This window comes from Paraburkholderia sp. (genome assembly GCF_036488505.1).
GTDB lineage: Bacteria > Pseudomonadota > Gammaproteobacteria > Burkholderiales > Burkholderiaceae > Paraburkholderia.
The window spans coordinates 1-56,663 of sequence record NZ_DASXHN010000228.1 but is presented as its reverse complement, the minus strand read 5'-3'; the positions used below and the strand labels follow the sequence as shown (position 1 = coordinate 56,663).

Here is a 56,663-nt window from a genome sequence, read left to right as displayed (position 1 = left end):
CCGCACTGGCCGTCCGTCGCGCAGGGGCTGATTCCGTCGTGGCAGGCGCTCGATTCGCGCGAACCGATGTATCTCGCGATCGGTATTCTCGGCGCGACGGTGATGCCGCATAACCTGTATCTGCATTCGTCGATCGTGCAGACCCGCGCGGTGAAGCGCGATCCGGCCAGCATCCGCTCGGCGATCGGACTGTCGCGCATCGATACGATCGCGTCGCTGGTGCTCGCGTTGCTGATCAACATGGCGATCCTGATTCTCGCCGCCGCGGCGTTTCATGCGACCGGGCACCAACAGGTCACGCAGATCGAAGACGCATACCGGCTGCTCGCGCCGATCGTCGGCACCGGTTTCGCCGCGGTCCTGTTCGCGATCACGCTGCTGGCGTCGGGGCAAAGCTCGACCTTCACCGGCACCGTGGCGGGGCAGGTCATCATGGAAGGCTTCCTGAAGATGAAGATTCCGTGCTGGCAGCGGCGCTTCATTACGCGCGCGCTCGCGCTGATTCCGGCGCTGATCGGCGTGCAGATACTGGGCAACGGCGCGGTCGGCCAGTTGCTCGTCGCAAGCCAGGTGGTGCTGAGCCTGCAACTGCCGTTCGCGCTTTATCCGCTGATTCGCATGACCAGTGACCGCTCGCTGATGGGTGAATTCGCGAACAGATTGCCGACGCGGCTGCTCGCGTGGACGCTGTTCGTCGCGATTAGTGCCGCGAATCTTTGGCTCGTCGCGCAGACGGTGGGGCTTGCCGGTTGACGCTGGCTTTGCCGGCGGTGCAGGTCGAGCCGGCGGTTGCGGCTACGCTCACCGGGTGCGGTGACGCGGCGATCGGGCGAGATTGGCTGACCAACTTTGCGCTTCCATTGCTCACTATGAATCCGCCATGAAAAACACCCCGGAGATCGGACCGCGATCCGACTTCCGGGGTGCAAATTACTGCGAGAACTTTTTTGTTATGAGCTGTGGCTCAGTGGGGCTCGCCGCGCCCCCCAACGAGTCGATCCGAATCTGCGTGAATCCGTTCAGGCGGCCTCAGCGACCTGCGCGGCGCCGAGCGCTTGCTGGCGCGCGGCTGCTGCTTTTTTCGTCTTGCCCGCGCGCGACGGCGGCTGGCAGGCACCGCACACGACGTTATGCTGCAGATCGTGCTTGTGCGCGACGAACTTGCCGGTGCAGCGGCAGCACCTGGTCAACTGCAGGATGTCGGCGTCGAAGAAACGCACCAGCGTCCATGCGCGCGTCAGGTCGAGCACCGGTTCGCTATCGCTGTGCTGGCAATGCTCCAGATACAGCCGATATCCCTTGGTCAGCGCATCGAGATGCGAGCAGCGCGCTTCGTTCTTCAGGAACAGGTACGTGTTGTAGAACAGCGATGCGTGGATGTTCGCGAGCCACGTCATGTACCAGTCGGCCGAAAACGGCAGCATGCCCTTGGGCGGCGATACGCCCTTGACCTCGCGGTACAGGCGGATCATCCGGTCGCGCGACAGCGTCAGTTCGCTTTCGAGCACCTGCATGCGGGCGCCGAGTTCGATCAGCGCGATCGCGCGGAACACTTCCTGCGCGTCTTCGGTCAGGCTTCGCTTGAGCATTGCACTCACCTCAGGCAAATTGCTCGGCGGGCTGGCCTGCAAGCAGGATCGCCGCGTGAGTCGGGGCAACCGCGGTGTGCTTCGTCGTTTGCGTCAATGCGGACAGCATTGAGTGGTCGTTGAAGCGGAAAAAGCACAGAAGCTGGTCGGAGGAGGCCAGCTTGACGATCTGCGCGAGCGACAGCCCGGCGAGCAAATCGGCCAGTTCCGACGACAGACCGAGCCGGAACATGCCGACCGGTTTGTCCTCACGCAACATACGTTGCGCGAGCATGATGTAAGACAAATTTATTTCGCGGATTGAATCCAGCGTATCGCTGCTACGGTCCATTTTTTTGTGTTTCCGAAGCCCCGAATTACCATGTCGGCTTTTTGCCGCTATCTCTTTTTTGCCTCGCCGGACACGATCCCCCGGCTACACGTCACTACCTGATACACCTCGCAAACTTTGATACAAGGCGTTACATTTCGTAACAGCTTGGGTCGAATTGTATGAAGGGTAAAAAGAGAAAGCAATCCCTTGTCGCAAAAATATCTCAAAAAACCACACGCATTTTCGGTAACTTCTTCACACGGCCGTAATATGCGATGCCGGCTGAATTGTCGCCCGACCGAGAATCACTTCTAATCCGCGAAAACCCTTGTTGCGCATGCCTCTCGCACAACCGGCGGCTCACTCGGCGAAGCGCGGAAGGCTAGCCGGGAATCAGTTTCAAATTAGAAAGGTAATAGAAAGCAGCGCAATAAGCGGTAATAAATGCTGTGATGCGAGGAACTGCGAGGGACAGATTCGAGAGAAAGAGGAAAGGTGCGGCCCTAGTTACAAAGGGAGCGAACGCGGGGCCGCGTTTGTAACGACATGTGTAAGCGCTAGCAGCTGGTCTGGCGGACGCGTTCGACTTCGAGGCCGAACAGCGGGCGCAGGCGGGTGCCCAGCACGTTACCGGCGAAAGCGGCGACCAGCCAGAGCCAGCCGTGCAAGCTGCCTGACACGATGCCGCTGAAATAGGCGCCGATGTTGCAACCATAGGCGAGGCGAGCACCGTATCCGAGCATCAGCCCGCCGATCACCGCGGCGATCAGCGAGCGCACCGGCACCTTCCACACTGGCGCATAACGGCCCGCCAGCGCGGCGGCCGCCATCGCGCCGAGAACGATGCCCAGGTCCATCACCGAGGTGACGTCATGTGTAACAGGCGCGGCCAGCGCACCTGCGTTGGCGTGGGCGGCCCAGTATGGCCAGTTCGCGACGTCGATGCCCAGCGCGGCGAAAACCTTCGCGCCCCACAGCGCGAACGCTGACGTGACGCCCCACGGCCGTCCAGACAGCGCAAGCGTCGCGAAGTTGAGCACGACGAGCGCGATCGCGCCGGCGAACAGGGGCCAGGGACCGTGCAACAACGGCGACCCATGCGGCTGGCGCAGTGGCTGGTTGACGAGTCGACCATGGCGGCGCCGTTCGACCAGCACCGTCAATGCGGCGATCACGGCAAAAATCACCAGATTCAGCGCGATCGCCCAGCCCGCGCCGAACGTCTTCACCATCGAGAACGGCTTCAGCGACGGCAACGCAGTCCAGAACGGCATGTGCGCGGTGGCGACCACCGAACCGGCGATGAACGCCGCCAGCGTGACGAGCATGCGGGTACTACCGCCACCTACCGTGTACAGCGTGCCGGACGCGCAGCCACCGCCGAGTTGCATCCCCACGCCGAACATGAACGCGCCGACCACTACCGACGTGCCGGCGGGCGCGACGAGCCCGGTCACGGGATGGCCGAACAGCGTGCCGGCCGCGAGCGCCGGGAAAAACAGCAGCACGCCGAGCGCGAGCATCAGCATTTGCGCGCGCAGCCCCGCGCCGCGGCCATCGGCGATGAAAACGCGCCAGGCCGACGTGAAACCGAATGCCGCGTGATAGAGCGAGATGCCGAGCAGCGCGCCAACTATATAGAGCGCTGCCTGGCGGCCACTGACGGTTTGCGCGAGATACACGGCGCCAAGCGCGATAAGGACGAGTGCGATGCCGAGCGGTTTCGGATTGATGTCGAAACGCCGCGTTACGCGGGCAAGCGGAGTGGAAAAGTCTGACATGGATAAATTTGACGGACAGGCAGCGGAACAGATGCTGCGATTCAGGAGGTGCGGTTCAAATGGTTCACATGCCACCGGACGGTGGCCAGAAACGCAACTGAAAACGATAGCATGGATTGCGAGTTCGGGCACAGAGCTGTCGGCAGCGCCAGGACGCAGCGCGTGCTCCTGGGGCGGGGATGCGCGAGCGGTAGCGAGCGGTGCGGGCGGTGCGTCGATGCCCGCCGGGCAATCCGCTTGATGTTAGCTGGCGGTTTTATCGCGCTGGCTTTCGGCGAACTCGCGCAATGCGGCGGCGGTTTGCGGATCCGCTGGAAAGAACGCTTCGATCGCCAGTTCCGACAACGTGACGTCGACCGGCGTGCCAAACACGGTGGTGGTGCTGAACAACGACAGTACGCCGAGCGGTGTGCGCAGCCGCAGCGGCACGGCGATCTGGTTGGTGCCGATGTCGTCCGGATGCGCTGGGCCAGCGTCCGGCGGCGCCGGATAGGCGGCCAGTTCGTCGCGCAATGCGCTGAGTGTTTCGTCGCCGCTCACTTCGATTTGCCGTTGCAAGCGTGCCAGCACGTGCTCTCGCCATGCATGCCAGTTGACGATCGACGCCCCGACGCCGTGCGGATGCAGACTCAGTCGCAGCGCATTGACCGGCGGCTTCAGCAGTTCAGCGCTCGCACCGGTCAACAATGGCGCGAGCGCGTTATTGGTCGCGACGATGGTCCAGTGCCGGTCGACCGCCAGTGCCGGGTACGGCTCATGGCCCTTGAGCACCAGCTCGACGGCTTCGCGCGCGGCGGCGAGTTGCGGATCGGACAGCGGACGTTCACGGAATAGCGGCGCGTAACCCGCCGCCATCAATAGCGCATTGCGTGCGCGCAACGGCACATCGAGCCGCTCGGCAAGATGCATGACCATCTCCCGGCTGGGCAGCGCACGGCCCGATTCGACGAAACTCAGATGGCGGGTGGAAATATCGGCTTCGGTGGCGAGGAGCAATTGGCTCATCCGTCGCCGTTGCCGCCATTCGCGCAGCAGATCGCCAACCGTGCGGCCGGCGACAGGTGACGGCGAAGAAGCGGTGGGCGCAAAAGAGAGTGAGTTCATGCCACCGATCATAGTTAAAAGCGCACGAGCAATCCATTACGTGGCGGGTAATGTTCCAGCGACTTCGAAATCTCGTCACCGGCGAGCCATCAGCAATCGCAGGGAGCCCTTCATATCAATCAGGCGGCTCGCAGCACGCTCCGTTTAAGCAAGCGCCGCGCGGCTGCCATTGATCAGGAGGTCAGCGGCTCGCGCGTGTGCCGACGACTCGGCCGACTGGCCAATTCAGCGAAGAAGCGCGGTGCTCGCACACCGTCGCCTCGCTTTGCTTACCTCCGACGTAATCGACGCCATGCGCGCGAGCGGCCAATCTTCAATCCGAGCCCGCCGCATGCGACGCATGCCGAGCGTTGTGCTCAGTGCTACCAACCAGGAGCTTCAAATGAATGCGCATACCGATCTGGTCGACCGTTATTTCGACGCCTGGAACGAGACTGATGGCGCGCGCCGCCGCGAGCTGATTGCAACGACCTGGAGCGCCGATGCCGATTATCGCGATCCGTTGCTCGCCGGCAGCGGGCACGACGGCATCGACGCAATGATCCGCGCGGTGCACGAGCGTTTCCCGCACCACACGTTTCGCCGCACGACCGACGTGGACGGGTTCGCGAATCGCGTGCGGTTTTCGTGGGCGCTGACGACCCCTGCGGGCGACGCGATCGTCAGGGGGTCCGACTTCGGCGTGGTGGATGTGCACGGGCGTCTGCAGGCGGTCACGGGCTTTCTCGATGAAGCACCGGGCGCCGCCTGACAACGCTTTCGCAACGTTTTCTTCATCGGAGCGATCATGTACGGGCCCGCTGCTTCCACGACTTTGAAGGCCAGCTTCGCACTGGCACGCGTGTCGGCCGCCGCCGATGCGATCTCGAGCGCCATTGCTGGCTTCGCTTTACTCGCCGGCGCGCGCGCGTTCACGTTCGTTGCGCTGCTCGGCTGGCGTGAGCCAGTGATGGGCGGCGCGGGACTCCTGCTGCTGGCGTTGGTCGGCGGACTGCGCTGGTGGTGCGGCAGAGCAAGGCGGGCCGCGGCCGGATTGTCTGACGCGCAATCTTTCACCCGGCGCGGCGGTTCGACGACGACCCGCGCCGGTGGAGCGCGCGATGCCTGGCCGGAACGCGCGTGTGCTCACCTGCGTGTCGGGCAAGCGCACGACGTTGCTTGCTACAATCGATCGATCATCGCCAGTCGGCGGGACGGCCTTGCGTGATCGACCGACGCAACGCTGAACGCGCTCTGCAGGTGCGAACTGTAGACCACCGGGTTCGCATCGCGCGAGCCCGGCGCCAACCGCGCGCGATCGACGCTGCCGACCGCATGAACCGCACGAACCGCACAATAAGGAGACACCGTGCTGAAAAATCTGGACCCGCTGCTTAACGCCGACATACTGTATGCGCTGCGCTCGATGGGCCACGGCGACGAAGTCGTCATCTGCGATGCGAACTTCCCGGCCGAATCGGTCGCGCGCGACACGGTGCTCGGCGAGTTGTTGCGTCTCGATGGCGTCAGCTCGCCGCGCGCGGTTCGCGCGGTGCTGTCGGTGCTGCCGCTCGATACCTTCGTCGACCATCCCGCGTCGCGCATGGAAGTGGTCGGCGAGCCGCATACGCTCCCGGCGGTACAGCGCGAGGCGCAGGCCGAGGTCGATGCTGCCGAAGGGCGCGAGGTGCCGTTCATGTCGATCGAGCGCTTCGCATTTTACGAGCGCGCGCGCGAGGCCTACTGCGTGATCGCGACCGGCGAAGAGCGCGGCTACGGCTGCTTCGTGTTCACCAAAGGCGTGCTGCTCGCGCCCGACGCGCCGCGCACATAGCCGCTTTCCCGTCCATCACTTGGCGTCAACGGAATCACGAAGAAACCGATGAGCTTCCAGCTAGATAGTCTTGATCATCTCGTTCTGAACGTCGCGAATGTGGAAGCCAGCGCCGCGTGGTACGCGCGCGCGCTCGGCATGCGGCGCACCGAATTTGCATCGCGCAGCGGCACGCGCGTCGCGATGACCTACGGCAATCAGAAGATCAACCTGCGTCCGGCAACGGCCGATACCGTCGCGTGGTTCACGTCGCGCGAGCCGGTGCCGGGCAGCGCGGATCTATGCTTCGTTACGACCGCGAATCCGGCCGACGTCGAAGCGCACTGGCTCGCCGAGGGCATTGCGATCGAGGCCGGGCCGGTCGAGCGCGACGGCGCGCGCGGCAAGATGACGTCGGTGTATTGCCGCGATCCCGATGGCAACCTGATCGAGGTCGCCACCTATCCGTCAGCCTGAGCGGCCCGCCGCGCCGCGTGGGCCTGCCGCGTCGCCGGCCGGGCTTGGAAAAGCCGGCCGTTGCACATATGCTCAGGGGCGAGGCGGGGAACTGCGGCTGCCCATCCGGGTCTGCTGCTTATTCAATTACAGGAGCCCCTCATGTCGCGTCCCGTTGATTCCGGCGTCATTTTCATCGCCCGTCTTGCCCTTGCGGTGCTGTTTCTGTGGAGCGGAGTGATGAAGTTGCTGGGCTATGCGGGCTTCGTCAGCTATCTGCATTCGAAGGGCGTGCCGTTCGTGCAGGTCGCCGCGCCGATCGCCACCGCGGTGGAAGTGCTGGGCGGGCTGTTGCTGGTGGTCGGTTTCAAGGTGCGTCCGCTCGCGCTGATCATGGCCGTCTACACGGTGGCGACAGCCGTGCTGGGCCACGATTTCTGGAACATTACCGACCCTGCGTTGCAACACGACATGGTGATCCACTTCTGGAAGAACATCGGTATCGCGGGTGGCTTCCTGCTGCTGTTCGTGACTGGCGCGGGGCGTATGAGCATCGACGGCGCACGCGCGCCGCGTGGCCGTCTCGGCGGGCTTTGACGCGTGAGCGGCAGCGCCGGCGCGGCAGGTATTCCATTTCGCGCAATCAAGGGAGCACATAATGATTGAGAATTTCGAGCAGATAATCGGTGGCAAGGCTACGCAACTGTGCGCGAGTCTCGGCGAAGGGCCGACGCCGCATCGCGTCATCATCAGCCTCGCCGAATCGGCGAAAACGCTGGTGATTCTGGACGCGTCCGGATTTATCGGCACGCTGAAGGCCGAGATCGAAGAGCCGGAGAAACTGATCGCCAACGCAATCGCCAAGGCACGCGATGATGGCCTGATCGAACGCGCGGTGGATACCGGCGTGATCCAGGAGACGTCGCTATAGGCGATGCGGTGGCGCCTCGCGGCATCGTTCGAGGCGCCGCTCGCTTTGCATAGGGAAACCCTCGCGGTGCGTTGAGCATCGCGGGGGTTTTTATCTTGCCGGCGCGTTCGAGCCGTCATCGCGGCTTACTTATCTGTCACTGGTCCGTCTGCCGGTTGCGCGCTCTCGACGCGCGTGGGCGGGTTTTGTCGCGTGAGGTTCCGGGTGTACGAAACACGCGAGCATCCCGCCCAGCGCCAGCAGCGCCACGGAGATGGCGGTCGCCATTTGCATCCCCGGCACGATCTGCGCCGCGGCCGCGCCACCCGCGAGCGCGCCGAACGCGGCCACGCCGACCGCGCCACCCGCCTGACGCGCGGTGTTCAGTACCGCCGAGGCGGTACTTGCGCGCTTCGCTTCTGTCGATGCGAGCACCGCGGTGGTCATCGCCGGCACCGCCAGACCCATGCCCGACGGAATCAGCAGGAACGGCAGCAGCAGACCGATCAGCGGCGTGCCGGCATCGACGAGATGCAGCAACCCATAGCCGAGGCCGGCGGTGATCGCGCCGAAGATCATCGGTACGCGCACGCCGAAGCGGCCGATCACCCAGCCGCTCGCGACGTTCGAGATCAGGAAGCCGCCCGTCAACGGCAGAAACGCGAGTCCCGCCTGAAACGGCGTGTAGCCGCGCACGCGTTGCAGATAAAGACTGAGCACGAACACCATGCCGTAGTACGTCAGATTCACGCAGATGCCGAACAGCACCGCCGCGCTGAAGGTGCGCGTGCCGAACAGCGACAGCGGCACCATTGGGCTCGCGACGCGCGCTTCGACGAATACGAACGCGCCCGCCGCCAGCAGCGCGACGACGAAGCCGCCGGCCACGACCGGATGCGCGAGGCCCAGCGGCCGCCATTCGATGACCGCGGCGACAAAGGCCGTTAGCGCGACGATCGCGAGACACTGGCCGCCCAGGTCGATGCCGCGGCGGGCCGTGTCCGTGGCTGTGCCCGCGCTGGTGCCTGTTCCTGTGTTCCCGGAGACGGCGGCGGGCGCGCCGGATGGCGACGCTTGCGGGCGCGCAATCCACAGCAGCGTCGCGAGCAGGCCGGCCGCGCAGATCGGCAGATTGACGAGGAAGATGCTGCGCCAGCCGAACGCGGCGATCAGCAGGCCGCCGGCCACCGGTCCCGCCGCGATCGATATCGCGCCGGACGCGGTCCACAGACCGACCGCGCGGGCCCGTAACTTCGGATCATGACCGAACGACTGGTTGAGCAGCGCGAGCGAAGTCGGCAGCATCGCCGCCGCGCCGATGCCTTGCACCGCGCGCGCGGCCACCAGCATCCGGGCATCGAGCGCGAGTCCGCAGGCAAGCGACGCGAGCGCGAACAACACGATCCCGGCCGCGTAGATGCGCCGCGCGCCGAACCGGTCGCCGAGCGAGCCGGCCGACAGCATCAGCACCGCGAACGCGAGCGTGTATGCATCGACGACCCATTGCAGCCCGGCGACGTTCGCATGCAGGTCCCAGCCGATTCTCGGCAACGCGATGTTGACGATAGTCACGTCCAGTTGCGTGACGACGAAGCCGACGCTGACCGTTGCGAGAACGCGGCCGAGCTTGGGCGAAAACGAGGCAGTGGATGAGTTCATGAATGCATCGTAAGCCTGCTGCGGCGTGGCATGTTTCGATGCGCGGTGAAGTGTGGATGTGGCTGCCGGCCAGCGACGCAAAATCGGAATGCTCCGATGGGACAGAAAGGATATGCCTTCGAGAATGACTGGCCTTTTCCCTTCGAGATTTCACCTATGCGTGTTGCTGTCCTTCAGCGTGACCCGGTCATGCGTCAGTCGATCGAGCATGTCCTGATGAGCGCCGGCCATTTCTGCACCGCTTTTGACGACGGTCTGGAGATGTCGAGGGCGCTCGCCCATTCCACGATGGACCTGCTGGTGCTCGACTGGCACAGCACGCGGCTCGCGGGCGCCGAGCTGCTGGGGCAGGTACGCCGGATTGCCGGCGAACAGTTGCCAATCATGTTCGTATCGAACGACCGGTCGGAGGCGAGCATGGTGCGCGCGCTCGCAGACGGTGCCGACGATTACCTGCCGTTGCCGCTGCGTGCCGCCGAATTTCGCGCACGCGTCGCGGCGCTGCTGCGGCGCGCGTATCCGGAGCGCTGTGCGACGGCAAGTTTTGAAGTCGGCCCCTACCGCTTCGACCGGATCCGCAAGGTGGCGTTGCTGCGGGGAGAACGGGTGCCGCTCACCAGCACGCAGTATCGGCTGGCCATGCTGTTCTTTTCCAATCTCGGCCGCGTGATGTCGCGCGATCACATCTACACGATGGTGTGGGGCCGCGAGCTGATCGAATTCACGCGGACGATCGACACGCATGTATCGCAGCTGCGCGTGCTGCTCGAGATCGAGCCGCGCAATGGTTTTCTGTTGCGGCCCATCTACAAGAGCGGTTACCGGCTGGTGAGTGTGCGCGAAGACGCTGCGAGGCGTTAGCTGACGCAATGCGCAGTTCGCTGCGCGTTGCGATGTTCGCGCCCGTCGGCAGACCGCTTGTGCTGAACTTCGCGTGCGTCGGATGATGATGGCTCGTGCGATGCGGTTCTGCCGATCCGCCGCGTCTACCCTCCCGATAGCCTGAGCAGACGGTCCTTTCGACGATCGGACCTTGGGCGGTTCCGTGTGCGCGATGCCGTGCGGACCGCGCTCGGCGCGCTATGCCCAATTCGTCACAATCCGCGCGCACGCGCGCCAAGACCCACTGGCCCGCGGTTTCTACCATGTGCGTCATGAAAACCCTGAACTTTATCGACTCGCACACCGGCGGTGAGCCCACCCGCCTCGTGGTGTCGGGTGGCCCGGACCTGGGCGGCGGCACGCTCGCGCAACGGCTCGACGTTTTCCGCACGCGCTTCGACGACTGGCGCGCGGGCATCGTCACCGAACCGCGCGGCTCGGACGTGGTGGTCGGCGCGCTGCTGTGCGAGCCCGACGATCGAAGCTGCGCAGCCGGCGTGATCTTCTTCAATAACGTCGGTTATCTCGGCATGTGCGGACACGGCACGATCGGGCTCGTCGTGTCGCTCGCGTACATGGGGCGGATCGGACCCGGGCGTCATCGCATCGAGACCCCGGTCGGTGTGGTCGAGGCGACGCTCAACGAAGATCGCAGCGTTGCGGTGCGCAATGTGCCCGCCTATCGCTATCGCAAGGCGGTGCAGGTCGACGTACCCGGCTACGGCCTGTTGACCGGCGATATCGGCTGGGGTGGCAACTGGTTTTTCCTCGTCGCCGAACATGGGCACGAACTGCAAGCCGCACAGATCACGAGTCTGACCACCTTCAGTTCCGCGATCCGCGACGCGTTGAGCGCACAGAACATCACCGGCGCGAACGGCGCGCTGATCGACCATATCGAGCTGTTCGGGCCGGGCTCCCGTGATGGCCTCGACAGCCGCAGCTTCGTGCTGTGCCCCGGCAATGCATACGACCGCTCGCCGTGCGGCACCGGCACCAGCGCGAAAGTCGCGTGTCTCGCGGCGGACGGCAAACTCGCCGAGGGCGCGGTGTGGCGGCAGGAAAGCATCATCGGCAGCGTGTTCGACGCGAGCTATCGTGCCGCTGGCGACGGCGTCCACGTGATCCCGACGATCACCGGTCACGCGCACATCATGGCCGAAGGGCGTCTGTGTTTCGACGAAAGCGATCCGTTCGCGTGGGGCATTCCGACCGCATGAGCCCGGACGCATTGATCATCGGGGCGGGCATCGTCGGTGCCGCATGCGCGGCGGAGTTGGCCGCGCTCGGCATGCGCGTCGACGTGCTCGACGCGCAACGTATCGGCGGTGGCGCGACCGCGGCCGGCATGGGCCATATCGTCGTGATGAACGACTCGCCCGCGGAACTGGCGCTGAGCCTTTATTCGCGCGATCTGTGGCTGCAACTCGCACCGCAACTGCGTGCGCGCGACGCGTTCGCGCGCTGCGGCACGCTGTGGATCGCCGCCGACGAAGAAGAATGGCAAGCCGCGCGCGCGATGCATGCGGTGTTCGCGGCGAACGGCGTGGCCGCGCAACTTTTGGATGCAGCCGAATTGCGCGCGTGCGAGCCGGCGCTCGCCGAGTCGATGGCTGGCGCGCTGAGGACCGAGCACGACAGCATCGTGTACGCGCCCACTGCCGCTGAATGGCTGCTCACGCAGTCGCCGCAGGCGGCGAATATTCGCGTGCGGCTCGGCGCAACGGTCACGTCGATTTGCGCGGGTGGCGTGACGCTGGACGGAGGCGAGCGCATTAGTGCCGCTCACGTGGTCGTGTCAAACGGTCTCGGCGCCGCGCAGCTGCTGCCTTCGCTGCCATTGCAAGCGAAGAAAGGCCATCTGCTGATCACCGATCGATACCCGGGACTGATTCACCATCAATTGCTCGAACTTGGCTATATCAAGAGCGCGCATCATGCGAGCGGCACGTCGGTCGCGTTCAATGCGCAGCCGCGCCCGACCGGCCAGCTGTTGATCGGCTCGTCGCGCCAGTTCGACAGCACCGATCCCACCGTCGAGTTGCCAGTGCTCGCGCAGATGCTGCAACGCGCCGCGCAATATCTGCCTGTGCTGCCGACGCTCAACGGCATCCGCGCATGGACCGGCTTTCGGGCGGCGTCGCCGGACGGACTGCCGCTGATCGGGCCGGTCGGCGATTTTGCGTGCGGCCTGACGCGTGGCGTCTGGCTTGCGGTCGGTCACGAAGGGCTCGGCGTGACGACGTCTCTCGCTACCGCGAAACTGCTCGCCGCGCAGATCGCGGGAAGCGCCGCGTCGATTCCCGTCGAGCCCTATCTGCCGGTCCGCTTTGCTGAACAGGTGGTCCATGACTGACCGCCGGGCGGCCCGTATCCGTCTGAAGATCGATGGCCGCGAGATCGAAGTGGCGGCCGGCACGACCGTGGCCGGCGCACTCGCGATTGCCGGCGTCAGCGCTTCGCGGCTATCGCTCAAAGGCGAGCCGCGTGCGGCATTGTGCGGCATGGGCGTATGCCAGGAATGTCGCGTGACGATCGACGGCCGCGCGCACGCGCTCGCTTGCCTGACGCTGTGCCGCGACGGCCAGCGCGTGCAGACACCGAACGGAGCGGGACGCGCATGACGCAGGACGTTACGCAGCATTTCGATGTCGTCGTGATCGGGGGCGGTCCGGCCGGGCTCAATGCGGCGCGGGCAGCGGCACAAAGCGGGGCGACGGTAGCTATCGTCGACGACAATCCGCGCGCGGGCGGCCAGATCTGGCGTCAAGGCCCCGCGCATCCTCCGCAGGCACCGCTGCACGCGCTGCTTGCCGCGCTGCAAACGGAGCGGCGCTTCACGCACTGGCCGTCGACCCGCGTGATCGCGCCGCTCGGCCGCCACGGCTTGCTGCTCGAATCCGCCGCGCACGGCGGCGTTTCGGTCAGCTACGGCCGTTTGATCCTGGCGACCGGCGCGCGCGAGCGGCTGCTGCCGTTCGCTGGTTGGACCTTGCCCGGGGTGACCGGCGCCGGCGCGTTGCAGGCCCTGATCAAAGGCGGCACGCCGGTGCGTGACGAGCGGATCGTGATTGCCGGCAGCGGTCCGCTGTTGATCGCCGCGCTCGCCACCGCCCGCGACGCTGGCGCTCGTGTGTTGGCGGTCGTCGAGCAGGCGCCTGCCGCGGAGCTCGCGCGTTTCGGCGCGTCGCTGCTGCGCGAGCCCGCGAAGCTGAGTCAGGCGATCGCGCTGACGCGCGGTTTCACGGGACTGCGTTATTGGACCGGCAGCATCGTGCGCGAAGCGCGTGGCGACGACCGCGTGCGGCAGGTGACGATCCGGCGCGGCGAGCGTGACGTGACGCTCGATTGCGATCGCGTTGCGTGCGGCTACGGGCTCGTGCCGAACGCCACGCTCGCACACGCGCTCGGCTGCGCGATCAACGACGCCGGTGAGATCGTCGTCGACGATGAACAGCGCACCTCGCTCGAGCATGTGTATGCGGCGGGCGAATGCACCGGCATCGGCGGCGCGGAGCTCGCTTGTGTCGAAGGCGAGATCGCCGGCCTGACGGCAGGCGGCGCGGCCGCCACGCAGCGCGCGGCGCTGCGCGCGCTCGTCGCGCAACGAGCGCGCTGGCGGCGTTTCGGCGCCCGCGTCGCAACGTCGTTCGCGTTGACGGAAGCTGCGCGCACCCCACCGGCGGACGCGACACTGCTGTGCCGCTGCGAAGACGTGAGCGTCGGCGAAGTACGCCGCTGCGCCGACTGGCGCGACGCGAAGTTGCAAACCCGCTGCGGGATGGGGCCGTGTCAGGGAAGAATCTGCGGTGCGGCCGCGAACCTGTACTTCGGCTGGCCGGCCGCCGCGCCACGCCCGCCGTTCAGTCCCGCGCAAATCGGCACGCTGATGCGCGCGGCGGACCCGCCCACCGTCGCACGGTAACGACGTCACGCCGACGCTCGGCGGATATTGACGACCGCCGCGCCGCTCTATAATCGTTCGCAATTGCCGCACGGGCTGGCCGCCTGGCCACGCTCACGCGGCGATTCGCGAACGCGTGCACAAAGCATTCAACCAGGCATCGACCCACGGGACCCGCATCATGAACACGCTGGCTCATCCGCTGGAACCGGACGATACGACGCTGTCCGGCATGCTGTCGCACTTCAGATTGCTCGAGCCGGTGTTCGACGCGATGCCGGACGTCGTGTTCTTCGTCAAGGACGCCGACGCGCGTTATGCGCTCGTCAACCGCACGCTCGCATCGCGTTGCGGCTTCAAGGAAAAAACCGCGCTGCTTGGCAAGACCGCCGAGGACGTGTTTCCGCGCCGCTTCGGACGTGTCTACACCGCGCAGGACAAGGCCATCATCGGGGTAGGTAACCAGATGCTCGATCAGCTCGAATTGCATCTGTATCCGGGCCGCCAGCCGGGCTGGTGCCTGACCTGCAAGCAGCCGCTGCGCGACGCGAGCGGCAAAGTGGTCGGCCTGGCTGGCATCTCCCGCGATCTGAAAGCGGACGAAAGCAGCCACCCGGCGTATAGCCGGCTCGCGGCGGTCGTGCAGTCGATCCAGGAAAACTACGTGCAGCCGCTCAATCTGAAGCAACTGGCGGCGATGGCCGACATGTCGGTCGCGCAACTGGAGCGCTATTTTCACAAGGTGTTTCATCTGACGCCGCGTCAGGTGCTGCTGAAAACGCGGCTCGATGCGGCGACCGCGCTGCTGGTGTCGCACGACAAGGTCACCGACGTCGCCGCGCGCTGCGGCTATACCGACCACAGCGCATTCACGCGGCAATTCAAGGCGACGGTCGGTGTGACGCCGACCGAATATCGGATGCTGCTGCACGGCACGCTGCGCAACTGAGCTTTTTTGGGTCACGGCCGGTCGCATGAGCTGTTGAGTGTTCTTGCGCTCGACGCCAACGGTCTCGCAAACAGTCGGCTCACCGGGCTGGAATGACGAAGGCCGCGTCAACGCAAAGCGTCGGCCGCGGCCTTGAATGCTTGTAACGCGTGTGATCTTCGCGTTGATCTCGTTATTTGACGCCGAGTCCTCGCAATACCGCGTTGCCTTCCTGCGTCAGGCGAATATGCGGGGTGCCGGCATCGCTCGACACGGTCTCGACGAGACCGGCTTCGTAGAGCTGCGGAATCTCGGGTTTTGCGGAGGCGTCGATCGGAGCGTGCAGCAACAGCAGCAGTGTCGCCAGTTCATGATGGCTCAGTAAACGACGCAGGATCGTGGGCCGCTTGGCGGGTGTTTCCGTGGTATTCGGTTCAGGCTGATTCATGGAGGCGCACCTCGTGCGGGGACATGTCCGGGGGATCATGGGGATGAAGTCTTAAGCGATTCTTAAGACCTCATTGTCCTGTAACGCCGTGACATGAACGTGGCAATACAGCAGATTGTGGCGCCCGGAACCTCGCTTTTTTGCGCCAAAATCCTTACGGGGCACAGGTCTTTCCTGCCGATTCAATCCACAGATTGCTTACGTGACGCTTGCCCGCATAGAAACGGTAAGTTGTCGCGCCGTTGTCGCTGCGGATCTTGACGATGTTCGAGTCACCGAAATCGAGCATCTGGCCTTGGGGTATTGCGGTGGACTTGAACGCGGCGTCGTGCTGGTTGGCCATCTGCGTCAGACACGCAATCACATCGTTCACGGAACGCTGCGTCGTGGTGTCGGTGACGGGCTCGCCGGCATCCGGGTCTTTCTGAAAATACGCGCAAGCGCTGAGTAGCAGCGGAACGGACAGGACTACGGCGAACTTCTTCATATCTCTCCTGGCGTTGATTCGGCGATTCGGCTGGTGGTCCGCAACGCCGCGCCGCGTATCACGCACGCGCGCGGCCGGAGCGCGACAACAGCCGCCATTATATCGAGACAGCAGACCTGCTCCGGCTGGCGACGCAGGCGGCGTGCCCGGGCCGGTCGGTGCAGAGGGCTGAGCGGCCGGGTACCGCGCTCGATTACTTGCGCCGTTGCGCCTGAGCCGCAAGCCTCACCGCCGCATTGGCCGCGCCGTAACCGTCGTAGCCGCCGCGTCGCTCGACGATTTCGAGGAAGAAACGCTGATCGAGCTGTTCCGTATAAGCGTGGAAGAACTCGCCGCCGCGTTCGTCGCGGTCGTAGAGGATATTGTTTGCGCGCATCGCTTCCAGCAGCGCGTCGGACAGCGCGTAGCGAGCGGCGAGGTCATCGTAGTAATTGCGAGGAATGCGCAGCACTGGCACCCCGTCGGCAGCGAACTCGGGGATCGCGCTGAAGATATCGCCCGTGCTGAACGCGACGTGATTCAGGCCGGAGCCATGATACGTGTGCAGCGCCTCGGCGACCGCCGTATGACGATCCACCGACGCATTCAGCGCAATCCGCACCGAACCGTCCTTGCTGCGCAGCGCGCGGCTGCGCACGAGCCCGTAGGGATCTGGCACGAGTACGCCCGGCTCCGCCTGGAAGCCGAACGCGGTGCGCAGAAACAGCACCCACGTATCGAGCGAATTCGCCGGCACCGACAGGCACACGTGATCGATGCGCGTGAGCGGACCGACCTCGGTCGGCCCGTTGATGTCGGTGAGCACGAAATCGGCTTCGAACAGCGTCGGCTGGTCCGGGGTCTCGTCGACGAAATAGTTGAGACTGCTGTCCGGCGCCTGCACGGCGGGCAGTACACGCTCGTTGGGACCGATCTGGCCGGAGAACGGCGCGTAGCCGAACCCGGCCGCGCGCTCGAACGCCTGGCTCGCGTCGTCGACCCGAAACGCCGACGCGCACAGCGACAACCCATGCTGCTGAAAAAACGCGTTCGCGAACGAATCAGGCTCGGCATTGAGCACGATCGACGCTGCGCCGTGCTGGTAAAGCGTGACGTCTTTCGAACGATGCTGACCGGCCTGGCGAAAGCGCAGCCGGCCGAGCCACTCGGCGAGCTGCGCGCGCGTAGTGTGGTCGACCGCAAATTCGAGGAACTGATAGCCGACGTGGGCAGGCGCGGCGGGTGAGCGGTACAGGTCGCGCGCCGTCTGCTGCGGCTGCTGCTGTGCCTCCAGCAGCGCCCGGGTTTGCTCTTCGAGGAACAGCAGCGAGCGATGGCCGTCGGCGGCGGTGATCGTCGTCGGCGCGGCGCGAAAGCCGTCGTTGAAAATTTCCAGCGAGAGTGGGCCCTTGTAACCGGCTTTGACGACCTGCGCAGTGAAGTTCGCGAGATCGAAGTCGCCCTGGCCGGGAAAGCACCGGTAGTGGCGGCTCCATTCGAGCACGTCCATCGCGAGTTTCGGCGCGTCCGCGATCTGCACGAACGCGATGCGCTCACCCGGAATATCGGCGATCGCGTCGGGCGTGTCGTTCAGCGACAGCGTATGAAAACTGTCGAGTACGAGCCCGAGGCTTCGATGATTGACCGCGTCGACGAGCTTCCACGCGTGGCGATAGGTGTTCACGTGCTTGCCCCACGCAAGCGCCTCATAACCGGCGATCACGCCAGCCGCTTCCGCCGCGCGGGCCAGTGCTCCCAACTGGTCGATCATCAGCGTGTCGTCGCAGATCGTATCCGGCGACACGTTGCTGCACACGAGGATGCGATCCGTGCCGAGTTCGTGCATCACGTCGAACTTGCGCTTCGCACGTTCGAGGTTGCGTCCGAGCCGCTCAGGACTCACACCGTCGAAGTCGCGAAACGGCTGGAACAGCATGATCTTCAGCCCGAGGTCTTCGGCGATGCGGCGCACGTCGGCGGGCGAACCGTCGAAATACAGCAGGTCGTTCTCGAAGATCTCGACGCCCTCGAAGCCCGCCGCGCGAATCGCGCTCAGCTTCTCGACGAGGGTGCCGCTAATCGACACGGTGGCAATCGAACGTTGCATCAACGGCTCCTGCGAAATAAATCGGACGACGGGTAAATGCTTGAGCGGCACTCGCTGCGAAAGTGCTGGGCCGCGCGGCCCAGCAGTGTTGCTGCAATGCGCAAATTGAGCCACTTCGTTACGCAGCGGAGCAAAACGCAGGCCAGAATCCGCCAGACTATCCGTGAGTTTGGAAACAGTCTATACAAACTAACTAGATGGTACAAATTCGTAGAAACCCCGAATGACGGTGGACACGGATGCGCGCACACTTCGTTACGCGTCGAAGAACCGCCGCGGCTGCCGCGGTTCGCCGCGCGCCTTACTTAGCAGGAGTCGCCGTCATGAGCTTTGCCTCCGTACTGGTCCTGAACGGACCGAATCTCAATCTGCTCGGCACCCGCGAGCCGGCCATCTATGGGGCCGAAACGCTGGACGATGTCGCGAAGCTATGCCGCGACGCCGGCGAACGTCTCGACCTCGCGATCGACTTCTGCCAGTCGAACGCCGAGCATCAACTGATCGACTGGCTGCACGCCGCGCGCACCAAGGTCGACGGCATCGTGATTAATCCGGCCGCGTATACCCATACGTCGGTGGCCATCGCCGATGCGCTCAGCGCGATCGAAAAGCCCGTTATCGAGGTGCACATCTCGAACGTGCATCGCCGCGAGGCATTCCGGCATCACTCGTACGTGTCGGCGGTGGCGGACGCGATCATCGTCGGCTGCGGCACCCAGGGTTATGTGCTCGCGCTGGAGCGGATGGCGACGATTCTTAAGAATAGGGCGGCGAAATGAACACTCAAGAAAACATCCGCCCGGACGAGCACATCGCCGCGCTGGCCAATGCGCAGGCGAATTCACGCGCCACGCCCCATTCGTATCTGGTGGGGCTGATCGGCTCCGGCATCGGCGGCTCGCTGAGCCCTGCGATGCACGAGGAAGAAGGCAGCAAGCTCGGTCTGCATTACATCTACCGGCGCATCGATCTCGAAGCGCTGAAGCTCGACAGCGCCGCGCTGCCGGAACTGCTCAGCGCGGCCGAACGGATGGGCTTCAACGGCCTGAACATCACGTATCCGTGCAAGCAGGCGGTGATTCCGCTGCTCGACGAACTGTCCGACGACGTTCGCGCGCTCGGCGCGGTCAACACGGTGTTGTTCCAGGACGGTAAGCGCATCGGCCACAACACCGACTGGTCCGGTTTCGCGCGCGCGTTCGAGCGCGGGCTGCCGGACGTGTCGCTCGAACGCGTCGTGCAGCTCGGCGCGGGCGGCGCGGGCGCGGCGGTCGCGCACGCGGCGCTGCAGATGGGCACGCAAGCGCTGACGCTGTTCGATGTCGATGCCGCGCGCGCGCAGTCGCTCGCCGACGAATTGCAAAAGCGTTTTCCCGCGGCCAAAGTGAGCGCGGGCACGTCGCTCGAGCAATCGCTGGCGACCGCGCAAGGGTTGATCCATGCGACGCCGACCGGCATGGCGAAGCTGCCGGGCCTGCCGCTGCCGGCGGAATTACTGCATCGCGAGCTGTGGGTGGCCGACATCGTCTATTTTCCGATCCGCACCGCGCTGCTGCAGGCAGCGGAGGCGCTTGGCTGCCGCACGCTGAGCGGCGGCGGCATGGCGGTCTACCAGGCGGTCGACGCGATGCGCATCTTCACCGGGCTCGAGCCGGATGCCGAGCGCATGTACACCCATTTTCAATCGCTGTTGCAACGCTAACCGGCCGCGTAAGAACCGGCACACAAGCCGACTGAGGAGACCAGCACCTATGCCGCAATCGATTCAATCCAACTCCGCGGGCGCACCCGTGCAAGACGGCAGCGCGGTGAGCACCGCGCGCCGCTCGAAGGCCCGTTACAAGATCCTCGCGCTGCTCGCGGTGGGCACGATGATCAACTATCTCGACCGCACAGTGCTCGGCATCGCTGCGCCGCAACTCACGAAGGAACTCGGCATCAACGCGGCGCTGATGGGCCTGCTGTTTTCAGTGTTCTCGTGGAGCTACGTGGCCGCACAGATTCCCGGCGGCCTGTTTCTCGACCGTTTCGGCAGCAAGCTCACCTACTTCCTGTCGATGACGTTCTGGTCGCTGTGTACGCTCGCGCAAGGGGTCGTGACTGGCATCGGCGGGCTGTTCGCATTCCGGCTCGGCCTCGGCGTGTCGGAAGCGCCGTGCTTCCCGACCAATAGCCGCGTGGTCGCCACCTGGTTCCCGCAAAGCGAACGCGCGATGGCCACGGGCACCTACACGGTCGGCGAATATATTGGCCTCGCGTTTTTCAGCCCGTTCCTGTTCATGCTGATGGGCGCGTTCGGCTGGCGCTCGCTGTTCCTCGTGGTGGGCGGCGTGGGTATCGCGTTCGGCGTGGTGTGGTGGCTGCTGTACCGGGAACCGCGAGATCATCCGTCGGCGAATCAGGAAGAACTCGACTACATCGAGGCGGGCGGTGGTCTTACGCAGCGCAACAAGGATGCCGCGGGTGTCGATACCGCGAATAGCGCGGCCGCGCGGAAACCGAGTGGCTTCCAATGGCGCACGATCGGCCGGCTGCTCAAGCATCGTCAATTGACCGGCATCTGTCTCGGCCAGTTCGCGGGCAATTCGACGCTGGTGTTCTTCCTCACCTGGTTCCCGACGTATCTCGCCACCGAGCGCCATATGGCATGGCTGAAGATCGGTTTCTTCGCGATCATGCCGTTCATTGCGGCGTCGATCGGCGTGATGTTCGGCGGCCTGTTTTCCGACTGGCTGTTGCGTCGTGGCAAGTCACCGAACGTGGCGCGCAAGCTGCCGATCATCGCCGGTCTGCTGCTCGCATCGACGATCATTCTCGCGAACTACGTCGAGAGCAATGTGGTGGTGATCGCGATCCTGTCGGTGGCGTTTTTCGCGCAGGGCATGGCCGCGCTCGGCTGGACGCTGGTGTCGGATATCGCGCCCGAAGGGCTGCTTGGCGTGACCGGCGGGATCTTCAACTTTGCCGCGAATCTGGCGGGTATCGTGACGCCGCTCGTCGTCGGACTGATCGTTGCCGCGACCGGTTCGTTCGTCGGCGCGCTGGTGTTTATCGGCGTGATCGCGTTGATCGGGGCACTGTCGTACATCTTCGTGGTCGGCGACATCAAGCGGATCGTGCTGGTGGATTAGAAGGCTTGACCGGTCGTCCCGTCCGAGCGACGGCCCGCTGTTTCCGGATCCCCGGTTGTTGCCGCGCAAGCGGCGAGAACCGGGGATTTCGCGTTTGGGGGACGCGGATTGGCTGATATCGAAGTCTGACAAGTTATAGGAGGTCCTATAACAAGTCCGTTACGGTAAGAGGTACCGAAGCGTCGGCGCAACGTGACATTGTCGAGAAATTCGGAAGGTATGACTATATGTGGCGAGAATGACCCCATCTGCGACATAAACAGCGACATGGTGACAAGCGCGACGATCAGGTCGTCAGGTAAGGGTAAACGATCTTGTATGACATCCCATCAATGAAGAGAATGCCTACAACCATAAGGCGAGCGGGAACACGAAGTCATTGGAGGGGATATGAGGACAGGATTGTTGGCGATTGCAGTCGCATGGATGGCGCTGGCAGGCTGCGGTGGAAGCGGCTTGGGAGATGGCAATTCGGACGTGGCGGCGAATTCGGGGCCTTCGAAACCAGATGCGCCGGCGTCTTCGCCGGGCGTCAGCAGCACATTCAACGTCGCGGACTACGGTGCCAAAGGCGACGGCACGACCGACGATACAGCGGCGATTCAGAAAGCACTCAATGCCGCGAGTGCCGCGAAGGGAACGGTCACGTTTCCACAGGGCACGTTCATGACGGGCGCGCTGTTCATCGGGTCGAACACGACCGTGCAGATCGACGAGGGCGTGACGCTGAAGGCCATCCAGGCGCCCACATGGTGGAACATCCGAACGACCGTCGCGTCGGGCGCAACCAATGGCTTCACCCCCGATGGTCTTTCTCTCTATCCGCAGGTGCCCACGCGCGTGCAGGGCATCGAGATGAACTGGGCGTCGGCGATTATCAACGTTCGCGACTCGGACAACGTGACGATCACCGGCAAGGGCGTGATCGACGGCAACGGGCAATCATGGTGGTCGCATTACTACTCCGATGGCACGTCGTCTCACTCGTCGCTCGGCGTGACATGGGCACTCAACTGGGATGAGCAGCGCCCGCGCGGCATCGAAACGTATAAGTCGACTCATGTCACGATCAAGGACGTGACCGTGCAGAACTCACCGTTCTGGACTGTTCACCTGTGCTATTCGGATCAGGTGCACCTCGACGGCGTGAAGGTCTACAACTTCCCGAACGCGACGACCGGCATCATGCCGAGTACCGACGGTATCGACATGGACTCGTCGACGAACGTGCTGGTGGAAAACGCGGACATCGTCGCCAACGACGACGGCTTCGTGATCAAGTCGGGCCGCGACGGAGACGGCCTGCGCGTGAACAAGCCGACAGCGAATGTGCTGATTCGCAATTCGGTGGTGCGGGCCGGCGCGACCGCGTTTACGATCGGCAGCGAAACGTCCGGTGGAGCGAACAATATCGAGGTGTCGAACATCAAGGTCACCCCGCTGACCGGGCAGATCAACAGCAACGTCGGCTACAAGGCGGGCGGCCCGGCCGTCTATAGCGTGTTCGTGTTCAAATCCGCGCCGACGCGCGGCGGCACGATGGAAAACGTTTATATCCACGACATCAACGTCGACGACGCGTATTACTTCATGCAGGGCAACGAAAATTGGCCTGCCGGCGGTACGGTTCCGGCCACGTTCGGCTCGACGTACCTGGAGCCAGGTTACTGGCCGTCGATTCTCGCGATGCCCGCGACGGCGTCCGACGGTTATCCGATTTTCCGCAACTTCAGGTTCGAGAACATCACGATGAAGCACGTGGAGAGCGCGGTGTTCGGTGTGGCCGGCTATACGATTGCAGGCGAAGCGGAAAAGGGGCGCTTCACCAACTTCACGTTCAACAACGTGAACATCAAGGCCGTCAAGTCGTCGGGTGCCTCGGTGGGGGCGGGTTCGATCGCCAATGCCGGAAACTGGACATTCACCAACAGCACGATCAAAGATGCCGGTGGGGCGAACCTCGTTCCCACCTTGGCCGCCACCTCGACCAACGTCACCGGTTTGCCGGGCCAATGAGCGAGGCGGTAACGCGGGCGCTCGCGGCCGGTCGAATGCAAGCCGCGATCGCCTGAGCAACAAACAGAAACGGGATGTGGCTTTCACCGCATCCCGTTTGCAATCGGAGCGACGTAATCTCGCTCCGATCTTACTTTTTCACAAACCGTAAGACCGCATCGACGATCATCGCCCGATGCCGCGCCCGCAAACGCGGATGCGACGGGTCGCGCCCGAACGCGGTACCGAACGTATGCCGGTTGCCCACGCGATGAAAGCACAGCGAACTGATCATCAGATGCAGATCGATCGGATCGATATCGTCGCGGAACTGTCCGGCGGCGATCCCGCGCGCGAGCAGATCCTCGATCGTATGAATGACGGTGACGTTGCGGCCTTTGAACGTCTTGACCTGCTCGACGTATTTCGCGCCATGAATATTTTCGATCGTCACGAGGCGTACGAAGTCGCGTTGGCGGTCGTGATAGTCGAACGTGAATTCGACCAGCGCGCGCATGCCTTCGAGCGGATCGAGTTCGCTGATGTGCAGGTCCTGCTCGAGCGCGCGAATGTCTCCATACACCTTTTCCAGCACCGCCTGGTACAACCCTTCCTTGCTGCCGAAGTAGTAGTACAGCATGCGCTTGGTGGTGTTCGTGCGTTCCGCGATCGCGTCGACGCGCGCGCCCGTCAGTCCCATTGCGGAGAACTCCTGGGTCGCGACGTCGAGGATATTGCGCTTGGTCTGCTCGGGATCGTACTTGCGCCGGGCGTCGGCCCGGCGGGTGCCGGTGTGTCTCGCGTCGGCGTTCGGCGAGCCGGACGCGATGCCGGTGGTATCAGGCCCGGCGGCCTTGCTTCCCTTTTTCATTGTGGATTCGAGCGGCGGTGACCGCGCATTCTAGCATGGTGAAATCCGCCTCTGGCGGGGGTTTCGGGCATAACCGCGGACGTCTTGATGCCGCCTCACGCGCGGCGCGTGGGCCGATAACGCGGCTGAGACGCCCGTCAGCCAGCCGTCAGACGGACGCTCGCACGGACCGGCGCCGCGCGGCGAACGAGTCGCGTGTCTGCATCGCCGTGTAGGTCAGTTGCGCGGCGGCGAGGCCGAGCGCGCCGTACGCGCGTGTCAGCCCAAAGGTCGCGAACGCGTCGGGCACCGGCCGTTCGCCGGCGATCGCCGCGGCCAGCAGTTCACCGGACACGGTGGTCGGCGCCATCCCGTGCCCGCCAAAGCCGACGGCGTACCAGACGCCGTCCGTGCTGCGGCCGATCTGCGGCATCTTGTGCCGCGCATAGCTCATCAGGCCGCCCCACGCATGCTCGATGCGCACGTCGTGCAATTGCGGATAAACCTTCAGCAGATCCTGCCGCAGTAGCCGTGCAATCGCGTCGGGCTCGCGCTCGCGCACCGAGATGCGGCCGCCCCACACGATGCGCGTGTCCGGTAGCGGCCTGTAGTAGTCGAATGCGAAGCGCGTGTCGTAGACCGCCGCGCGTGTGCCGATCGCGTGCTGCAGACGCGCGCCGAGCGGTTCAGTCGCCATCACGTAGGTGGCGATCGGCAAGACCGCGCGTTCGACGCGCGCATACACGTTGCGCGCGTAGCCCCCGCCTGCCATCACGACGTGGCGCGCGTCGAGCGCACCGTGCGGCGTTTGCACGACGAAGCCCGCGCCGTCGCGCTGCAAACTCACGACCGGCGAGCGTTCATGAATCGTCACGCCCGCCTGCGCGGCCGCCGCGGCAACACCGAGCACGTATTTGAGCGGATGAAAGTGGAACGCGTTGCGCTCGAACAGGCCGCCGTGATAGCGGTCGGTTTTCAGTTGCGACGCGAGTTCGCCCGGAGAAATCGGCTCCCACTCCACGCCGAACGAATCGTGCATCAGGCGCCGATGGGTTTCGAGCCGCGCGGGTTCGTCGAACCAATTGGCCAGGATCACGCCGGCGTCGGTCGCGTCGCAATCGATCCGGTAGCGCGCGATGCGCGTGCGCATCAGATCGACGGCGTTCGTGGTCAGCTCATAGAGTTCGCGCGCGCGCAGCGGGCCGAGCGTTTTCAGCAGGTCCGCGCAATCGAGGCTGTAGCCGCCGAACACGAATCCGCCGTTGCGTCCCGACGCGCCGAAACCGACCTGCTGCGCTTCGAGCACGACGACGTCTGCGACGCCGCGCTCGGCAAGGCCCAACGCAGTGGAGAGTCCCGCCAGTCCGCCGCCGATGATGCAGACGTCGGCGGCGCGCCGGCCGTTGAGCGGCGCATAAGCGCGGGAGCGGGTGACGGTGGCTTCGTAGAAACTTTGCATGAGGGCTAGGTTAGCGGCAATCGTGTGCCGCAGTCCAGCGCCGCCGCGGCACTCACCACGCGGCACGGCCTGCCTGCATCCCCATGCGTGTCGATGCGCTTCAGTGACCCCAGCGCAGCACCAGCGGATCGAGCCGCCGTGCGATTTTCAGCAGCCCTTCGCGCGTCGCGGGATGCATTGCCGGTAGCGGATGCCGCACGGCGTCCGAGCGGATCACGCCGCCTTCCTTCATCAGCGCCTTGCACGACGCGAGCCCGCCCTGGCGATTTTCGTAGTTGATCAGCGGCAACCATCGCTGATAATGCGCGGCGGCCGCTTCGGTGTCGCCGGCCGCGTACGCATCGACGATCAGCCGGATGCCGTCCGCATAGCCACCGCCGGTCATCGAACCGGTCGCACCGGCATCAAGATCGGCCATCAGCGTGATCGCTTCCTCGCCATCCCATGGTCCCACCACAGCGTCGCCGCCCAGTTCGATCAGCTCGCGCAGCTTGTTGGCGGCCTGCGGCGTTTCGATCTTGAAGTACGACACGTTGTCGATTTCGCGCGCCATGCGGGCGAGAAACGGCGCGGACAATGCAGTGCCGCTGACCGGCGCATCCTGGATCATGATCGGAATCTGGATCGCGTCGGACACCCTGCGATAGAACTCGTCGATGCCGCGCTCGCCGATGCGAATCGTCGCGCCGTGATAAGGCGGCATCACCATCACCATCGCGGCGCCCGCGTCCTGCGCGGCGCGGCTGCGCTCGGCGCACTGGTGCGAGCTGAAATGCGTGGTCGTGACGATTACCGGCACACGGCCCGCGACGCGTTCGAGCGCGAGATGCATCACCGTGTTGCGCTCGTCGTCGGATAGCGCAAATTGCTCGGAGAAGTTCGCGAGAATGCACAGGCCGTTCGAACCGGCGTCGATCATGAAGTCGATGCAGCGTTTCTGGCCTTCGGGATCGAGGCGGCCCGCGTCGTCGAAGATCGTCGGCACGACGGGGAAAACGCCGCGCAGGGCGGTCTTTGCGGCGGAGTGGGTGGGCTGGCTCATGGGCGTTGTCGGAGTGGTGGCTGCGGTTCGTGATAGGTGCGTAGCCGCGAAGGGCAGCGCAAGTAAATGCCTGTGCCGCCGACTATACGTTGCCGCGAGCCACAGGTATATTGAATTGTTTCCATAGGGTGATCGCTTTTGCGACTCACCTGTTATCTCACCTATCTGTCACGCGCGATGAAAGACACGTTGAATGTCCTGCTGTCCAAACTGCGGATGAAGCAGCTGCATCTGCTGATCGCGCTCGACGACCACAAGTCGCTGCACAAGGCCGCTGGCGTGATGTCGATGACACAATCGGCGGCGAGCAAGTCACTACAGGAACTCGAATCGATGCTCGACGCGCCGCTTTTCGAGCGCTCGAAAAGCGGCATGATCCCGAATCAGCTAGGTCATTGCGTGATTCGCTACGCCCGTGTCGTGACCACCGACCTCACCGCGCTCTGTCAGGACGTCGCCGAAATACGCGCCGGGCGCGGCGGGCGGCTAGCGGTCGGCGCGATCATGGGCGCGATTCCCGACTGCGTGGTGCCAGCGCTGAACGAGTTGCACGCCGCGCAGCCGGATCTGTCGATCGAAGTGATGGAAGATACGAGCGCGCGGATGCTCGCGCAGCTCGACGATGGCCGGCTCGATCTGGTCGTGGGTCGCGCGGCGGTCGCGGCCGATCCGTCGAAGTATCAGTATCGGCCGCTCGGCGACGAGCCGCTATCGGTGGTAGTCGGCTATCGCCATGCGCCGTTGCCGCGTCGCAATATGACGCTGCACGATCTCGCCGGGCATCGGTGGGTGATGTATCCGTCGCATATGCCGTTGCAGGCGCTGCTAGAACGCGAGATGGATCTTGCCGGCCTCGACATGCCGGACAATTCGATTTCGACGGCTTCCACCTTTGTGACGGTCGCGCTGCTGCAAGACAGCGCCGAACTGGTGTCGCTTTTGCCGAGCGCGATTGCCGGACCGTTCGTGCGGCACAAGATGCTGCGCATCGTGCCGGTCACGCTCAAATCGCCGTCGCAGACTTTCGGCATCGTCACGCGCAAGGGCGGCGTGCTGTCGCCGCCGGCGGAGCGTTTTATCGCGCTTTTGCGCGCACAGACGCAGCCGAAAGCGCGCGGTGGCGTGAGCCCGCAAACGAACCCCCAAACGAAGGCGCAAACGAACGGGCAACCCAGGCAGCCAGCGAGAAATCACACTAAGCCGCAGCAGCGCGCGGCGAATCCGGCGAAGCGTGCGCCCAGTCTCTGAAAGACCCCGATAAACCCGCGGCGAAGCCGGCCCGAAAACGAAAAACCGCCCGGAGCGGCGGTTTTTGATGGCGTGAGAGATCTTCAATATCTCACGCCGCTTCGCGTTTTGCCATCCGCTGCCGGCAGGTGTTGTAGCGGCGACACTGTGGGGTAAACACGAACCGATGGCGGTTTCTCGTTCCGCGCTACACTGCTTCGAATGCAGTGAGCCAGGCCCGGCAGCCTGGCGATCGCTCGGGGAGAGCAGCCATGAATCGGCCACCGCTTCGGTTTCCGCTTCGCGCAACCGGCACCGTACCGGGGCGGAGTTGGAGATGGCTCAAATGGGGGTTCGCGGCGGTATTCGTCGCTGCGCTGGCGCTGCTTGCGCGCGTCGCGCAGATCGAGATTGAAACCTCGCGGCTGCAGGCGCACTACCTTTCCGAATTGACCCGCGACGTGGCTTTCTCCGTCGACGAAGGTGCCAGCCCTTCGATCCGTTTCCCGCAAACAGACAAAGGTCCGTACGACACGCGGCTCGGTTACGCGCTGCTGCCGGCCATCCAGCAGCGCCTATTGCAACGCGGCTTTGAAATCAGCTCGCAGGCGCGCGGTTCCGAGCGGATGCTGTCGCTCGCCGACGATGGTCTTTTCCTGCCCTACGAAGAAAAGGACACCGCTGGTCTGCAACTGTTCGACGGCACCGGCGCAGCGCTTTTCAGCGTGCAGTTTCCGGGCCGCGTCTACGCAAGTTTCGACGCGATTCCGCCGCTGGTCGTGAACTCGCTGCTGTTTATCGAAGACCGCTATCTGCTCGATCCGAGTCAGCCGAACCGTAATCCCGCGATCGACTGGGGGCGTTTCAGCCGCGCGCTGGTCGATCAGGGTGCGCGTCTGGTCAACCACCATCAGCAGGCGCCGGGCGGCAGCACGCTCGCGACGCAGATCGAGAAATTCCGCCACTCGGCCGGCGGCCGCACCGCGACGCCACCCGAAAAATTGCGGCAAATCGCGTCCGCTTCAGTGCGGGCGTATCTGAACGGCCCGCAGACGCTGCCCGCGCGGCAGCAGATCGTCGTCCATTATCTGAATTCGGTACCGCTTGCCGCGCAGCCGGGCGTCGGCGAAATCAACGGCATCGGCGACGGCCTCGCCGCGTGGTATGGACGCGATTTCCGCGACACCAACCGCCTGCTGAAAGCGCCGTCGACCGACGCGAATCTGCCTGACCAGGGCCTTGCATTTCGCGAGGTGCTGTCCTTGATGATCGCGCAGCGCGCGCCGTCGTTTTTCCTGCAGCGCGGCTATCCCGAACTCGAACGGTTGACCGACAGCTATTTACGGCTGCTCGCGAGCGGCGACGTGATATCGGCGCCGTTGCGCGATGCGGCGCTGGCCGCGCACGTCGATCTGCATCGTGCGTCCGCACGCGCGCCGGATACCAGCTCGTTCGTGTCGCGCAAGGCGGTGACGTCGATGCGCTCGCACTTGCTTGCGGCGCTCGGCGTGCGTAGCTTCTACGAACTCGATCGCCTCGACGCGCAGGCGCTAGGCACGTTGAACAATGCCGTGCAGCAGGCGGTCGCCGAACGGCTCGCCGCCGCCGCGACACGCGATGGCGCGAAAGCCGCTGGACTCGTCGGGTTCGAAATGCTGCGCGCGTCCGACGACCCGTCGCATATCGCTTACAGCTTCACGCTGTTCGAGCGGCACGGCAACGCCAATCTCGTGCGGGTGCAGACCGATAGCGTGAACCAGCCGTTCGACATCAATTCCGGCGCGCGTCTGAATCTCGGTTCGACCGCGAAGCTGCGCACCGTGGTCACGTATCTGCAGATCGTCTCCGACCTGCATGCGCGCTACGGCTCGCTGAGCAATGCGGAACTGAAGGCCGTCAACCCCGATCCGAACGATCGGCTCACGCGCTGGGCACTCGACTATCTGCTGCACACGCGCGACCATTCGTTGCAGCCGATGCTCGATGCCGCCGTCGAACGCAAATACTCGGCGAGTCCCGGCGAAACCTTCTATACCGGCGGTGGCGCGCAGAGCTTCACGAACTTCGAGTCCGACGACAACAGCCGCGTCCTGACCGTGCATCGCGCGTTTCAGCATTCGGTGAACCTCGTGTTCGTGCGGCTGATGCGCGACATCGTCCACTACGAGACGGTGCAGACGACCGGAGCGTCATCGCAATGGCTCGGCGATCCGGCGGTCCGCAAGATGTACCTCACGCGTTTCGCCGATCAGGAAAGCCGCGTGTATATGAAACGCTTTTACACGAAGTATCACGGCAAGCCACCCGACCAGGCGCTCACGCTGTTGCTGCTCGGCGTGCGCAAGTCACCGCCGAAAGTCGCGACCGTATTGCGCAGCGTCGCGCCCGATGAATCCGACGCATGGTTCAACCGGATGATGCGCGCGGCGTTGAAGAACACGCCGGCCGCTTCGATGCTCGACGACGAAGACCTCGCGAATCTCTACACCAAGTACGGGATCGACCGTTTCAATCTGAACGACCGCGGCTATATCTCCAGCGTGCATCCGCTCGAACTGTGGACGCTCAACTATCTGCGCGCGCATCCGGACGCAACCCTCGCGCAGGTGCAGAGCGCGAGCCAGGACGTGCGCCTGTCCACCTACTCGTGGCTGTTCAAAACCCGCTACCACGCGACTCAGGATCGCCGCATCAAACGCATGGTCGAACTGCGTGCGTACGACGCGATCGGCAAGTCGTGGCAGGCGCTCGGTTACCCGTTCGCGAACCTCACGCCGTCGTATGCGGCGGCGATCGGTGCATCGGGCGACCGGCCCGCGGCGCTCGCGCAACTGATCGGCGTGATCGAGAACGACGGCAAAAAAGTGCCAACCGAAACGCTCACGCAAATCGACTTCGCGAAAGACACGCCGTACGAAACGCATTTCCGGCGCGCAGCGATAGCACCGGAGCAGCAGGTATCGCCGGAGATCGCCAGCGAGGTCCGGATGCTGTTGCGCGACGTCGTGACGGGCGGCACCGCGAGGCGTCTCGCGCAGGGCATGACGTTTCCGGACGGCAAGACGCTCGACGTCTACGGCAAGACCGGGACCGGCGATCAGCGCCTGAATGTGTACGCGAAAGGCGCGCGGCTTATCGAGTCGCACAAGGTGAATCGCAGCGCGACCTTCGTGTTCGCGCTCGGCGATCGTTTCTACGGCACGCTGACCGCGTGGGTCCACGAACCGTATGCCGCACACTATGAGTTTACGAGTGCATTGGCCGTGCAGTTGCTGAAGTCGATGGCGCCGGCGTTGCAGCCGTTGCTCGATGTTCCCGCCAAGCAGGCCGTCCCGGTGCGGGCCGAAGCGCAGCCGGCCGACACGAAGGTTGCCAGGCAGTAGCCGCGTTGTTATCGAAGCTTGCAAGCGAGAGAAGGCTGGCGCGGCAACGTTGGAATCTGAGAGACCGTCTGTTATCGACAAGCTTCACGAACGAAAGAACGGTCGCTCAAGGTTCGTCATAACTGGTATCCGCCGCCGGCTTCAGAAACAGCTCATGCACCGGCGCGAAATGCGCATAGAGCGGCAGAATCGCACCGCCCATCGCGCGGGCATCCGCGCCGATCGCGCCTTCGAGCAGTTGCGGGCGCACCATCCCCTCCCATTCGAAACGATCGAGCACGCGCTCGGTGCGGCGAATGATTTCGCGCAGCAGTTGCCGGTCGAGTTCGCCGTCGATCACGACGGCTTCGAGATCGAGCAATGCAGCCGCATTGGTCAGCGCGTTGGCGATCGCCGGGCACGCGCTGTCGAGCCATTGCTCGGTATATCGCCAGAGTTCCGGCGACAGCGCGCGATGATCGTGCGCGGCGGCAGCCGGCGCCCCCGCGTCGCTGAACAGCTTCTCGAGCACGAAGCCCGAGGCCGCATGCAGCAATTGCCGCGCGGGTTTGCGCGCGCTGCCTTCGCGCAGCGGAATGGAGCCGACCGCGCCAGCGTTGTCGTGCGGGCCGCCATGCAAGTGCCCGTCGATTACCAGACCGCCGCCGATGAACGTGCCGACGAACAGATACAGAAAGTTGTGGATGCCACGGCCCTGGCCCATCACGAGTTCGGCCGCACAGGCCGCCGTGGTGTCTTTCGCGAACTCGACCGGCAGGCCCGTCATCGTCGCGATGCGCGCGCGCAGATCGATGTCATGCCATGCTTCGAGCGCATCGGGCGGCGCGCCGAGAAAATCCCGCCAGCCACCAAGCCATAGCGGCGCCGCGACGCCCACGCCGACCACCTTGCCCGCTTGCGCGCCGAGTGTCCGATGCACGCGCGACAGCTTGCTTTCGAGCGCGGGAAAGAGCGCGCGCGGATCGGGATATGCATACTCGAACACGTCACGGCTCACGACGCGGCCGGCAAAATCCATCGCCAGCACATCGAGGCTGCGGCGTCCAACCTTGATGCCGATCGTATACGCACCGTCCGCGCGCAATGCGATCGGCACCGACGGCTGACCAATCCGGCCGCGCACGCGCGCCTGCTTTTCGAGCAGACCGTCGTCGATCAGCCGGTCGACGATCATCGACACCGTCTGCATCGAAAGACGCGTGAGGCGGCCCACGTCGGCTTTCGGCAACGGCCCATGCAGGCGGACCGTTTGCAGCACGATACGCTCGTTGAATTGCCGCATGCCGACCTGATTCGAGCCAACTGTGCGTTTGGCGGGCGAGCGGGCTTTGGCACCGGTGCCGGTGGTATCCATCGTCGGATCGGCTTAGACGCGCATCAGGCAATCGCCTTGACGTCGGCTTCTTTCGCGCCGGTCATGATCGCGACCGCCTCCGACATATGGATGTCCTTCGTATTGACGAGCGCCGCGCGCCGGCCGAGCCGCTGGATATGGATGCGGTCGGCGAGTTCGAACACATGCGGCATGTTATGGCTGATCAGGATCACCGGCAGGCCGCGCTCGCGCACGCGCCTGATCAGTTCCAGCACCATGTTGCCTTCCTTCACGCCGAGCGCGGCGGTCGGTTCGTCGAGAATCACCACGTGCCGCGCAAACGCCGCGCTGCGCGCGACCGCGACACCCTGGCGCTGGCCGCCGGACAAGGTTTCGACCGCCTGCCGCATCGAGCGGATGCCGATCTGCAGGTCCTTCATATGCGCGGTCGCTTCGTCCAGCATGCGGCGCTTGTCGATCATCTTGAACAGCGAGCCGCGCCAGCCCGGCTTCACCAGTTCGCGCGCGAGAAACAGGTTTTCGGCGATGCTCATCGCGGGCGCGACCGCGAGTTCCTGATACACGGTTTCGATGCCTTGCGCGCGCGCATCGAGCGGACTGCGAAATCTGACCGGCTTGCCGTCGAGCAGGATCTCGCCTTCGTCGGGCACCGTCGCACCGGACAAGGCCTTGATCAGCGACGACTTGCCCGCGCCGTTGTCGCCGATCACCGCGAGAATTTCACCGGGCAGTACTTCGAAATCGCAACCGTCGAGCGCGGTCACATTGCCATAACGTTTGACGAGTCCGCGCGCTTGCAGAACCGGCATCGCGGTGGCAGCCGAGGTGGCGTTAGGTGTCGACATGACAGGCTCCTATGAGGGCTCAACGGCCACGGTGCGAGAGTTTGTCGGCGGCGACCGCGAGAATCACGAGCATGCCCGTGATCAATACCTGGTACACCGACGACACGCCGATCAGCGTCAGGCCATTGCGGAACACGCCCACGATCAGCGCGCCAAGCAGCGTACCGACGATCGAACCGCGTCCGCCGAACAGACTCGTGCCGCCGAGCACGACCGCGGTAATGCTGTCGAGGTTTTCGGTTTGCCCCGCTTGCGGATCGCCGACGCCGGTGCGCGACACCGACAGCAGCGCGGCGATCCCGTAGATCGCGCCGGCGAGCGTGTACACGGTCAGCAGGATCCGCTGCGACGACAGGCCCATCAGCCGCGCGGCCTCCGCGTTGTTGCCGAGCGCATACAGGTGCCGCCCCGGTACCGTGTCGCGCAGCACGAACCATGTGCCCAGATACATCAGCAACGTGAGCACGGTGCCATACGTGACTTCGGCCGGTCCGAGCCTGAACGTGTTGCCGAAGAACATGATCGCGTCGGGCAGGTTCGACACGCTTTCCGCGTTCGAATAGATCTGCGTGAGCGCGAAAGCGATGTTCAACGTGCCCAGCGTGACGATGAACGCCGGCAGTTTGATGCGCGTGATCAGCAGCCCGTTCAACAGGCCGAACAGCGTGCTCGCGGCGACGCCGCACAGAATCGCGAGAACCGGCGGCACGCCGAGCACGACCGCGAACTTGGTCATGATGATCGAGCCGAAGGCCATCACCATCCCGCACGACAGATCGATGCCACCGGTCAGCACGATCAGCGTCTGGCCGATCGCGATGACCGCGACGACCATCGTCTGTTGCAGGATCAGCGACAGGTTCTGGAACGACAGAAAACGGCTGCTCTGCGAGATGAAGAACGCGCAAGCCAGAATCAGCGCGATCAGCGGTCCGGCTTCGGCCAGCGAAGGCAGGTGTTCGGTGAAAGACGGGCGCGGCCGGCCGGCGGGCGCGGAAGGAGTCGACATGATGGCAGTCCTCGATACATGAGCGTGACCGGGAGGGAGGGGCGAGGCTCACAAGAAACTCAAACGGAGCTCATGTGCAGCCCAGCCGTCGATCACGCGGCAAATCCAGTGGCGACCCGCCATCGCGGGCCGCGTTTGCAGTACGCGTTACTTGTTGCCCCAGCAGTTATCGAGGCCGAACTTCGTGTCCTTGCTGTCGATGCCCGACATCGGCTTGTCGGTAATCAGCGTGACGCCGGTGTCCTTGTAGCCGGACACCTTGTTGCCGGTCTTCGCATATTCGACGCCCGCGTTCACACCGAGCGCGGCCATCTTCAGCGGATACTGCTGCGAGGTCGCGGCGATCGCGCCGGCCTTCACGTTGCGCACGCCTTCGCAACCGCCGTCGATCGATACGATCATCACACTCTTGTCCTTGCCCGCCGCCTTCAGCGCGCGGTATGCACCCGCCGCGGCCGGTTCGTTGATCGTGTACACGACGTTGATGTCCGGTGCTTTTTGCAGGCAGTTCTCCATCGCCGTCTGGCCCTTCGCCTGGTCGCCGCGCGTGTCCTGGCTGCAAACGATCGACGCATCGCCTTCCTTCACGCCCATGCCTTGCAGAAAGCCGTTATGGCGCAGCACGCCGACCGACACGCCCGGCGCCAGATCGAGCGTCGCAATCTTCGCGGGCTTGCCGTTCATCGCGGCCTTCGCGTATTCGCCGATCAGTACGCCGGCCTTGAAGTTGTCGGTCGCGAACAGCGCATCGGTCGCATCTTGCGGCTGCGTCGGGGTGTCGAGCGCGATCACCATCACGCCCGCCGCGCGCGCCTTTTTAATACTCGGCACGATCGCTTTGGTATCGCTCGGCGTGATCAGAATCGCTTTGGCGCCAGCCGTCATCATGTTTTCAATCGCGGTGACCTGGCTCGCGTTGTCGCCATCGAACTTGCCGGCGGCGGTCATCAGTTTCGCGCCGTCTTTCGATGCCTCGGCTTCGGCGCCCTGGCGCATCTTCACGAAGAACGGATTCGTGTCGGTCTTCGTGACGAGGCCGATGACAGGCTGATCGGCCGCCTGACTCGCGCTTGCGCACCACACTGCGGATGCCGCGACGCACATTGACACGATGCTGCTGGCGACAGAATGCCGACGGGTATTCAGCTTCATGGAACGCTCCTCCGATGATGGGCAATGACGTGACGAATTTATGGCGATGACATGCGCGACACCTCTGGCGGACTGCCTGGCGCGCGGCGCGGCGATTTGGGTCGCCTAAATCACTCTGGTTGATTTAGTACAGCAGGCGCAGCGGCAATCGTCAAGCGAACGCGATGGGCGGAATTAGCCGCATGCAAATTGGCGTTAGGACGGTGCGGCTTGTGGAGAAAGGCTCACACGGTTTGGTGCGACGCAACGAGACGAGCCGGGACTTCGGGAAAGTCCTGACTCCGTTGAAACTGTTTTGAAAGGCTAACGGTGCGTTAGCGGCGTTGAGTCGACCGATGGAGTGCGCCAGTCAGCAGTGATTCAGCGTGTTTTGAAATGCGCGCGCTAATTGCGTCGCTGCAAAGGCGGACGCGGCGGGGCGGTCGATGCCCGGACGACGAGCTTGGGCTCGGACGAAATCCGCATCGGCACAGGTTGCGTACCGCGTCCCGCCTGCCCATACGACGACTCGATCAACTCGCGCAGCAACGCTACCGCCAGCCCGGCGACCTCGACGGTTGGCACGGCAACGGTCGTCAGCGGGGGGCGCGATTCGCGCGCGAGCTGAATATCGGTAATGCCGACCACGGACAGATCGTCCGGTACGCGCAGGCCGAGATCCGCGGCTGCGTGCATCGCGCCGAGCGCGGGCAGGTCGTTGGTCACGAAAATCGCGGTCAGTTGCGGATCGGCTTCGAGCAGCGCGCGCGCCGCAACATAGCCGCCGTGGATCGTATCGGCCGCATGCCGCACACGGTTCTTCGTGACACCGGCCTCGCGCAGCGCGTCGACAAAACCTTGATAACGCGCAGCGTGAATCCCCGACGCTTTGCTGCCGACGATGGCACCCACGCGCCGATGGCCCAGTTCCAGCAGATGCTTGCCAGCCAGTGCGCCGGCAAGACAGAAATCGACCGCGACGCACGGCAAACCCGGTGGCTCGTTGGGGCGCTCCCACATGCACAGCACGACTGGTGTGCCGCGCGCTTCGGTCGCGTGCAGATCGGCGAAATCGAGGTTCGCGTTCGTCACCAGCACGCCCTCTGACAACGTGCCGGCGATCTGCTCGAGATACGCGCGGCCGGTCAGCGGATCCTCATTGGTGTTGCAGATGATCACGAAATGGCCGCTCGTGCGCGCCGCGCGTTCGACCGCGAGCGCGAACTCCGGATAGAAGGGATTGGCGATGCTCGACACCATCAGCGCGAGCGTCGGCGCCCGGCCCTCGGCGAGCGCGCGGGCAGCCAGATGCGGGCGGTAGCCGAGCGCCTCGACCGCATCGAGCACGCGCTGCCGGGTGCTCGCGCCGACGCGGCCGCGGTTGCGCAGCACGTTGGATACCGTGGCCGGCGTGACGCCGGCATGACGCGCGACTTCGCTGAGGGTGGTCATGATGTCGTTAATATCTGGGATGGCTGCCCGTCATTTGCATCGCGACGCAAGGCGCGGCAACATCTGTCGACGAACAGACGGACAAAACGATATCGGAGACAGCCCAGCGATCGCATGCGATCGATTTTTTCGGGCTTGCTGATTAAGCGCTTAATCTCCGACTTCGGCCGATTAAATCACGGAGTCGATCACATGGCGAGCATTTCCTTACGAGGCGTGCAGAAAGCGTATGGCGACGGTGCGCCGGTGATTCGCAACGTCGATCTGGACATCGGCGCAAACGAGTTCTGCGTGTTCCTCGGACCGTCGGGTTGCGGCAAGTCCACGCTGTTGCGCATGATCGCCGGTCTCGAAGACGTGACGGACGGCGACCTGTCGATCGACGGGCGCATCGTGAACGACGTGCCCTCCGCGCAGCGCGGCGTCGCGATGGTCTTCCAGAGCTATGCGCTGTTCCCGCATATGTCCGTATTCGAGAACATGGCGTTCGGGCTGAAGCTCGCGAAGACGCCGAAAGACGAAATCGAGCGCAAGGTGCGTGAAGCGGCCCGCATTCTGCAACTTGAAGCATTGCTCGAGCGGCGGCCCAAGGCCTTGTCCGGCGGGCAGAGGCAGCGCGTCGCAATCGGCCGCGCGATCGTGCGCGAGCCCGGCGTATTTCTTTTCGACGAACCGCTGTCCAACCTCGATGCAACCTTGCGCGGGCAGACGCGCGTCGAAATCGCGCGTCTGCATAAGCAGTTCGCGAAGGCGAGCGTGGTCTACGTGACGCACGATCAGATCGAAGCGATGACGCTCGCCGACAAGATCGTGTTGCTGCATTCGGGTAATGACACGGAACGCTGCGGCAGCATCGCGCAGATCGGTGCACCGCTCGAGTTGTATCACCGTCCGAAAAGCCGCTTCGTGGCTGGCTTCATCGGTTCGCCGCGGATGAATTTTCTGCCGGGCAAGGTCGCGTCGGTCGAGGCCAACGGTGTGGCTGTGACGCTCGATCACACCGGCGAAACGCTGCTCGTGCCCGTGGGCGCGGACGGGTTGCAAATCGCGCAATCGGTCACCGTCGGTGTGCGTCCCGAGCATCTGGAGTTCATCGACGCAGCCGCGCCTGCGTCGGCAGCAACATCGGCCGATGGCGTGCTCACGCGCGGCGTATCGCTCGTCGAACAACTCGGCGAACACAGCTACGTTCACCTCGATCAACCCGGCGGCGCGGTGCTGATCGCCAAGGCCCCCGGCGCGACCCGTCTCGCACCCGGTGAGAGCGCGAGTCTGCGCGTGCCGCGCACTGCCTGCCATCTGTTTACCGACGACGGCTTCGCGGCCGCGTCGCTCGAATCCGTCGAACACTACGCTTGAAGAACATTGGGGACATAGGGATGCGTCTAGGAGTCTGTTATTACCCGGAGCACTGGCCCGAGTCGATCTGGGAAGACGACGCGCGCCGGATGAAAGCACTCGGCATCGAGCAGGTGCGGATCGCCGAATTCGCGTGGAGCCGGATCGAGCCGACGCCCGGCGAATACGACTGGGGTTGGCTCGATCGCGCGATCGACGTGCTCGGCGCGGCCGGCTTGCAGGTGGTGATGTGCACGCCGACCGCGACGCCGCCGAAGTGGCTGATCGACCGTCATCCGGACATTCTGCCGGTCGGCGCCGATGGTCGTACGCGCGCGTTCGGCTCGCGGCGCCATTACGACTTCTCGTCGCCCGCGTATTTCGACGCGTCGCAGCGCATTTGCACGGCGGTGGCCGAGCGTTACGGCAAACATCCGGCGGTAGCGTACTGGCAGACCGATAACGAATTCGGTTGCCATCACACGGTAGTCAGCTATTCGAGCGCAGCGGTGACGCGCTTTCGCGAGTGGCTGAGGGCGCGTTATCGGACGATCGACGCGTTGAACGATGCGTGGGGAACGGTGTTCTGGAGCATGGAGTACCGCAGCTTCGACGAAATCGATGCGCCCGTCGCGACCGTCACCGAAGCGCATCCGTCGCATCGGCTCGACTACCGCCGTTTCGCATCCGATGAAGTCGCGCGCTACAACCGCATGCAGGTCGAGATCATTCGCGCGCATTCGCCGGGCAGGCCGGTCGCGCACAACTTCATGCAGCTTTTTACCGAGTTCGATCACTACAAGGTGGCGGCCGATCTCGACGTCGCGACGTGGGACAGCTATCCGCTCGGCGCACTCGAAGAGCAGTGGTTCGCGCCGGACATCAAGGCGCGCTGGCTGCGCAGTGGCCATCCGGATTTTGCGTCGTTCAACCACGACGTGTATCGCGGCATGTCGAAGCTGCCGTTCTGGGTAATGGAGCAGCAGCCGGGACCGGTGAACTGGGCGCAGTGGAATCCCGCGCCGCTGCCGGGCATGGTGCGGCTATGGAGCTGGGAAGCATTCGCGCACGGCGCGGGCTGTGTGTCGTATTTCCGCTGGCGTCAGGCGCCGTTCGCGCAGGAACAGATGCACGCGGGTCTCAATACACCGGATAACCGGCTCGACGTCGGTGGTGCCGAAGCGTCGCAGGTCGCCGCCGAGATTCGCACGGTGCTTGCCGCGAATGCCGACGCAAACGCGACGGTTCGCTCGAAAGTCGCACTGATCTACGACTACGAGGCAAAGTGGCTATTCGAGGTTCATCCGCAGGGCGCGGACTTTCACTATCCGCGTTTCGCGTTCGAGTACTACTCGGCGTTGCGCGCGCTCGGACTCGATGTCGATATCGTGCCGGTCGATGCACCGCTCGACGGCTACAGCCTGATCGTCGTGCCGCCGCTGCCGGTCGTACCCGATGATCTCGGCGAGCGTCTCGCGCGCTCGGGCGCGCAAGTGGTGCTCGGTCCGCGCGCGGGCTCGAAGACACGCGAGCTGCGGATTCCGGCCAATCTGCCGCCCGGCGCGTTGGCGTCGGCGCTGCCGCTGCGGATATGGCGGGTCGAATCGATGCGGCCGAACGTAACCGAAGAAGTGCGTGTCGGAGAGAACGATGCAGCTGATGGCGTCGCGCGTCACTGGCGCGATTTCATCGACAGCGACGCGTCATCCTCGCTCGACGTGCGCGCGCGTTTCGCCGACGGTCATCCCGCGTATGTGCGAAGCGGCGCATTCCACTATTTCGCGAGTCTGTTCGACGACGCATTGACCGTGCGTCTGTTTGCGCGGATCGCACAGGAGGCCGGTATCGCGGCCGAGCAACTCGGCGATAGCGTGCGTATCAGCCGGCGCGGCGGGCTCACTTACGCGTTCAACTACGGCACCGAAGCGCACGCGCTCGAACACGTTGGCGACGATGCATTCGTGATCGGCTCACGCACGCTCGCGCCGCAAGGCGTGGCGATCTACCGGTCGCGATAGCAGAGCGCTGACCACGGTAGTTTCACGCAGTAATTCCAAAGAGAAGCGACAACGACGTAAAACCAGGAATAAAGGAGACAGTCGGAATGAAACTGAAACCACGCAAGATTCTGCTGGCGCTCGCGCTGGCTGCGTTCGCCGCGGGGACGTCCTTCGTCAGCACCGCGCAGGCGAGCACGCTCGCGCTCAACATCGCGTACAAAGGGGCGAGCCAGCGCGCGGTTTGGCAGCAGGTGGTCGACGAGTTCAAGAAGGCGCATCCCGGCATCGACGTGAAGGTGTCGTTCATCGACGAGGAAGCCTACAAGGTTCAGTTGCCGGGCTGGCTGTCGACGGTCGCGCCCGATATCGTCAACTGGCACGATGGCGAACGCATGGCCTATTACGCGCAGCGTGGTCTGTTCGACGATCTGAGCGGCGACTGGCAGAAGAACGGCTGGAACGACACGTATGCGTCGACGAAAGAAGCGTCTTCGTATAAGGGCAAGCAGTACGCGGCGCCGACCGTGTATTACTCGTGGGGGATGTTCTATCGCAAAGATCTATTCGAGAAAGCCGGTATCAAGGGCGAGCCGAAAACATGGGATGAATTTCTCGACGCGGCGAAGAAGCTGAAAGCCGCCGGCATCGCACCGATTGCGGTGGCGGGCCGCGATGCATGGACACTGGCGGGCTGGTTCGACTATCTCGATCTGCGCCTGAACGGCAACGCGTTTCATCAGAAGCTGATGGCGGGCGAGATTCCGTACACCGATGCGCGTGTGAAAAAGGTGTATACGACATGGAAGCAATTGCTCGACGACGGCTACTTCATCAATAACTCGCTGTCGTACGACCTCGACGCGGTGCAGCCGTTCCTGTTCCAGGGCAAGGCCGCCATGATGCTGATGGGTACGTTCATCGCGGCTGGCTTCCCCGACAACGTGAAGCCGCAAATGGGCTACTTCCAGTTCCCGATCATTGACCCAAAAGTGCCGACCGCGGAGGATGGCCCGGTCGAATCGCTGCATATTCCGTCGAAGGCGAAGAACAAGGCCGATGCGCATACGTTCCTGGCTTTTGTCGAAACGCCTGACATCGGCGCGCAATTGGCGAAGGGACTCGGCTCGCTGTCGGCGAACAGCAAATCGCCGGAACCTGAAGATCCCATTTCGAAGATCGGTTTCCAAATCCTGTCGAACACGAAGGGCGGTATTGCGCAGTTCTACGATCGCGACATGACCAAGGAGATGGCCGACGAAGGGATGAAGGGGATGCAGCAGTTCGTGTCGGACCCGTCGAAGCTCGACGACATCCTCGCGCAACTCGAGCAGACGCGTCAGCGTATCTACAAGAAGTAAGCGGCGGCGGCCGCGAGGCCGCTGCTCGTTGCTATTCTTTGCAACGGATTGGTTCGGGAGATCGATCGTGTCGCATTCCGTCAGCCGTCATAGTGTCGGCGGCCCTGTTGAACCCGGGGGACCGCGCATGCCCGCGTCCGGCGGCGCGCTGCGTTCGCCTGTCGCATCGCGCCGCCGCGGTCCAACGCCGACCGCGCGGCGGCAACGGCGCGCCGCGCTACTGTTTCTGGCGCCGGCCTGCATCATGGTGGCCGTGTATGTGATATGGCCGATCCTCTCGACGATCCGGCTGAGTTTTTTCAACTGGGACGGCATGACCGAGCCGACGTTTATCGGTCTCGCGAACTACGTGGAGCTGTTTCACACGGCGACCTTCTATACGGCGCTGAAGAACAATCTGATCTGGCTCGTGCTGTTCCTGCTTGCCCCGCCGCTGGGGCTCGCGGTCGCGCTGTATCTGAATCAGGCGGTGGCGGGCATTCGCATCGTCAAATCGCTGTTTTTCGCGCCGTTCGTGTTGTCCGGCGTCGTGGTTGGCCTGATCTTCTCGTGGTTCTACGACCCGACCTTCGGCTTGCTCGCGATGATGCTGGGCCACGGCGTGCCGGTGCTCGGCGATCCACGTTATGCGACGTTTGGCATCGTGTTCGCGGCGCTGTGGCCGCAAACCGCCTATTGCATGATTCTTTATCTGACCGGCTTGACCACGCTGAACGCCGAGCAGATCGAGGCCGCGCGGATGGAGGGCGCGCACGGCTGGTCGATGCTATGGCACGTGATCCTGCCGCAGCTGCGGCCCACCACGTTCATGGCGATCGTCGTCACGATCATCGGCGCGTTGCGCAGCTTCGATCTGATCTCGGTGATGACGGGCGGTGGTCCATTCGAAAGCTCGACGGTGCTCGCCTTTTTCATGTACGACCAGGCGATCAAGTACTACCGCATCGGCTATTCGGCTGCGATCGCGGTGGTGCTGTTCGGCATCATGCTCGTGTACATCGTCTATCACTTGCGGCGGATGCTGCGCGCCGAGCAATAAGGAGCCGCTGATGTTTCCGATTCCAATCGACAAGTGGAAACCCGCTACCCGCCGCGCTTACAAACTGACGTTGCCGATTGCACTGGTGATCTGGCTGCTGCCGATGATCGCGGTGCTCGTCACGTCGGTGCGTTCGACCGAAGAATTGAGCGAGGGTAACTATTGGGGATGGCCGAAGCATTTCGCGATGTTCGATAACTATCGCGAGGCACTGACCACGTCGCCGATGCTGCATTACTTCTGGAACAGCGTGTTGATCACGGTGCCGTCGGTGGTGGGCTCGATTGCACTCGCCGCGATGGCTGGCTTTGCATTGGCGATCTATCGCTTCCGCGGTAATTCGACGTTGTTCGCGACGTTCGTCGCCGGCAATTTCGTGCCGATTCAGGTGCTGATGATTCCGGTACGCGACCTGTCGTTAAAGCTGGGTTTGTTCAATACGGTCGGCGCGCTCATTCTGTTTCACGTGTCGTTTCAGACCGGCTTTTGCGCGCTGTTTCTGCGTAACTTCATCAAGCAGCTGCCGTTCGAACTCGTCGAGGCCGCGCGCATCGAAGGGGCGAATGAGTGGACCGTGTTTTTCCGGATCGTGCTGCCGCTGATTCGTCCCGCGCTCGCCGCTTTGGCGATTCTGGTATTTACGTTTGTGTGGAACGACTATTTCTGGGCGCTATGTCTGACGCAAGGCGATGATGCCGCGCCGATCACTGTTGGCGTTGCCGCGCTGAAAGGGCAGTGGACGACCGCGTGGAATCTGGTTTCGGCCGGGTCGATCCTGGCGGCGCTGCCGTCCGTCATGATGTTTTTTGCGATGCAGAAGCATTTTGTCGCGGGGTTGACGTTCGGGGCGACGAAAGGCTGAGTGCGTCTGCTGTGATATGCCGCAACGCCACTCGCAACGCCGCCCGCGCGCTATCGAGCGGCCGCTTGCCGTTGCCCGCTTGTGCGCTCGCGAGGTCCGCGGCAGGCGCCATCCACGGATGCGCAAATGCCACCACCGTCGCACCGGCCGCATAGGCGTCGTTTGCCGCCGATGCGATGGCCGCGAAGCACGCGTTCATGTCGCCGCTTTTAAACAGCGCCCAGACCTGTGGGACATGAATTATTTCCACCGACGCGGCGCTTTCGCTCGCGTATTGCGTGAAGAGCTTCCGATTCGGCTCGATCGCGGCTTCGGCCGCGCACAGTACGGCAATGTGTCCGCCAGCTTGCGCCGCTTGCGCGGCCGAGATGGCCAATGCGACATCGGCCCTGATGACGGGCGCGGGCGCGTTGCCGATCTCCGCAAGCGCGGGCCCCAGCGTCGCGCACGTCAGAATGACGGCATCGGCATCGGCCGCGAGTTCGACGAGTGTGCGGCAGGTTTGCGCTTTGATATCGGCGCGGAAGCCGCCCGCGCGTTCGACCCCCTCACGTAGATCCGCTCGCACCACATGCCGAAGATCCTCGGGCCGCACACCGATTTCGGTAGCCGCTTGTTCGAATACCTGCCTGTTGCCGTCGATCGTGTGCAAAAACGAAATGCGCATGGCTTCCTCCGGGGGCGTGGCCCGACTCGCATGGCTTGCCGGGCTCGTGATGTCGATGCTGCATTGTTCCGACGCCGCGGTGCCTTAACAAGGCAACTTCTCCTACTGGTATGACGGCTACCCGGTTCGCGTGCGTTGGGCGCGTCGGCTAAGATACGGGCCGCCATGCGTTTGTTAAAAAAGGAGTGGTTTCGATGATTCAACCGAGCAGCGTTTTCAAGGAAAATCTCGCCCGGATGCCGGCGATCGACGGCATCGCACGCATCGATCTGGTCGACCCGAAGGGCGTCGTGATCGCGAGTATCGAGAACAAGCCGGGCAAGCAGGGCTCGCTCGCGGTCTACAACTATCTGCGCGGCACTTTCGGCACGCTGGACGCGCAGGCGGCCGAACACGGTCTCGCGCTATTCGCCGAACACACGGCCGACGCGCGCGCCCGTCCGGGCGCGCATCCGAACGTCGACCATCTGCTCGCGATCGCGGCCGGCGGCGACGCGTTGGGTATCGAGGTCGTGCCCGCCTGAGCGGCGAAAGCGGCCGTTCGCGGCGCGCAGGCTATCGTCTTCTTCCGGTGCCAGCCGGATCGTCGCGCGTCCGGCAAACACAGTTGGGCCGGAAAGGGCTGCGCCTCGGTAAAAACCCTGGAGTTTTCTCGAAGATGCGGATTAGCTTCCCAATCGGCTTCTATTCGACGAATTGAAAAACAGGTGGGCGGCGCACACTGACCTCGTACCCATCGTGCTCGTTGCGCCAGGAGCCCCAGATGTCTTCCCGCCATACCAAGACCCGCCGGTTCGACCTCTGTCAGCCGGAAATCTCCGCCCCCGAATGGAACGGACTGTCACTCGACGCCGATGTCGACGCCGATGCAATGCGCGAACTGCGGCATGCGTCCGAAGCCGTGTTGCATCTCGCGACGCAGGCCCATGCGGCCGTCGCACGCAGCGACGTGGCCAGTGCGGAAGCCGCGCGCAAATCGCTCGAAAAACAGTTGACGCTCACCCGAGGGCTGATCGACGAACTGCTGTTCGGCGCGCCTGGCGAGTCCGTACTGCATTGACGGCCGACCCGGCATCGCCTCGGTATTAACCCGCATTCCCGCCGTCCCGGAAACTGAAAAATGAGTACTTTGACGATCGTTCTTTGCATCTGGGCGATGGTTGCCTTGTGCGCGGTTCTCTTTATCCGCGGCGCCAGCCCGCGCGTCGAATCGGCCGCACCTGCGGCGAAGCAACCGCGCCATCGCAGGTCGCCGTATTCGGTCACGGAGTAACGGCGAGAGACCAACGGGGTAACATGAAGTGCGCCGGCGCCGATGCTGGATTGCACTGCCGATGTTTCCACCGGAGGTTCTCGCATGGACACTCATTCGATTCTCGGCATGATGCATGCCGAAGAGGCCTTGCTCGTTTCCATCGTGCGATCGTTGCCCGAGGACATCAAGCGCAAGATCGCCAATGACTTTCACGAGCAGGTACAACTCGCCGAAACGTCGCACCTGACCCCGGCGTCCAATCGCGCCGCAAGCGATGCGTTCAACGCCCATATCCGTCGCCTGTCGAACATGCTCGCGTCTCTCTCCTGAAGAAACGCCGCATGGCGCTGAACAGGGCCGAGTCCCCCACTTCCCCGCTATCGGGACTAGCCAACTGCTGACGCGAGTCCGCTCAGGCCGCGTCAGCCGCGTTGTCCGCGCGCCGGCTTACGCCGGCGTCTATTGGGGGCAGCTTAAGACTGACTTAAGAAAGCGTCCCTAGGCTTGCCCATCAATCTTTTGCGGCGTCTCACGCAGTGACTCGAGACGCTGATTCAACGAACCCACCCGAACGTGCGCGCCTGTCGCGCGCGTGACGGTCGACTCCTTGTCATGAATCAATGCCTCTATCCATAGCCCGCATCTTGCCGGGGCGTGCCAGCGAAATCATCGTTGTATGTGCAATCAGCTCGGTGTGCGCGGCGTATCTGATGACCTCCCACCACGCGACACGCGACGACGACTCCGACGTATCGCTGGTCAGCAAGGACTCCGCCAAACCCGCCGGTCATATGCCGACAGCAGCGCCGAGCGCGCCAGTCGCGTCGGCGGCACCCGCCCCCCAACCACCTGCACCGCCTGCATTCACTGTCAAAACAGCGCCGATCGATCGCAGTTTCGCGGCGGCCGCGCAACGCATCGGCGTCGATGCGGGTACCACCGCGACTCTGGCGCGCGCGTTCGGCAACGAGCTCAACCTCGCGCGCGATCTACGCCCCGGCGACCAGGTGAGCGCGGTGTTTGACAACGCGCCCAGCAGCGAAAGCAAGTCCGGCGATAACAGTGGTGCGGTGAATAAGCCGGTCGCGGTTCGCATCGTCCGTGGACGGACGGCCCACGACGTGTTTCTCTACCGGGATCTTCGCGGACAACCGTTCTATTACTCGAAAGACGGCGCCAGCGCGAAGCCGGCTTTCGAGCGCTATCCGCTGAAGTTCACGCGGGTGTCGTCGGGTTTCTCGCTGAATCGCTTCGATCCGGTCGTGCATCGTTGGCAAGGTCATGACGGCGTCGATCTCGCGGCGCCACCCGGCACGCCGGTGCATGCGACCGCGCGCGGGGTAATACGTTTTATCGGCCATCAGACAGGCTACGGAAAGGTGATTGTCATTCAGAACCCCGCGCCTTATTCAACGACATTCGCGCATTTATCGCATTTCGCGAAGGGGCTGCGACGCGGCAGTCATGTGACGCGCGATCAGGTAATCGGTTACGTCGGCGAGACGGGATGGGCGACCGGTCCCCATCTGCATTACGAAGTTCACGTGAACGATGCGCCGCAGGACCCGCTAACCGTTGCGTTACCCAAAAAGACGCCGCTGCCAGCCGCTGAATTGCAGCGCTTTAAAGCAAGGATCGCGCAATTGACGGCGTTGCTGTAAAGCGAGCCGCCCGCGTTGACGTCTCAGGTTTGCAACAGGACGGTCCGCGCCGATCAGCACGACTTCTTCGTGTCACGCGCCGGCAATCCTGACCGGTGCGTCGCTCGAATCTTTGTCTGGCGATGTTCATGCGGGTTTTCCCATCCGCTTCTTGCCACGCTTGCGGATGAGCGCGCAAGCATCGTCGCGCGACGGCGACGCATCAATTCCGACACATTGCGTGCTCTGCGGCGTGTGCGACGCGACTCGCGGATGCGCAGACCATTGCCTGGCAACGCCCGGCGCCCGATGGCATAGCCGTTGCAATACGAGAATCACAAGAACTACACATTGCAGCCGCGACTCAGGCATTCATGTACTGAATAAACAGCCGACGGCGGCAAACGTTTCGCGATTCGCGTTCGGGGCGGTTGACGCGTTTTGCGAAGTGCGGCGGGGCCAACTCGAAACGGATGTTGATCAACCGCGACGACGCGAGTGGACGATGCGCAAGTATCGGCCACTCGCGATCGTGACGGCGTGACGCGATGACCTCGCCACTTTTTCCGCTCCGATGGATGAACCGGGGTTCGCGGTAACGGCGCACACGGCAGATCGCTTCAAAGCGGCTTCAAATCAGGTTGAAAAGCGAGTTCGCTTCGAGATCAACGCGCTTGCGCGCCGCTCGGCGCCCTGCCAAGATCACATTAACGCCACCGGCGTTTTCCGCGTCCGCGGCATGTCTCGCGTTTGTTCGGTGTTGGCTGGAGCCGCACCGCTCGAATCACTCGAACCACACAAGCCGCCACACGCACCGGAGCGGCCAACGCACGGTCTACGTCCTCTACGCCGGGGAAACCATGTTTGCGTCCAGCCCGTTTCCTGAACTGCTGCACCACGCGATACTGTGGTTGCAAGCGTATGCGCTGGTGCTGCTGATGATGGGACTCGGCGCGTTGCTGGAACGTCGCTGGGCGGCCACGTTGCTGCAATCGCGCGCTGCGCAGCGTTTGAACATGGCGTACGCGGGTGTGTACCTGGTGGTCGTCGAGGCCGCGAAGCCGCTCGCCGCGGCAGCAAGCGTCGCGATCGTGAACGCATTCGGCGGCGGCATGGTGGTGCTGGTCTCGCACGGGTGGAGCGCGGTCGCGTCGTTGGTGATCGTGCTACTCACGATCGATCTGCTCGAATACGGGTTCCATCGCTTGCAGCACACATGGCCCGTCCTGTGGAAGCTGCACTCATTGCACCATAGCGCGGTGGATTTCAACGTGACGGTGACGTTGCGTCATCACTGGCTCGAAGTGCTGATCAAAGGGTGTCTGCTGTACCCGATCGTCGGCGTGCTGTTCAAAGTCGAGCCATGGATCGTCGGCGCGACGTCGATCGTGTTCATGATCGCCAACAACATCGCGCATCTGAATCTGCGCGTGGACGCCGGCCGCTACGTCACCTGGGTGATCAACCCGCAATATCACCGGCTGCATCATTCGATTCGCGCCGAACATCTGAATCACAACTTCGCGCAATTGCTGCCGATGTGGGATCACATCTTCGGTACGCGCTGGATACCCGCCAAACACGAATGGCCGGCTACCGGTCTCGACGACGGCACGCAGCCGGGTTCACTGCTCAGTGCTTTCGCCTGGCCACTGGGTCAGCACGCAGCGCACGATGCGATGCCGGCTCGCAAAGCGGTCGCGCTGCTGGACGAGGAAGCGAAATAGGCTCACCGAGGCTGACGACGACGCTGACCGCGCCCCGAGCTGTCACGGGACCGAACGCATGCAATCTGGCCGCGATCACGCGAGCCGTGCGTTGCGCACCGCGTTGCCGCCCAGCAGTGAAACGATCAACGTGGCCATCGCCAGTAGCCACAGCGCGCTGCGCAAGCCGAGCAAGCCGGCGCCGAAACCGATCAGCGGCGGACCCACCAGAAAGCCCGCATAGCCCGCCGTGGCCGCCATCGAAACGCCGACTGCCGGCGTCGCGGTCGAGCGGCCCGCCGCGCTGAAAATCACCGGAACGATATTCGCGAGACCGACGCCGACCATCGCGAAGCCGACGCATGCGCTCCATACGGCCGGCAGACTCAGCACGAGTGCGAGTCCAGCCAGCGCGATCAGGCCGCCGAGCGCGACGACCCTGCTCGAACCGAAGCGGCGCACCGATGCATCGCCGGCCACGCGGCAGGCAGCCATCGAGAGCGCGAACGCCGAATAGCCGATCGCGGCGACACTCGCTTCCTGATTCAACGTCGAGCGCAGATAGACGGCGCTCCAGTCGGCGACCGCGCCTTCCACCAGCATGCAGAGAAACGCGAGCATCGCCAGCTTCATCACAGCGCTGTCGGGCCACACGAACCCGCTCGATGCGGCGGGCGCGCGCGGGCCGATATCGCGCAACGCAAGCAGCGCGGCGAGGGCAATGAGCGTCGCGATCAACAGGTCGGGCACGAGCAGCCCGCCGAACACACCGACGCCGTTTTTCTGCAGCATCGCGCCTGTCGCGGCGCCGAGCAGACCGCCCGTGCTCCACGCCGCATGAAACGACGACATGATCGGCGCGCGCCATTGCGTTTCGATCGCGCTCGCGTGCCCGTTCATCGATACATCCAGCACGCCGTTCGACGCCCCGAGCGCGAACAGCGCCACGCACAGCGTCAGCATGCCGGGCGCGAGCGCCGGCAACGGCAACCCGATCGCGAAAGCCGCGCCGAACAGTGCGGTGGCGCGTCCGCTGCCGACGCGCGGCGCCAGTTGCCCCGCTAGCGGCATCGCGACGATCGCGCCCAGCGCGAAGCAGAACAATGCAATGCCAAGCGATGCGTCACTAAGCGACAGGCTCTCCTTGATGCGCGGCACCTCGACCGCCCACGCGCCGATGCCGAAACCGTTGGCGAGAAAAACGCCGATCGTCGCGATGCGTTCGTTGATCAGCGGGTTGTGCGAGATAGCGGGCGAAGTCATCGGCGTGCCACCTTCACGTTGTCGCACACGGCCTTCAGGCTTGCGAGTCGCGCGGCCGGCACGTCCGCTTCGACGATCAGATGGTCGACCGCCGAGGCGGGCGCCACCGCGAACGGCGCGGCCGTCATCAGCTTTTCCGACGTCAGCGCGATCGCGAGCTGGCCGCTCGCCTTGACCATTGCGCGCTTCAGTTCTGCGTCTTCCGCGTCGAACGCGGCAACGCCTTCTTGCGGATCGAGCGCGCACGCGCCGAGAAAACACAGATCGGCGCGGATCTGCTGGATTTGCAGCAACGCGGTCGCGCCGAGCGAGCCCGCCGCGCCGCGCGCGACGCGGCCGCCGACGAGTATCACGTCGAAGCCGGGCCGGTTCAGCAGCCGCACGCAGGCCTCGGGCGAATTCGTGATGACGGTCAACTCAGTGTTGTCGGGCAGGGCCGCCGCGATCGCGACGTTCGTCGAGCCGGCGTCGAGCAGCACGATCTGCTTCGGACGAACCAGCGATGCGGCCGCCGCGGCGAGCCGCGCTTTGCGATCGACGGCTTCGTGCATGCGCAGCGCCGCCGGCTTGCCGGCGGGCGACATCAGCAGTGCGCCGCCGTATACCCGCTTGCACTGGCCGCTTTGGGCGAGGTCGCGCAGATGACGGCGCACCGTATGCTCGGAAGTCTGCAATTCGGCGGCCAACTCCGCCGCCAGCACGCGGCCGTGGGTGCGCAGCCGCTCCAGAATAAGCGCCTCGCGCTGTTCGGGCAGCAGCCCGTTGATCGCTTCCTGCCGTGTTCGCTGCATCGCGGTTCCTCGCTTTCCCAACGTAACCGATCATAAACGAGCAAAACATATCGTAAATGATCAGCTCGCGCAAGCGGGGCGGACACGCGCTAAACGGCGCGCTTCGGATTCCGCGCGGCGTGCCCGAAGACCAGCCAGTCGAGCAGCGATACGGCGATGAGCGTCGCGCCCATCAGCGGAAAGATCACACCGAGCAAGACGAGGCCGGCTTCCCATCCGCGCATCGGCGGCGCTTGGCGTTCGCGCGACGGCGCGCCGAGCGAGCGTGGTGGACGTCGTTTCCACCACATCACGCAACCGCTCACCGCGAGCGCGGTAAGGCCGAGCGAAATGACCGTGCACATGATCTGATTCGCGATGCCGAAATAGCGGCCCATATGCAATGACGTGCCGTACGACACGGCCTTCGCGATCGCGCCGTAGTCGCGGTAGCGAATGTCTTTCAGGAGCGCGCCACTGTATTGATCGATGTACAGCGTGCGCTCGTCTTGGGGATTCCCCGGGAAATACGAAACGGTATAGACGCCGGTCGCGGAAGCCGGCAGCACGATGTCGTAGTTGTCCGTGATGCGCAGCGAAGCCGCGAGCGCGACGATAGCGCCGAGCGACAGCGGCGCTGTGGCGTCGGATGCCGCGGAAGCGGGTACGCGCGTGTTGCCGGCCGCCCATGGCGCAAGCGGCAACGGCAGGTCGTCCATCACCATGCCGGGCATCGAATCCATGCCGGCGTGATCGTCATTGGGCGCGCTGGCTGGATGCGCATCCGCGGAGGCGGCGTACTGTTCGTGCGTGCGTGGCGGCGTGGAGCGCAGTGCCAGGCCACCCCACGCACCGGGCGGCGCGCCCAGATGCGTGGCGGTGGCGAACGCCTTGAACTGCTTGCCCCACGAACCGGTCCACGGCAAACCCGTCAGCACGAACGCGAGTGCGCCGAGCGCGAGCCAGATGCCGAGCGCCGCGTGTAGGCTCTTCCACAGCGGCCGTCCTCGCAATGCGAAGCGCGGTAGCAACGCGGCGCGCGTGCTGGCAGTTCCGCGTGGCCACCACAGTGCGATGCCGGTGCCGATCATCACGAGCGTCCAGCATCCGGCCAGTTCCATCAGCAATTCGCCGGGTTTGCCGAGCAACAGCTTGCGGTGAACCATCCGATCGATGTGCATCAGCCGGCCTTCGACACTGAGCGTGCCCAATACATCTGCGTTGTATGGATTCAGATAGACGCTCTGCTGCGTGCCGTCCGCGACACGAAAGACGAATTCGGCGCTGCGTTGCGGATCGCGCGTGATAACCGCGGTCAGCGCGGTGGAACCCGCAGGCATCGCGGCACGGGCCTTAGCCAACAGCGCGTTGTCGGGCAGCCGCGGTGCTGCCTGCGGTTCGACGATCAGGCGATGCGGATAGAGCAATGGCTCGATTTGCGGCTGGAAGCAATAGAGCGTGCCGGTAATCGCGAGCACGAGCAGGAACGGCATCACGAAGAGCCCCGCGTAAAAATGCCAGCGCCACAGCGTTCTGTAGCCAGCGTGCGCGGGGCCGGGGCTTGGGCCGGAGCTTGAGCCGGTAGCGGTGGTGGCGTCTGAGCCGGCAGTTGGGTTGCTTACCGCGCGAATGCGTTCTTCAGCGTGAGTCGTGGACATCAAAACCTCGTGGGCAAGATTGATCGATCGCTTCAAGGCGAGAAGCGGTTCGTATTGCGCCGGATTGCCGCTTAAATGCGCAGCTTTGCCTCCACATAGAAGGTGCGGCCCGGGTACGGGTGATAAACGAAGTAGCGCGCATCGAACAGGTTGTCGACGCCAACGCCGATCTCACTCAGCTTGCTGGGCTTGAACGTGAACTTCGCATCGGCCACCGTATAGGTACTCGTGCCGCCGAATACGTCCGGGTTCGTGTCGGTATTGGTCAGCGTGTTGTACTGGCGCCCCGAATAGCGCGCGGCAAGTGTCAACGCCGCGCGCGCGTCGAAGTGATAGGTCGCGGCGAGGTCCGCGCGCCACAGTGGAATACGGTAAAAGTACTTGCCGACTGTCGCCGGGTTCTGCGCATTTGCGATGATCTTCGATTGCGTATAAGCGACGCTCGCTAGCAAGTCGAGGCCACGCACCAGCACGTCCTCACCGGAATAACTCGTTTCGACGCCACGCGAGCGGACTTTGCCGATGTTCTGAAAGTTCGTCACGTTCGGAATCACAGTCGTGTCGGTCTGACTGAAGATCGTGTTCTTGACGTCGTCCTGAAACAGCGAGAAGCGAAATACGCCATTCCAGTGCGCCCATTCGGCGCTGAGCTCTTTCGAAAGATCGTCTTCGGGCTGCAGATTGGGATTGTTATTGACGAGCGCGGAGCCGTTGATTTGACCTTGGAACAGCTCGCTCACCGTCGCAAAGCGGTAGGCGCGGCCGATCGACGCACGCAAGCTCAGATCGTCGCTGACATCGAACGATAGCGACGCTTTCGGCGAGAAATGGCGTTGGCTCGCATCGCTATACGCAATGGTCTTGCCGGGCAGCGACTGCGCGCCATCATAGGCTTGCCAGTCTTCATACCGTACGCCGTAGACGAACTTCCAGCGCGGCAGGAAGCGCCACGCGTCCTGCGCATAGAGCGCCTGGGTCTGCGTCTTGCCGGCAAATGCATTGGCTAACGACGTCGCGTCGCCATCGCGCCAGTTCAACGTGTTGTAGCTCCGGTTGTCGAGAAAGTAGTTGTCGTAGTGATAGCCGACACTGAGCGCGTGATTGCGCAGCCCAGCCTGGCTGGCGGCCGGCGTGTAGGTGCCGCGCAGATCGAGCGTTTTCCAGCCCGTGCCGTCACCAAACAGCACAGTGCCGGGGCCATTGCCCGGCCCCCCGGCATTCGCGGTGCGTGCGACGCTATTGCCGATGTCGTAATACGACGCGATGGCTTCGCCATTCCAGCCGCTCGCGTTGCGCGTCTTCAGCGAAACACCGTAAAGCCAGTTTTCGCTGTGACCGAGACTCCGCGCGAGCGCGGCCGCCGGGATCGCGTAGTGGTAGCCGTTGATCGACACATTGCCGCTATACACCGGATTGCCGTTTGCATCGCGCAGGAACGTCGAGCTCTGGCTGTCGTAGGTCTGATGCCAGTACCCGAGCGTGAAGCCGCCTTGCACCGTCGGCGTGAAGTCGTACTGCATCTTCAGCTTGAACTGGTCCTGCACGGTGTGCTCGATGCCTTCGCCATTCACCCCTAGTACGACTGTTGGTGCATTGGTCTGGTTGTTGTAGAAGTACGCGCCGTTGACGGGGGCGTCGCCGGGCTTCGCGGGCGTGCCCGATTGCGCGAGCGTCGCGAATTGCAACGGCTGACTGGTGTTCTCCAGGTGGTTGACGCCGAGCAGATATGAGAACTTGCCAATGCGGTCGCCAATCGACGCACTCGCTTCGCTGCCGTCGAAGTTCCGATTTACGCCGAACAGACTGAAGTGCTGCGTAAATGCCTTCACATCCGCATTCGCTTCGAACTGTTTTGGCATCCGCGTGCTGATCAGCACCGTCGCGCCGAGCGAATTGCCCGGGTAAAGCGCGGAAAACGGGCCATAGATCACGTCGACCTGCTGAATCTCGTCGGGAAACACCATCGACCAGCGCGGCGGAAACGAATAGCTATTGCCAAGCAGGTTGCTCAGCAGCAAGCCGTCCGCATAGACGAGGCCGCGCGCGCTTTGCGTGTTACTGGTGCCGCGTACCGCGATGATCGAATTCAGATCGCCGATAAAGCGCTTGCGTACCGCGAGATTCGGCAGGTACTTCAGCACGTCTTCGGTATTGACGACGTTCCAGTTCGCGAACTGCTCGCGCGTGACGGTTTCCACGGAGGCAGGCAGGTTCGGATCGAGCGCACGCGGCGCGGCGGTCGCGCGCGCACTCGCGTTGACGCTGACAGTGGGCAGTGTGGCGTCGGCGTTGATGCCATCCGCTTGCGCGGGCGTGACCATGAGAGCCGGCACGAGTGCCGGCAGAAGCGCGGGCCAGCGGACCGCGCGATGAATGAGACGACGACGCGGAAAGACAGCGTCACGGCGGACGCAAAAGCACGAGCTTCGCGGCGCGAAGTTGAACATGAAGGTTTCCTCGATGCATTGAACAGGCGATCGCACGCGTCGTCGACACAAGCGACGAACGCACGATCAGGACTGGCAGCGATCAGGAAACGACAGGTGGGGCTCGTGGACGTCCCGACGGGAACGCGCCAAGCGGTGTGAAGCGGGTGGACAGCGTGGGCGGTGTCGTGCCAGCGAGCAGCAGCCCGGCCGGCGGTTCGAGTACGACGAGCGTCGGCATCGCGACGTGATGCTCGAGCAGATGACAGTAGCCGCATGCACCGAATGCATCGGCATGGCCCAGATGCACGGGCGCAGGGCTGTTTTGCGCAACGAGGCCGGACTCGCTCGAACTGCCCGAACCGGCAGGATGAAGCGCCGAACACAGCGCGGCGATCGGCTCATTCGCGCTACTCGACGCGAGCAACTGACTCACGAGCGGCGCGAACACGACAAGCCACATGGCGACGAGGCCAAGCCATGCGGTCATGCGGTTGCGTGAGCGAGGAATCATGATGGTCCGAAGATGAACGCGGCGATTCTAGCATTGCATCGGGACGTTTTCCCTCATGATTGCCGGCATAGCAGCGGATTAGACGCCAAAAAGCCGCTCAGTTCGGCACACTGGCGTGGCGATCGATCGCCTAAGCTGGAGGATCGCAAAACGTGCGCCCGCTGTTGCCACAGCATTGTCGCGCCGCCTGCACATTACCGGAACACGCGCGACTTCCATCGCCACGACTCATGACGCCCACGCTTGCCTCCTCGATCGCCGACATCAACCAGCGCGCCGCGTCGCTGTGCTCGGCCGGACAGTTCGCCGATGCATTGCTGCTCGTTGCACCGTTGCTCGACGATGCGTCGCTGCCGCGCGATGCGCGGGCCGACGCGTTGAATATCGCCGGCAGCTGTTCGGCGGGATTGCATCGGGTCCGCGACGCTGAGCACTATTGGCGTCAGTGTCTGCGGCTGAAACCTGATTACGCCGACGTCTACGCGAATCTCGGCTCGCTGTTGAGTTTGCTCGGTCGCCTGTCCGCCGCCAAATCGATGTATCGGCAACTCGCGTTGCTGCGCCCGCTGGATGCGCACGCGCACTATCGGCTGGGCGATGTGCTGTACCGGCTCGGTCACAAGGACGAGGCGGAGGAAGCGTATCGCGCCGCGGTGACGACGAGCCCCGACCATGCGCAAGCGCACTACAACCTCGGCATCGTATTGCATGAACAGCGGCGCCTGCCCGAGGCGGAAGTGTCTTTCCGCCACGCGTTGCGCGGGTTGCAAGATCATGCGGAAGCGCACAACCATCTCGGCAGCGTGCTGATGGAACTCGGGCGGCTCGATGAAGCGGATGCCGCATTTCGTCGGGCGCTCACGCTGAAGCCGCAGTATCCGCAGGCGCTGAATAACCTCGGCGGCGTGCTCAACGCAATGCGGTGTCTCGCGCAAGCCGAACTGGCCTTCCGGCTTGCGCTCGCTATC

The 56,663-nt window shown here is 63.9% G+C and carries 52 protein-coding genes (1 of these 52 running past the window's edge); 31 read left to right on the top strand and 21 right to left on the bottom strand.

Annotated features, from left to right (window positions below):
* Positions 1-753, top strand: the 3' portion of a protein-coding gene (locus tag VGH68_RS13900) for an Nramp family divalent metal transporter (RefSeq protein WP_331604215.1). The gene continues 576 nt to the left of window position 1, outside the view; 753 of the gene's 1,329 nt are visible here — the last part of the coding sequence; the start codon falls outside the window, past its left edge; it ends in the stop codon at positions 751-753.
* 266 nt (positions 754-1,019) lie between these two features.
* Here the strand turns inward: VGH68_RS13900 and flhC are convergent, their stop codons facing one another.
* The 4 genes from flhC to VGH68_RS13880 all read right to left on the bottom strand — a co-directional run bounded on the left by flhC (position 1,020) and on the right by VGH68_RS13880 (position 4,787).
* Positions 1,020-1,589: a flagellar transcriptional regulator FlhC gene (gene flhC / locus VGH68_RS13895; RefSeq protein WP_331604214.1), complete on the bottom strand. Its 570-nt coding sequence runs from the start codon at positions 1,587-1,589 to the stop codon at positions 1,020-1,022.
* Positions 1,590-1,599: 10 nt separating this feature from the next.
* On the bottom strand, positions 1,600-1,920 hold the full coding sequence (gene flhD, locus VGH68_RS13890; RefSeq protein ID WP_331604213.1) for a flagellar transcriptional regulator FlhD: 321 nt from the start codon (positions 1,918-1,920) through the stop codon (positions 1,600-1,602).
* 539 nt (positions 1,921-2,459) lie between these two features.
* The gene (locus VGH68_RS13885; RefSeq protein ID WP_331604212.1) at positions 2,460-3,683 is read right to left on the bottom strand and encodes a YeeE/YedE family protein; all 1,224 of its coding nucleotides are present in this window, start codon (positions 3,681-3,683) and stop codon (positions 2,460-2,462) included.
* Between the two features lie 243 nt (positions 3,684-3,926).
* Positions 3,927-4,787 carry a helix-turn-helix transcriptional regulator gene (locus VGH68_RS13880; protein WP_331604211.1) on the bottom strand — a complete coding sequence of 287 codons (861 nt, stop codon included), beginning with the start codon at positions 4,785-4,787 and terminating at the stop codon, positions 3,927-3,929.
* Positions 4,788-5,169: 382 nt separating this feature from the next.
* Between VGH68_RS13880 and VGH68_RS13875 the strand changes: the two genes are divergently transcribed.
* The 6 genes from VGH68_RS13875 (at position 5,170) to VGH68_RS13850 (ending at position 7,966) form a co-directional block, all read left to right on the top strand.
* Positions 5,170-5,538: a nuclear transport factor 2 family protein gene (locus VGH68_RS13875; protein WP_331604210.1), complete on the top strand. Its 369-nt coding sequence runs from the start codon at positions 5,170-5,172 to the stop codon at positions 5,536-5,538.
* A 36-nt stretch (positions 5,539-5,574) separates the two neighbouring features.
* Entirely contained in the window at positions 5,575-5,994 is a 420-nt protein-coding gene (locus tag VGH68_RS30100; RefSeq protein ID WP_414696940.1) for a hypothetical protein, read from the top strand.
* Between the two features lie 141 nt (positions 5,995-6,135).
* Positions 6,136-6,600, top strand: coding sequence for an RbsD/FucU family protein (locus tag VGH68_RS13865; RefSeq protein WP_331604209.1), 465 nt, complete (start codon positions 6,136-6,138; stop codon positions 6,598-6,600).
* Positions 6,601-6,648: 48 nt separating this feature from the next.
* Positions 6,649-7,056: a VOC family protein gene (locus VGH68_RS13860; protein ID WP_331604208.1), complete on the top strand. Its 408-nt coding sequence runs from the start codon at positions 6,649-6,651 to the stop codon at positions 7,054-7,056.
* A gap of 141 nt (positions 7,057-7,197) precedes the next feature.
* Positions 7,198-7,632: a DoxX family protein gene (locus VGH68_RS13855; protein WP_331604207.1), complete on the top strand. Its 435-nt coding sequence runs from the start codon at positions 7,198-7,200 to the stop codon at positions 7,630-7,632.
* Between the two features lie 61 nt (positions 7,633-7,693).
* Positions 7,694-7,966: a hypothetical protein gene (locus VGH68_RS13850; RefSeq protein WP_331604205.1), complete on the top strand. Its 273-nt coding sequence runs from the start codon at positions 7,694-7,696 to the stop codon at positions 7,964-7,966.
* A gap of 129 nt (positions 7,967-8,095) precedes the next feature.
* Here the strand turns inward: VGH68_RS13850 and VGH68_RS13845 are convergent, their stop codons facing one another.
* Positions 8,096-9,604: an MFS transporter gene (locus tag VGH68_RS13845; protein ID WP_331604204.1), complete on the bottom strand. Its 1,509-nt coding sequence runs from the start codon at positions 9,602-9,604 to the stop codon at positions 8,096-8,098.
* Positions 9,605-9,760: 156 nt separating this feature from the next.
* Here VGH68_RS13845 and VGH68_RS13840 point away from each other — a divergent pair, with 156 nt between their 5' ends.
* From VGH68_RS13840 to VGH68_RS13815, 6 genes are all read left to right on the top strand, one after another.
* The gene (locus VGH68_RS13840; RefSeq protein ID WP_331604203.1) at positions 9,761-10,465 is read left to right on the top strand and encodes a response regulator transcription factor; all 705 of its coding nucleotides are present in this window, start codon (positions 9,761-9,763) and stop codon (positions 10,463-10,465) included.
* 284 nt (positions 10,466-10,749) lie between these two features.
* Positions 10,750-11,706 (top strand): 4-hydroxyproline epimerase, encoded by a 957-nt coding sequence (locus VGH68_RS13835; protein WP_331604202.1) that lies wholly within the window; start codon positions 10,750-10,752, stop codon positions 11,704-11,706.
* On the top strand, positions 11,703-12,842 hold the full coding sequence (locus tag VGH68_RS13830) for an FAD-dependent oxidoreductase (RefSeq protein WP_331604242.1): 1,140 nt from the start codon (positions 11,703-11,705) through the stop codon (positions 12,840-12,842). Before VGH68_RS13835 ends, VGH68_RS13830 begins: the two co-directional genes overlap by 4 nt.
* Complete coding sequence (locus tag VGH68_RS13825; protein WP_331604201.1) at positions 12,835-13,110, top strand: (2Fe-2S)-binding protein; 276 nt, start codon at positions 12,835-12,837, stop codon at positions 13,108-13,110. Before VGH68_RS13830 ends, VGH68_RS13825 begins: the two co-directional genes overlap by 8 nt.
* Positions 13,107-14,411: an NAD(P)/FAD-dependent oxidoreductase gene (locus tag VGH68_RS13820; protein ID WP_331604200.1), complete on the top strand. Its 1,305-nt coding sequence runs from the start codon at positions 13,107-13,109 to the stop codon at positions 14,409-14,411. The genes VGH68_RS13825 and VGH68_RS13820 overlap by 4 nt, the downstream gene beginning before the upstream one ends.
* A gap of 160 nt (positions 14,412-14,571) precedes the next feature.
* A complete protein-coding gene (locus tag VGH68_RS13815; protein ID WP_331604199.1) occupies positions 14,572-15,339 on the top strand; it encodes an AraC family transcriptional regulator in 768 nt (255 codons plus the stop codon).
* A gap of 172 nt (positions 15,340-15,511) precedes the next feature.
* On the opposite strand, the gene VGH68_RS13810 is transcribed toward VGH68_RS13815, so the two are convergent.
* The 3 genes from VGH68_RS13810 to VGH68_RS13800 form a co-directional block, all read right to left on the bottom strand.
* A complete protein-coding gene (locus VGH68_RS13810) occupies positions 15,512-15,766 on the bottom strand; it encodes a hypothetical protein (protein WP_331604198.1) in 255 nt (84 codons plus the stop codon).
* 154 nt (positions 15,767-15,920) lie between these two features.
* Positions 15,921-16,253 (bottom strand): hypothetical protein, encoded by a 333-nt coding sequence (locus VGH68_RS13805; RefSeq protein ID WP_331604197.1) that lies wholly within the window; start codon positions 16,251-16,253, stop codon positions 15,921-15,923.
* Between the two features lie 193 nt (positions 16,254-16,446).
* Positions 16,447-18,339: a bifunctional sugar phosphate isomerase/epimerase/4-hydroxyphenylpyruvate dioxygenase family protein gene (locus VGH68_RS13800; RefSeq protein ID WP_331604196.1), complete on the bottom strand. Its 1,893-nt coding sequence runs from the start codon at positions 18,337-18,339 to the stop codon at positions 16,447-16,449.
* 323 nt (positions 18,340-18,662) lie between these two features.
* On the opposite strand from VGH68_RS13800, the gene aroQ reads away from it, so the two are divergent.
* From aroQ to VGH68_RS13780, 4 genes are all read left to right on the top strand, one after another.
* A complete protein-coding gene (aroQ, locus tag VGH68_RS13795) occupies positions 18,663-19,118 on the top strand; it encodes a type II 3-dehydroquinate dehydratase (RefSeq protein WP_018423415.1) in 456 nt (151 codons plus the stop codon).
* Entirely contained in the window at positions 19,115-20,041 is a 927-nt protein-coding gene (locus VGH68_RS13790) for a shikimate dehydrogenase (RefSeq protein WP_331604195.1), read from the top strand. Before aroQ ends, VGH68_RS13790 begins: the two co-directional genes overlap by 4 nt.
* Before the next feature lie 49 nt (positions 20,042-20,090).
* Positions 20,091-21,470, top strand: a complete 1,380-nt coding sequence (locus tag VGH68_RS13785) for an MFS transporter (protein ID WP_331604193.1) — start codon at positions 20,091-20,093, stop codon at positions 21,468-21,470.
* A 390-nt stretch (positions 21,471-21,860) separates the two neighbouring features.
* A complete protein-coding gene (locus VGH68_RS13780) occupies positions 21,861-23,486 on the top strand; it encodes a glycoside hydrolase family 28 protein (protein WP_331604192.1) in 1,626 nt (541 codons plus the stop codon).
* 130 nt (positions 23,487-23,616) lie between these two features.
* Here VGH68_RS13780 and VGH68_RS13775 read toward each other — a convergent pair whose 3' ends face one another.
* The 3 genes from VGH68_RS13775 to VGH68_RS13765 all read right to left on the bottom strand — a co-directional run bounded on the left by VGH68_RS13775 (position 23,617) and on the right by VGH68_RS13765 (position 26,816).
* On the bottom strand, positions 23,617-24,336 hold the full coding sequence (locus VGH68_RS13775) for a TetR/AcrR family transcriptional regulator (protein ID WP_331604191.1): 720 nt from the start codon (positions 24,334-24,336) through the stop codon (positions 23,617-23,619).
* A gap of 148 nt (positions 24,337-24,484) precedes the next feature.
* On the bottom strand, positions 24,485-25,774 hold the full coding sequence (locus VGH68_RS13770) for an FAD-binding oxidoreductase (RefSeq protein ID WP_331604190.1): 1,290 nt from the start codon (positions 25,772-25,774) through the stop codon (positions 24,485-24,487).
* A 100-nt stretch (positions 25,775-25,874) separates the two neighbouring features.
* On the bottom strand, positions 25,875-26,816 hold the full coding sequence (locus VGH68_RS13765) for a dihydrodipicolinate synthase family protein (protein ID WP_331604189.1): 942 nt from the start codon (positions 26,814-26,816) through the stop codon (positions 25,875-25,877).
* Positions 26,817-26,993: 177 nt separating this feature from the next.
* Here VGH68_RS13765 and VGH68_RS13760 point away from each other — a divergent pair, with 177 nt between their 5' ends.
* A complete protein-coding gene (locus VGH68_RS13760) occupies positions 26,994-28,064 on the top strand; it encodes a LysR family transcriptional regulator (protein ID WP_331604241.1) in 1,071 nt (356 codons plus the stop codon).
* Between the two features lie 251 nt (positions 28,065-28,315).
* A complete protein-coding gene (locus VGH68_RS13755) occupies positions 28,316-31,426 on the top strand; it encodes a transglycosylase domain-containing protein (protein ID WP_331604188.1) in 3,111 nt (1,036 codons plus the stop codon).
* 106 nt (positions 31,427-31,532) lie between these two features.
* On the opposite strand, the gene VGH68_RS13750 is transcribed toward VGH68_RS13755, so the two are convergent.
* The 5 genes from VGH68_RS13750 to VGH68_RS13730 all read right to left on the bottom strand — a co-directional run bounded on the left by VGH68_RS13750 (position 31,533) and on the right by VGH68_RS13730 (position 37,199).
* Positions 31,533-32,780, bottom strand: a complete 1,248-nt coding sequence (locus tag VGH68_RS13750; protein ID WP_331604187.1) for an ROK family transcriptional regulator — start codon at positions 32,778-32,780, stop codon at positions 31,533-31,535.
* A gap of 23 nt (positions 32,781-32,803) precedes the next feature.
* Positions 32,804-33,607, bottom strand: coding sequence for an ATP-binding cassette domain-containing protein (locus VGH68_RS13745; protein ID WP_331604186.1), 804 nt, complete (start codon positions 33,605-33,607; stop codon positions 32,804-32,806).
* 19 nt (positions 33,608-33,626) lie between these two features.
* The gene (locus VGH68_RS13740) at positions 33,627-34,616 is read right to left on the bottom strand and encodes an ABC transporter permease (protein ID WP_331604185.1); all 990 of its coding nucleotides are present in this window, start codon (positions 34,614-34,616) and stop codon (positions 33,627-33,629) included.
* Between the two features lie 147 nt (positions 34,617-34,763).
* Positions 34,764-35,768 (bottom strand): sugar ABC transporter substrate-binding protein, encoded by a 1,005-nt coding sequence (locus VGH68_RS13735; protein ID WP_331604184.1) that lies wholly within the window; start codon positions 35,766-35,768, stop codon positions 34,764-34,766.
* Between the two features lie 384 nt (positions 35,769-36,152).
* Positions 36,153-37,199: a LacI family DNA-binding transcriptional regulator gene (locus tag VGH68_RS13730; RefSeq protein ID WP_331604183.1), complete on the bottom strand. Its 1,047-nt coding sequence runs from the start codon at positions 37,197-37,199 to the stop codon at positions 36,153-36,155.
* 192 nt (positions 37,200-37,391) lie between these two features.
* Here VGH68_RS13730 and VGH68_RS13725 point away from each other — a divergent pair, with 192 nt between their 5' ends.
* From VGH68_RS13725 to VGH68_RS13675, 11 genes are all read left to right on the top strand, one after another.
* The gene (locus tag VGH68_RS13725) at positions 37,392-38,558 is read left to right on the top strand and encodes a sn-glycerol-3-phosphate ABC transporter ATP-binding protein UgpC (protein WP_331604181.1); all 1,167 of its coding nucleotides are present in this window, start codon (positions 37,392-37,394) and stop codon (positions 38,556-38,558) included.
* Between the two features lie 20 nt (positions 38,559-38,578).
* The gene (locus VGH68_RS13720) at positions 38,579-40,555 is read left to right on the top strand and encodes a beta-galactosidase (protein ID WP_331604180.1); all 1,977 of its coding nucleotides are present in this window, start codon (positions 38,579-38,581) and stop codon (positions 40,553-40,555) included.
* A gap of 86 nt (positions 40,556-40,641) precedes the next feature.
* On the top strand, positions 40,642-41,895 hold the full coding sequence (locus VGH68_RS13715; protein WP_331604179.1) for an ABC transporter substrate-binding protein: 1,254 nt from the start codon (positions 40,642-40,644) through the stop codon (positions 41,893-41,895).
* A 127-nt stretch (positions 41,896-42,022) separates the two neighbouring features.
* Positions 42,023-42,934 carry a sugar ABC transporter permease gene (locus VGH68_RS13710; RefSeq protein ID WP_331604178.1) on the top strand — a complete coding sequence of 304 codons (912 nt, stop codon included), beginning with the start codon at positions 42,023-42,025 and terminating at the stop codon, positions 42,932-42,934.
* Positions 42,935-42,944: 10 nt separating this feature from the next.
* Entirely contained in the window at positions 42,945-43,796 is an 852-nt protein-coding gene (locus VGH68_RS13705; RefSeq protein WP_331604177.1) for a carbohydrate ABC transporter permease, read from the top strand.
* Between the two features lie 235 nt (positions 43,797-44,031).
* Positions 44,032-44,352 carry a hypothetical protein gene (locus VGH68_RS13700; protein ID WP_331604175.1) on the top strand — a complete coding sequence of 107 codons (321 nt, stop codon included), beginning with the start codon at positions 44,032-44,034 and terminating at the stop codon, positions 44,350-44,352.
* A 305-nt stretch (positions 44,353-44,657) separates the two neighbouring features.
* Positions 44,658-44,987: a DUF2322 family protein gene (locus VGH68_RS13695; protein ID WP_331604174.1), complete on the top strand. Its 330-nt coding sequence runs from the start codon at positions 44,658-44,660 to the stop codon at positions 44,985-44,987.
* A 239-nt stretch (positions 44,988-45,226) separates the two neighbouring features.
* Entirely contained in the window at positions 45,227-45,523 is a 297-nt protein-coding gene (locus tag VGH68_RS13690) for a hypothetical protein (protein WP_331604173.1), read from the top strand.
* Between the two features lie 297 nt (positions 45,524-45,820).
* Positions 45,821-46,048, top strand: coding sequence for a hypothetical protein (locus tag VGH68_RS13685; protein ID WP_331604171.1), 228 nt, complete (start codon positions 45,821-45,823; stop codon positions 46,046-46,048).
* Between the two features lie 380 nt (positions 46,049-46,428).
* Entirely contained in the window at positions 46,429-47,379 is a 951-nt protein-coding gene (locus VGH68_RS13680) for a peptidoglycan DD-metalloendopeptidase family protein (protein WP_331604170.1), read from the top strand.
* 839 nt (positions 47,380-48,218) lie between these two features.
* Positions 48,219-49,085, top strand: coding sequence for a sterol desaturase family protein (locus VGH68_RS13675; RefSeq protein WP_331604169.1), 867 nt, complete (start codon positions 48,219-48,221; stop codon positions 49,083-49,085).
* A gap of 75 nt (positions 49,086-49,160) precedes the next feature.
* Here the strand turns inward: VGH68_RS13675 and VGH68_RS13670 are convergent, their stop codons facing one another.
* From VGH68_RS13670 to VGH68_RS13650, 5 genes are all read right to left on the bottom strand, one after another.
* Positions 49,161-50,327 carry an MFS transporter gene (locus tag VGH68_RS13670; protein WP_331604168.1) on the bottom strand — a complete coding sequence of 389 codons (1,167 nt, stop codon included), beginning with the start codon at positions 50,325-50,327 and terminating at the stop codon, positions 49,161-49,163.
* Entirely contained in the window at positions 50,324-51,118 is a 795-nt protein-coding gene (locus tag VGH68_RS13665) for a DeoR/GlpR family DNA-binding transcription regulator (RefSeq protein WP_331604167.1), read from the bottom strand. Before VGH68_RS13665 ends, VGH68_RS13670 begins: the two co-directional genes overlap by 4 nt.
* An 89-nt stretch (positions 51,119-51,207) precedes the next feature.
* On the bottom strand, positions 51,208-52,755 hold the full coding sequence (locus VGH68_RS13660; RefSeq protein ID WP_331604165.1) for a PepSY domain-containing protein: 1,548 nt from the start codon (positions 52,753-52,755) through the stop codon (positions 51,208-51,210).
* Between the two features lie 71 nt (positions 52,756-52,826).
* Entirely contained in the window at positions 52,827-55,076 is a 2,250-nt protein-coding gene (locus VGH68_RS13655) for a TonB-dependent receptor (RefSeq protein ID WP_331604240.1), read from the bottom strand.
* 208 nt (positions 55,077-55,284) lie between these two features.
* Complete coding sequence (locus tag VGH68_RS13650) at positions 55,285-55,695, bottom strand: DUF2946 domain-containing protein (RefSeq protein WP_331604164.1); 411 nt, start codon at positions 55,693-55,695, stop codon at positions 55,285-55,287.
* A gap of 230 nt (positions 55,696-55,925) precedes the next feature.
* On the opposite strand from VGH68_RS13650, the gene VGH68_RS13645 reads away from it, so the two are divergent.
* Positions 55,926-56,663: tetratricopeptide repeat protein (locus VGH68_RS13645; protein WP_331604162.1), on the top strand; the 738-nt coding region annotated here is incomplete at its 3' end.

What these genes read in the sequence shown, in the direction of transcription:
- flhC (WP_331604214.1), bottom strand. Translation starts at nt 1,589, where the DNA reads ATGCTCAAGCGAAGCCTGACCGAAGACGCGCAGGAAGTGTTCCGCGCG.
- flhD (WP_331604213.1), bottom strand. Translation starts at nt 1,920, where the DNA reads ATGGACCGTAGCAGCGATACGCTGGATTCAATCCGCGAAATAAATTTG.
- VGH68_RS13885 (WP_331604212.1), bottom strand. Translation starts at nt 3,683, where the DNA reads ATGTCAGACTTTTCCACTCCGCTTGCCCGCGTAACGCGGCGTTTCGAC.
- VGH68_RS13880 (WP_331604211.1), bottom strand. Translation starts at nt 4,787, where the DNA reads ATGAACTCACTCTCTTTTGCGCCCACCGCTTCTTCGCCGTCACCTGTC.
- VGH68_RS13875 (WP_331604210.1), top strand. Translation starts at nt 5,170, where the DNA reads ATGAATGCGCATACCGATCTGGTCGACCGTTATTTCGACGCCTGGAAC.
- VGH68_RS30100 (WP_414696940.1), top strand. Translation starts at nt 5,575, where the DNA reads ATGTACGGGCCCGCTGCTTCCACGACTTTGAAGGCCAGCTTCGCACTG.
- VGH68_RS13860 (WP_331604208.1), top strand. Translation starts at nt 6,649, where the DNA reads ATGAGCTTCCAGCTAGATAGTCTTGATCATCTCGTTCTGAACGTCGCG.
- VGH68_RS13855 (WP_331604207.1), top strand. Translation starts at nt 7,198, where the DNA reads ATGTCGCGTCCCGTTGATTCCGGCGTCATTTTCATCGCCCGTCTTGCC.
- VGH68_RS13850 (WP_331604205.1), top strand. Translation starts at nt 7,694, where the DNA reads ATGATTGAGAATTTCGAGCAGATAATCGGTGGCAAGGCTACGCAACTG.
- VGH68_RS13845 (WP_331604204.1), bottom strand. Translation starts at nt 9,604, where the DNA reads ATGAACTCATCCACTGCCTCGTTTTCGCCCAAGCTCGGCCGCGTTCTC.
- VGH68_RS13840 (WP_331604203.1), top strand. Translation starts at nt 9,761, where the DNA reads ATGCGTGTTGCTGTCCTTCAGCGTGACCCGGTCATGCGTCAGTCGATC.
- VGH68_RS13835 (WP_331604202.1), top strand. Translation starts at nt 10,750, where the DNA reads ATGTGCGTCATGAAAACCCTGAACTTTATCGACTCGCACACCGGCGGT.
- VGH68_RS13830 (WP_331604242.1), top strand. Translation starts at nt 11,703, where the DNA reads ATGAGCCCGGACGCATTGATCATCGGGGCGGGCATCGTCGGTGCCGCA.
- VGH68_RS13825 (WP_331604201.1), top strand. Translation starts at nt 12,835, where the DNA reads ATGACTGACCGCCGGGCGGCCCGTATCCGTCTGAAGATCGATGGCCGC.
- VGH68_RS13820 (WP_331604200.1), top strand. Translation starts at nt 13,107, where the DNA reads ATGACGCAGGACGTTACGCAGCATTTCGATGTCGTCGTGATCGGGGGC.
- VGH68_RS13815 (WP_331604199.1), top strand. Translation starts at nt 14,572, where the DNA reads ATGAACACGCTGGCTCATCCGCTGGAACCGGACGATACGACGCTGTCC.
- VGH68_RS13810 (WP_331604198.1), bottom strand. Translation starts at nt 15,766, where the DNA reads ATGAATCAGCCTGAACCGAATACCACGGAAACACCCGCCAAGCGGCCC.
- VGH68_RS13805 (WP_331604197.1), bottom strand. Translation starts at nt 16,253, where the DNA reads ATGAAGAAGTTCGCCGTAGTCCTGTCCGTTCCGCTGCTACTCAGCGCT.
- VGH68_RS13800 (WP_331604196.1), bottom strand. Translation starts at nt 18,339, where the DNA reads ATGCAACGTTCGATTGCCACCGTGTCGATTAGCGGCACCCTCGTCGAG.
- aroQ (WP_018423415.1), top strand. Translation starts at nt 18,663, where the DNA reads ATGAGCTTTGCCTCCGTACTGGTCCTGAACGGACCGAATCTCAATCTG.
- VGH68_RS13790 (WP_331604195.1), top strand. Translation starts at nt 19,115, where the DNA reads ATGAACACTCAAGAAAACATCCGCCCGGACGAGCACATCGCCGCGCTG.
- VGH68_RS13785 (WP_331604193.1), top strand. Translation starts at nt 20,091, where the DNA reads ATGCCGCAATCGATTCAATCCAACTCCGCGGGCGCACCCGTGCAAGAC.
- VGH68_RS13780 (WP_331604192.1), top strand. Translation starts at nt 21,861, where the DNA reads ATGAGGACAGGATTGTTGGCGATTGCAGTCGCATGGATGGCGCTGGCA.
- VGH68_RS13775 (WP_331604191.1), bottom strand. Translation starts at nt 24,336, where the DNA reads ATGAAAAAGGGAAGCAAGGCCGCCGGGCCTGATACCACCGGCATCGCG.
- VGH68_RS13770 (WP_331604190.1), bottom strand. Translation starts at nt 25,774, where the DNA reads ATGCAAAGTTTCTACGAAGCCACCGTCACCCGCTCCCGCGCTTATGCG.
- VGH68_RS13765 (WP_331604189.1), bottom strand. Translation starts at nt 26,816, where the DNA reads ATGAGCCAGCCCACCCACTCCGCCGCAAAGACCGCCCTGCGCGGCGTT.
- VGH68_RS13760 (WP_331604241.1), top strand. Translation starts at nt 26,994, where the DNA reads ATGAAAGACACGTTGAATGTCCTGCTGTCCAAACTGCGGATGAAGCAG.
- VGH68_RS13755 (WP_331604188.1), top strand. Translation starts at nt 28,316, where the DNA reads ATGAATCGGCCACCGCTTCGGTTTCCGCTTCGCGCAACCGGCACCGTA.
- VGH68_RS13750 (WP_331604187.1), bottom strand. Translation starts at nt 32,780, where the DNA reads ATGGATACCACCGGCACCGGTGCCAAAGCCCGCTCGCCCGCCAAACGC.
- VGH68_RS13745 (WP_331604186.1), bottom strand. Translation starts at nt 33,607, where the DNA reads ATGTCGACACCTAACGCCACCTCGGCTGCCACCGCGATGCCGGTTCTG.
- VGH68_RS13740 (WP_331604185.1), bottom strand. Translation starts at nt 34,616, where the DNA reads ATGTCGACTCCTTCCGCGCCCGCCGGCCGGCCGCGCCCGTCTTTCACC.
- VGH68_RS13735 (WP_331604184.1), bottom strand. Translation starts at nt 35,768, where the DNA reads ATGAAGCTGAATACCCGTCGGCATTCTGTCGCCAGCAGCATCGTGTCA.
- VGH68_RS13730 (WP_331604183.1), bottom strand. Translation starts at nt 37,199, where the DNA reads ATGACCACCCTCAGCGAAGTCGCGCGTCATGCCGGCGTCACGCCGGCC.
- VGH68_RS13725 (WP_331604181.1), top strand. Translation starts at nt 37,392, where the DNA reads ATGGCGAGCATTTCCTTACGAGGCGTGCAGAAAGCGTATGGCGACGGT.
- VGH68_RS13720 (WP_331604180.1), top strand. Translation starts at nt 38,579, where the DNA reads ATGCGTCTAGGAGTCTGTTATTACCCGGAGCACTGGCCCGAGTCGATC.
- VGH68_RS13715 (WP_331604179.1), top strand. Translation starts at nt 40,642, where the DNA reads ATGAAACTGAAACCACGCAAGATTCTGCTGGCGCTCGCGCTGGCTGCG.
- VGH68_RS13710 (WP_331604178.1), top strand. Translation starts at nt 42,023, where the DNA reads ATGCCCGCGTCCGGCGGCGCGCTGCGTTCGCCTGTCGCATCGCGCCGC.
- VGH68_RS13705 (WP_331604177.1), top strand. Translation starts at nt 42,945, where the DNA reads ATGTTTCCGATTCCAATCGACAAGTGGAAACCCGCTACCCGCCGCGCT.
- VGH68_RS13700 (WP_331604175.1), top strand. Translation starts at nt 44,032, where the DNA reads ATGAATTATTTCCACCGACGCGGCGCTTTCGCTCGCGTATTGCGTGAA.
- VGH68_RS13695 (WP_331604174.1), top strand. Translation starts at nt 44,658, where the DNA reads ATGATTCAACCGAGCAGCGTTTTCAAGGAAAATCTCGCCCGGATGCCG.
- VGH68_RS13690 (WP_331604173.1), top strand. Translation starts at nt 45,227, where the DNA reads ATGTCTTCCCGCCATACCAAGACCCGCCGGTTCGACCTCTGTCAGCCG.
- VGH68_RS13685 (WP_331604171.1), top strand. Translation starts at nt 45,821, where the DNA reads ATGGACACTCATTCGATTCTCGGCATGATGCATGCCGAAGAGGCCTTG.
- VGH68_RS13680 (WP_331604170.1), top strand. Translation starts at nt 46,429, where the DNA reads ATGACCTCCCACCACGCGACACGCGACGACGACTCCGACGTATCGCTG.
- VGH68_RS13675 (WP_331604169.1), top strand. Translation starts at nt 48,219, where the DNA reads ATGTTTGCGTCCAGCCCGTTTCCTGAACTGCTGCACCACGCGATACTG.
- VGH68_RS13670 (WP_331604168.1), bottom strand. Translation starts at nt 50,327, where the DNA reads ATGACTTCGCCCGCTATCTCGCACAACCCGCTGATCAACGAACGCATC.
- VGH68_RS13665 (WP_331604167.1), bottom strand. Translation starts at nt 51,118, where the DNA reads ATGCAGCGAACACGGCAGGAAGCGATCAACGGGCTGCTGCCCGAACAG.
- VGH68_RS13660 (WP_331604165.1), bottom strand. Translation starts at nt 52,755, where the DNA reads ATGTCCACGACTCACGCTGAAGAACGCATTCGCGCGGTAAGCAACCCA.
- VGH68_RS13655 (WP_331604240.1), bottom strand. Translation starts at nt 55,076, where the DNA reads ATGGTCACGCCCGCGCAAGCGGATGGCATCAACGCCGACGCCACACTG.
- VGH68_RS13650 (WP_331604164.1), bottom strand. Translation starts at nt 55,695, where the DNA reads ATGATTCCTCGCTCACGCAACCGCATGACCGCATGGCTTGGCCTCGTC.